At 68.2% G+C, this 56605-nt stretch carries 52 protein-coding genes and 2 pseudogenes (2 of these 54 cut by a window edge); 21 read left to right on the top strand and 33 right to left on the bottom strand.

What is annotated here, in order from left to right:
* On the top strand, window positions 1-371 hold the 3' end of the coding sequence (locus G6N23_RS05790; RefSeq protein ID WP_085261945.1) for a helix-turn-helix transcriptional regulator. Its footprint begins 2257 nt before the window's first position; the window shows 371 of its 2628 coding nt (coding positions 2258-2628); the start codon falls outside the window, past its left edge; its stop codon occupies window positions 369-371.
* Between the two features lie 143 nt (window positions 372-514).
* Here G6N23_RS05790 and G6N23_RS05785 read toward each other — a convergent pair whose 3' ends face one another.
* The 3 genes from G6N23_RS05785 to pcaD are packed head-to-tail and all read right to left on the bottom strand — an operon-like array spanning window position 515 to window position 2782.
* Window positions 515-1180 (bottom strand): CoA transferase subunit B, encoded by a 666-nt coding sequence (locus tag G6N23_RS05785; protein ID WP_085261944.1) that lies wholly within the window; start codon window positions 1178-1180, stop codon window positions 515-517.
* Entirely contained in the window at window positions 1177-1959 is a 783-nt protein-coding gene (locus tag G6N23_RS05780; protein WP_085261943.1) for a CoA transferase subunit A, read from the bottom strand. The genes G6N23_RS05785 and G6N23_RS05780 overlap by 4 nt, the downstream gene beginning before the upstream one ends.
* A 49-nt stretch (window positions 1960-2008) precedes the next feature.
* Window positions 2009-2782, bottom strand: a complete 774-nt coding sequence (pcaD, locus tag G6N23_RS05775) for a 3-oxoadipate enol-lactonase (protein WP_085262243.1) — start codon at window positions 2780-2782, stop codon at window positions 2009-2011.
* Window positions 2783-2993: 211 nt separating this feature from the next.
* On the opposite strand from pcaD, the gene G6N23_RS05770 reads away from it, so the two are divergent.
* Window positions 2994-3461: a DUF222 domain-containing protein gene (locus tag G6N23_RS05770; RefSeq protein ID WP_085261942.1), complete on the top strand. Its 468-nt coding sequence runs from the start codon at window positions 2994-2996 to the stop codon at window positions 3459-3461.
* A 30-nt stretch (window positions 3462-3491) separates the two neighbouring features.
* On the opposite strand, the gene G6N23_RS05765 is transcribed toward G6N23_RS05770, so the two are convergent.
* Window positions 3492-4751, bottom strand: coding sequence for an integrase core domain-containing protein (locus G6N23_RS05765; RefSeq protein ID WP_095173929.1), 1260 nt, complete (start codon window positions 4749-4751; stop codon window positions 3492-3494).
* A 354-nt stretch (window positions 4752-5105) separates the two neighbouring features.
* On the opposite strand from G6N23_RS05765, the gene G6N23_RS05760 reads away from it, so the two are divergent.
* The gene (locus tag G6N23_RS05760; RefSeq protein WP_085261936.1) at window positions 5106-5966 is read left to right on the top strand and encodes an SDR family oxidoreductase; all 861 of its coding nucleotides are present in this window, start codon (window positions 5106-5108) and stop codon (window positions 5964-5966) included.
* Window positions 5967-5986: 20 nt separating this feature from the next.
* Here G6N23_RS05760 and G6N23_RS05755 read toward each other — a convergent pair whose 3' ends face one another.
* From G6N23_RS05755 to G6N23_RS05740, 4 genes are read right to left on the bottom strand one after another with little or no spacing between them, the layout of a single operon-like run.
* Window positions 5987-6919, bottom strand: a complete 933-nt coding sequence (locus G6N23_RS05755) for a phytanoyl-CoA dioxygenase family protein (protein ID WP_085261937.1) — start codon at window positions 6917-6919, stop codon at window positions 5987-5989.
* A complete protein-coding gene (locus tag G6N23_RS05750) occupies window positions 6916-7986 on the bottom strand; it encodes a class I SAM-dependent methyltransferase (RefSeq protein ID WP_085261938.1) in 1071 nt (356 codons plus the stop codon). Before G6N23_RS05750 ends, G6N23_RS05755 begins: the two co-directional genes overlap by 4 nt.
* A gap of 39 nt (window positions 7987-8025) precedes the next feature.
* Window positions 8026-9459, bottom strand: a complete 1434-nt coding sequence (locus G6N23_RS05745; RefSeq protein ID WP_085261939.1) for a sensor histidine kinase — start codon at window positions 9457-9459, stop codon at window positions 8026-8028.
* On the bottom strand, window positions 9456-10199 hold the full coding sequence (locus tag G6N23_RS05740) for a response regulator transcription factor (RefSeq protein WP_085261941.1): 744 nt from the start codon (window positions 10197-10199) through the stop codon (window positions 9456-9458). The genes G6N23_RS05745 and G6N23_RS05740 overlap by 4 nt, the downstream gene beginning before the upstream one ends.
* A gap of 212 nt (window positions 10200-10411) precedes the next feature.
* Here G6N23_RS05740 and G6N23_RS05735 point away from each other — a divergent pair, with 212 nt between their 5' ends.
* Together G6N23_RS05735 and G6N23_RS22565 are read left to right on the top strand one after the other, a co-directional pair.
* Window positions 10412-11755: a PPE family protein, SVP subgroup gene (locus G6N23_RS05735; protein ID WP_085261940.1), complete on the top strand. Its 1344-nt coding sequence runs from the start codon at window positions 10412-10414 to the stop codon at window positions 11753-11755.
* 4 nt (window positions 11756-11759) lie between these two features.
* Window positions 11760-13079 carry a PPE domain-containing protein gene (locus tag G6N23_RS22565; protein WP_095173952.1) on the top strand — a complete coding sequence of 440 codons (1320 nt, stop codon included), beginning with the start codon at window positions 11760-11762 and terminating at the stop codon, window positions 13077-13079.
* 13 nt (window positions 13080-13092) lie between these two features.
* On the opposite strand, the pseudogene G6N23_RS05725 reads toward G6N23_RS22565, so the two are convergent.
* The 3 genes and pseudogenes from G6N23_RS05725 to G6N23_RS05715 form a co-directional block, all read right to left on the bottom strand.
* Window positions 13093-14062 (bottom strand): annotated as a pseudogene (locus tag G6N23_RS05725) (IS481 family transposase).
* 107 nt (window positions 14063-14169) lie between these two features.
* On the bottom strand, window positions 14170-14916 hold the full coding sequence (locus G6N23_RS05720) for an SOS response-associated peptidase (protein WP_085259031.1): 747 nt from the start codon (window positions 14914-14916) through the stop codon (window positions 14170-14172).
* A 16-nt stretch (window positions 14917-14932) separates the two neighbouring features.
* Window positions 14933-15652 carry a class I SAM-dependent methyltransferase gene (locus tag G6N23_RS05715; RefSeq protein ID WP_085259032.1) on the bottom strand — a complete coding sequence of 240 codons (720 nt, stop codon included), beginning with the start codon at window positions 15650-15652 and terminating at the stop codon, window positions 14933-14935.
* Between the two features lie 92 nt (window positions 15653-15744).
* On the opposite strand from G6N23_RS05715, the gene G6N23_RS05710 reads away from it, so the two are divergent.
* From G6N23_RS05710 to G6N23_RS05695, 4 genes are all read left to right on the top strand, one after another.
* Window positions 15745-16791, top strand: a complete 1047-nt coding sequence (locus G6N23_RS05710) for an LLM class flavin-dependent oxidoreductase (protein WP_085259123.1) — start codon at window positions 15745-15747, stop codon at window positions 16789-16791.
* A 222-nt stretch (window positions 16792-17013) separates the two neighbouring features.
* Window positions 17014-17313 carry a PE family protein gene (locus tag G6N23_RS05705; RefSeq protein WP_085259033.1) on the top strand — a complete coding sequence of 100 codons (300 nt, stop codon included), beginning with the start codon at window positions 17014-17016 and terminating at the stop codon, window positions 17311-17313.
* Window positions 17314-17322: 9 nt separating this feature from the next.
* Window positions 17323-18525: a PPE family protein gene (locus G6N23_RS05700; protein WP_085259034.1), complete on the top strand. Its 1203-nt coding sequence runs from the start codon at window positions 17323-17325 to the stop codon at window positions 18523-18525.
* A gap of 14 nt (window positions 18526-18539) precedes the next feature.
* The gene (locus G6N23_RS05695; protein ID WP_085259035.1) at window positions 18540-19766 is read left to right on the top strand and encodes a PPE family protein; all 1227 of its coding nucleotides are present in this window, start codon (window positions 18540-18542) and stop codon (window positions 19764-19766) included.
* A 44-nt stretch (window positions 19767-19810) separates the two neighbouring features.
* On the opposite strand, the gene G6N23_RS05690 is transcribed toward G6N23_RS05695, so the two are convergent.
* A complete protein-coding gene (locus G6N23_RS05690; protein ID WP_085259036.1) occupies window positions 19811-21394 on the bottom strand; it encodes a serine/threonine-protein kinase in 1584 nt (527 codons plus the stop codon).
* Between the two features lie 117 nt (window positions 21395-21511).
* Here G6N23_RS05690 and aroA point away from each other — a divergent pair, with 117 nt between their 5' ends.
* Together aroA and rsgA are read left to right on the top strand one after the other, a co-directional pair.
* Window positions 21512-22804 (top strand): 3-phosphoshikimate 1-carboxyvinyltransferase, encoded by a 1293-nt coding sequence (gene aroA / locus G6N23_RS05685; protein WP_085259125.1) that lies wholly within the window; start codon window positions 21512-21514, stop codon window positions 22802-22804.
* Window positions 22801-23781 (top strand): ribosome small subunit-dependent GTPase A, encoded by a 981-nt coding sequence (gene rsgA / locus G6N23_RS05680; RefSeq protein ID WP_085259124.1) that lies wholly within the window; start codon window positions 22801-22803, stop codon window positions 23779-23781. Before aroA ends, rsgA begins: the two co-directional genes overlap by 4 nt.
* 20 nt (window positions 23782-23801) lie before the next feature.
* Here the strand turns inward: rsgA and G6N23_RS05675 are convergent, their stop codons facing one another.
* The 5 genes from G6N23_RS05675 to G6N23_RS05655 all read right to left on the bottom strand — a co-directional run bounded on the left by G6N23_RS05675 (window position 23802) and on the right by G6N23_RS05655 (window position 29125).
* Entirely contained in the window at window positions 23802-25064 is a 1263-nt protein-coding gene (locus tag G6N23_RS05675) for a fatty acid desaturase family protein (protein WP_085259126.1), read from the bottom strand.
* Window positions 25065-25147: 83 nt separating this feature from the next.
* The gene (locus G6N23_RS05670; RefSeq protein ID WP_085259037.1) at window positions 25148-26293 is read right to left on the bottom strand and encodes a ferredoxin reductase; all 1146 of its coding nucleotides are present in this window, start codon (window positions 26291-26293) and stop codon (window positions 25148-25150) included.
* Between the two features lie 67 nt (window positions 26294-26360).
* Window positions 26361-26879, bottom strand: coding sequence for a DUF6912 family protein (locus tag G6N23_RS05665; protein WP_085259038.1), 519 nt, complete (start codon window positions 26877-26879; stop codon window positions 26361-26363).
* Window positions 26880-26912: 33 nt separating this feature from the next.
* Window positions 26913-27734, bottom strand: a complete 822-nt coding sequence (gene ppk2 / locus G6N23_RS05660) for a polyphosphate kinase 2 (RefSeq protein WP_085259039.1) — start codon at window positions 27732-27734, stop codon at window positions 26913-26915.
* Window positions 27731-29125 (bottom strand): WS/DGAT/MGAT family O-acyltransferase, encoded by a 1395-nt coding sequence (locus G6N23_RS05655; protein ID WP_085259040.1) that lies wholly within the window; start codon window positions 29123-29125, stop codon window positions 27731-27733. Before G6N23_RS05655 ends, ppk2 begins: the two co-directional genes overlap by 4 nt.
* A gap of 200 nt (window positions 29126-29325) precedes the next feature.
* Between G6N23_RS05655 and G6N23_RS05650 the strand changes: the two genes are divergently transcribed.
* Window positions 29326-29856: an Rv3235 family protein gene (locus G6N23_RS05650; protein ID WP_085259041.1), complete on the top strand. Its 531-nt coding sequence runs from the start codon at window positions 29326-29328 to the stop codon at window positions 29854-29856.
* Between the two features lie 27 nt (window positions 29857-29883).
* On the opposite strand, the gene fadD4 is transcribed toward G6N23_RS05650, so the two are convergent.
* A complete protein-coding gene (fadD4, locus tag G6N23_RS05645; protein ID WP_085259042.1) occupies window positions 29884-31407 on the bottom strand; it encodes a fatty-acid--CoA ligase FadD4 in 1524 nt (507 codons plus the stop codon).
* Between the two features lie 14 nt (window positions 31408-31421).
* On the bottom strand, window positions 31422-31715 hold the full coding sequence (locus tag G6N23_RS05640; RefSeq protein ID WP_095174232.1) for a hypothetical protein: 294 nt from the start codon (window positions 31713-31715) through the stop codon (window positions 31422-31424).
* Window positions 31716-31802: 87 nt separating this feature from the next.
* Between G6N23_RS05640 and G6N23_RS05635 the strand changes: the two genes are divergently transcribed.
* Window positions 31803-33296, top strand: coding sequence for a class I adenylate-forming enzyme family protein (locus tag G6N23_RS05635; protein WP_085259127.1), 1494 nt, complete (start codon window positions 31803-31805; stop codon window positions 33294-33296).
* A 44-nt stretch (window positions 33297-33340) separates the two neighbouring features.
* Here the strand turns inward: G6N23_RS05635 and G6N23_RS05630 are convergent, their stop codons facing one another.
* The 4 genes from G6N23_RS05630 to G6N23_RS05615 are packed head-to-tail and all read right to left on the bottom strand — an operon-like array spanning window position 33341 to window position 37944.
* Window positions 33341-34342 carry an LLM class flavin-dependent oxidoreductase gene (locus G6N23_RS05630; protein ID WP_085259044.1) on the bottom strand — a complete coding sequence of 334 codons (1002 nt, stop codon included), beginning with the start codon at window positions 34340-34342 and terminating at the stop codon, window positions 33341-33343.
* 7 nt (window positions 34343-34349) lie between these two features.
* Window positions 34350-35204, bottom strand: a complete 855-nt coding sequence (locus tag G6N23_RS05625) for a mycofactocin-coupled SDR family oxidoreductase (RefSeq protein ID WP_085259045.1) — start codon at window positions 35202-35204, stop codon at window positions 34350-34352.
* 11 nt (window positions 35205-35215) lie between these two features.
* Window positions 35216-36787 carry a class I adenylate-forming enzyme family protein gene (locus G6N23_RS05620; protein WP_085259046.1) on the bottom strand — a complete coding sequence of 524 codons (1572 nt, stop codon included), beginning with the start codon at window positions 36785-36787 and terminating at the stop codon, window positions 35216-35218.
* Window positions 36781-37944 (bottom strand): thiolase family protein, encoded by a 1164-nt coding sequence (locus G6N23_RS05615; protein WP_085259047.1) that lies wholly within the window; start codon window positions 37942-37944, stop codon window positions 36781-36783. The genes G6N23_RS05620 and G6N23_RS05615 overlap by 7 nt, the downstream gene beginning before the upstream one ends.
* A 51-nt stretch (window positions 37945-37995) precedes the next feature.
* Between G6N23_RS05615 and G6N23_RS05610 the strand changes: the two genes are divergently transcribed.
* Window positions 37996-38442 (top strand): Zn-ribbon domain-containing OB-fold protein, encoded by a 447-nt coding sequence (locus G6N23_RS05610; protein WP_085259048.1) that lies wholly within the window; start codon window positions 37996-37998, stop codon window positions 38440-38442.
* Between the two features lie 50 nt (window positions 38443-38492).
* Here G6N23_RS05610 and G6N23_RS05605 read toward each other — a convergent pair.
* A pseudogene (locus G6N23_RS05605) lies at window positions 38493-39463 on the bottom strand (oxygenase MpaB family protein).
* A gap of 145 nt (window positions 39464-39608) precedes the next feature.
* Between G6N23_RS05605 and G6N23_RS05600 the strand changes: the two are divergent.
* On the top strand, window positions 39609-40178 hold the full coding sequence (locus G6N23_RS05600) for a TetR/AcrR family transcriptional regulator (RefSeq protein ID WP_085259128.1): 570 nt from the start codon (window positions 39609-39611) through the stop codon (window positions 40176-40178).
* Window positions 40179-40196: 18 nt separating this feature from the next.
* Here G6N23_RS05600 and G6N23_RS05595 read toward each other — a convergent pair whose 3' ends face one another.
* From G6N23_RS05595 to G6N23_RS05575, 5 genes are read right to left on the bottom strand one after another with little or no spacing between them, the layout of a single operon-like run.
* Window positions 40197-42356, bottom strand: coding sequence for an acyl-CoA dehydrogenase family protein (locus G6N23_RS05595; protein ID WP_085259049.1), 2160 nt, complete (start codon window positions 42354-42356; stop codon window positions 40197-40199).
* Window positions 42320-43759 (bottom strand): phosphotransferase family protein, encoded by a 1440-nt coding sequence (locus G6N23_RS05590; RefSeq protein ID WP_085259050.1) that lies wholly within the window; start codon window positions 43757-43759, stop codon window positions 42320-42322. The genes G6N23_RS05595 and G6N23_RS05590 overlap by 37 nt, the downstream gene beginning before the upstream one ends.
* On the bottom strand, window positions 43756-44598 hold the full coding sequence (locus G6N23_RS05585; protein ID WP_234808459.1) for an enoyl-CoA hydratase/isomerase family protein: 843 nt from the start codon (window positions 44596-44598) through the stop codon (window positions 43756-43758). Before G6N23_RS05585 ends, G6N23_RS05590 begins: the two co-directional genes overlap by 4 nt.
* The gene (locus tag G6N23_RS05580) at window positions 44595-45866 is read right to left on the bottom strand and encodes an FAS1-like dehydratase domain-containing protein (RefSeq protein WP_085259051.1); all 1272 of its coding nucleotides are present in this window, start codon (window positions 45864-45866) and stop codon (window positions 44595-44597) included. Before G6N23_RS05580 ends, G6N23_RS05585 begins: the two co-directional genes overlap by 4 nt.
* Before the next feature lies 1 nt (window position 45867).
* A complete protein-coding gene (locus G6N23_RS05575; RefSeq protein WP_085259052.1) occupies window positions 45868-47109 on the bottom strand; it encodes a cytochrome P450 family protein in 1242 nt (413 codons plus the stop codon).
* A 296-nt stretch (window positions 47110-47405) separates the two neighbouring features.
* Between G6N23_RS05575 and G6N23_RS05570 the strand changes: the two genes are divergently transcribed.
* The 6 genes from G6N23_RS05570 (at window position 47406) to G6N23_RS05545 (ending at window position 53764) form a co-directional block, all read left to right on the top strand.
* Window positions 47406-48242 (top strand): enoyl-CoA hydratase/isomerase family protein, encoded by an 837-nt coding sequence (locus G6N23_RS05570; RefSeq protein WP_095173954.1) that lies wholly within the window; start codon window positions 47406-47408, stop codon window positions 48240-48242.
* Window positions 48239-49666: a FadR/GntR family transcriptional regulator gene (locus G6N23_RS05565; protein WP_234808460.1), complete on the top strand. Its 1428-nt coding sequence runs from the start codon at window positions 48239-48241 to the stop codon at window positions 49664-49666. Before G6N23_RS05570 ends, G6N23_RS05565 begins: the two co-directional genes overlap by 4 nt.
* A gap of 79 nt (window positions 49667-49745) precedes the next feature.
* Window positions 49746-51317 (top strand): AMP-binding protein, encoded by a 1572-nt coding sequence (locus G6N23_RS05560; RefSeq protein WP_085259132.1) that lies wholly within the window; start codon window positions 49746-49748, stop codon window positions 51315-51317.
* 22 nt (window positions 51318-51339) lie between these two features.
* The gene (locus G6N23_RS05555; protein WP_085259053.1) at window positions 51340-51765 is read left to right on the top strand and encodes a Zn-ribbon domain-containing OB-fold protein; all 426 of its coding nucleotides are present in this window, start codon (window positions 51340-51342) and stop codon (window positions 51763-51765) included.
* Entirely contained in the window at window positions 51762-52967 is a 1206-nt protein-coding gene (locus G6N23_RS05550) for a thiolase family protein (RefSeq protein WP_085259054.1), read from the top strand. The genes G6N23_RS05555 and G6N23_RS05550 overlap by 4 nt, the downstream gene beginning before the upstream one ends.
* A complete protein-coding gene (locus G6N23_RS05545) occupies window positions 52964-53764 on the top strand; it encodes an enoyl-CoA hydratase-related protein (RefSeq protein WP_085259055.1) in 801 nt (266 codons plus the stop codon). Before G6N23_RS05550 ends, G6N23_RS05545 begins: the two co-directional genes overlap by 4 nt.
* A gap of 38 nt (window positions 53765-53802) precedes the next feature.
* On the opposite strand, the gene G6N23_RS05540 is transcribed toward G6N23_RS05545, so the two are convergent.
* From G6N23_RS05540 to G6N23_RS05525, 4 genes are all read right to left on the bottom strand, one after another.
* Window positions 53803-54351 carry a TetR/AcrR family transcriptional regulator gene (locus G6N23_RS05540; RefSeq protein ID WP_234808461.1) on the bottom strand — a complete coding sequence of 183 codons (549 nt, stop codon included), beginning with the start codon at window positions 54349-54351 and terminating at the stop codon, window positions 53803-53805.
* Between the two features lie 31 nt (window positions 54352-54382).
* Complete coding sequence (locus G6N23_RS05535) at window positions 54383-55405, bottom strand: spirocyclase AveC family protein (protein WP_157997537.1); 1023 nt, start codon at window positions 55403-55405, stop codon at window positions 54383-54385.
* Between the two features lie 151 nt (window positions 55406-55556).
* Window positions 55557-56324: an SDR family NAD(P)-dependent oxidoreductase gene (locus tag G6N23_RS05530; protein ID WP_085259056.1), complete on the bottom strand. Its 768-nt coding sequence runs from the start codon at window positions 56322-56324 to the stop codon at window positions 55557-55559.
* 9 nt (window positions 56325-56333) lie between these two features.
* A protein-coding gene (locus tag G6N23_RS05525) for an acyl-CoA dehydrogenase family protein (RefSeq protein WP_085259057.1) crosses the window boundary here: on the bottom strand, window positions 56334-56605 show its 3' end. The gene runs 877 nt beyond the window's last position; the window shows 272 of its 1149 coding nt (coding positions 878-1149); its start codon lies beyond the right edge, outside the window — the gene reads right to left on this strand; its stop codon occupies window positions 56334-56336.

Below are 56605 nucleotides of genomic sequence, written 5' to 3'. Positions count from 1 at the left end.
GCTATGACCTGGCCCGGGTCAACTTCGCCTACGGGCAGACGCTGCGCCGTGCCGGGAAGCGACGCGACGCCGATACGGTGATCAGCACCGCGCGCGAGTTGTATCTGTCTTTGGGGGCGCGCACTTTCGTGGACCGGTGCGACCGTGAGCTCAAAGCCGGTGGGGTACACCAGCTGCGCGGCGCGCGCCGATTCACCGAGCTGACCCCGCAGGAGGAGTCGGTGGCATCCCTGGTGGCCCAAGGCCACTCCAATCGCGAGGTAGCCGCCGAGCTCTATATCTCACCGAAGACGGTGCAGTATCACCTGACTCGGATCTACACCAAGCTCGGAGTGCGGTCCCGATCCGAATTGGCGGCACTGCGCCGCTGAAACTACCGTCCCGCAGACCCGGCGGCGTTGCGCCGCGGGGAGGCCGCCGCCCGACACGCGTGGTACAGCCGATCCTCACGCGCTGACCCCGACAGCTCCGTGAGCAGCCCCGACGCGTTCAGATCGACCCCTATCGCCAGGGATCAACCTACGACGCCGGCCGGTTGCCCAACTGCCCGTCGATCAAGCACCGGCGCCCCGGTTTTCGCGACCACCTCGTCATAGCTGACCCCGGGAGCCAATTCCACCAAGGCGAAACCGTCCCCGACGACGTCGAGCACCCCGAGGTCGGTGATCACCCGGCTGACCACGCCGCGGCCGGTCAGCGGCAGATCGCAGGCGGCGACCAGCTTGGCGGCGCCGGCCTTGGTGCTGTGATCCATCAGCACGATCACCCGGCGCACGCCGCTGACCAGATCCATCGCACCGCCCATGCCCTTGACCATGGCGCCCGGCACCATCCAGTTGGCCAGGTCACCGTTGGTCGCTACCTGCATGCCGCCCAGCACGGCCACATCGACATGGCCGCCGCGGATCATCGCGAAGCTGGTCGCGGAGTCGAAATACGATGCCCCGGGCAACACCGTGACGGTCTGCTTTCCGGCGTTGATCAGATCCGGGTCGACTTCGTGGTCGTAGGGGAAAGGCCCGACGCCGAGGATGCCGTTCTCGGCGTGCAGCGTGATGCTGGAGTCGTCGGGCAGGTGACCGGGAATCAGTGTGGGCAGACCGATGCCGAGGTTGACGTAGTCACCGTCGTGCAGTTCCCGGGCCGCTCTGGCGGCCATCTGGTCGCGGGTCCAGCTCATCGCGTCGCCTCCTGTCCTCGGGGCCTGGTGGTGCGCTTCTCGATGTCCTTGCGCGCGGCCTGCTCCGGAGTGAGTGCCAGGATTCGCTTGACGAAGATTCCCGGCAGGTGAACCGCATCGGGGTGAAGTTCCCCGACCTCGACGACCCGCTCGGCTTCGACGATGGTGGTCCGTCCAGACATTGCCGCCGGGGGGTTGAAATTGCGTGCCGCAGCATGGAATTGACAGTTGCCGGCCTTATCGGCGACCGCTGCGCGCACCAGCGCATAGTCGGTGACGATACCCTCCTCGAGCACCATGTCGGTGCCGCGGAAGTTGCGTACCTCTTTGGGCGGTGAGGCGATGGCGATGCTGCCGTCGGGGTGATACCGCCAGGGCAGTCCCCCGTCGGCGACGGCGGTCCCGACCCCGGTGGGGGTGAAGAAGGCGCCGATTCCGCTGCCGCCGGCGCGCATCCGTTCGGCCAGGGTGCCCTGGGGGGTGAGCTCGACGGTCAGTTCACCGCTGAGGTACTGGCGGGCGAATTCCTTGTTCTCCCCGACATAAGAGGCGATGACCCGGCTGATCCGCCGCGCGTCGAGCAGCAGCCCCAGCCCGGCGCCGTCGACCCCGCAGTTGTTGGACACGATGGTCAGGTCGGTGGCGCCCTGCTCCAGCAGGGCCTCGATGAGAAACCACGGGATACCGGCCAGCCCGAAGCCGCCTACGGCCAGGCTCGAACGGTCGGGTATGTCGGCGACCGCCGCGGCGGCCGATTCGACCACTTTGTTCAGTGCCATGTGCGCCTCTCCTCCTCGTCGCTGCGCTCCGCATCCTCGGCGGCGCGTCTCACGGTTGCTCCAGGTGTTCGATGAGGGCGGGCGTGATGACCTCGGGTTGCTCGGCGTTGGCCAGGTGCGCAGCGTGCGAAACGACCAGCAGCCGACCGTGTTTGACGCCGGCGGCGATCTCGTCGAGCTTGGCCGGCGGGGTGGCGGGGTCGTCGGCACCGGCAATCGCCAGGGTCGGGGCGGTGATCGCCGCCAGGTCGCCGCGGACGTCCAGGGCGGCGATCGCCTCGCAGCAGCCGGCGTAGCCCTGCGCGGGTGTTGCCGCGACCATCGCTTCGCTCTCGGCACGCACGCCGGGGTGCGCCGCAAGGTATTGCGGGGTGTACCACCGCTGAACCACCGCGGCGGCGACCGCGCCGGCACCTTGAGCGCGGACCATCGCGGCCCGTTCCTCCCAGGCGGTGGCCGGTGGCAGATGCGCTGCCGTGCACAACACGGCCAGCCGGTCGACCCGCTCGGGGTTGCGGGCCGCGACTCGCATCGCGGTCATCCCGCCCAGCGAGAGTCCGACCAGGTGTGCCCGCTCGACACCGAGCCGGTCGAGCAGTGCGATCACGTCGTCGGCCAGGTCGTCGATGGTGTACGGCCCGCCTGGAACCGGGGAGTGGCCGTGCCCACGAGTGTCGTAGCGCACCACCTGGAACCGATCCGCCAGCGCGCCGATCTGGGCGTCCCACATCCGGTGGGTGGATCCCAGCGAGTTGGACAGCACAACGACCGGGCCGCCTTCGCGGCCGGTGATAACGGCGTGCACCGCGACGGGATCGCGCATGGGCTGACCGCTGGCGATGTCGGCGGAAGTCGTCACGTTTCAACAGTAATGACCAGTATTGATATTCTGAAATACTTGTATTTCATTCATTGATATATCTAATTCATCAATCTTCGCGAGTCGGCCCGCCCAGGTTCGGTCGGACTGATCCTGTCGGACTGATCCTGTCGGGCCCGGCGGGAGATTTGAGCGGTCGACGGCTGGAAAGGCGGTGGCCGCCGAGATCGCTGCGGCGCAGGGCATCAGCCGGGGCCGGGCGGCCGGGCAGTTGCGGATAGGTCTGGCCCTGGCCGACCGACTGCCCCGCTTCGGCGCCTTGTTCGCCGCCGGGGTGGTGGATTTCCAGCTGGTCTCGGCCGTGGTGCATCGCAGCGAGGTGATGCTCGATCCCGGCGCCATTCCACGGCTGGATCGCTGGTTGGAGCGCAATGCGCCGAGGTGGGGCACATGGTCGCGCAGTCGCATCGTCGAGGCGGTCGACTACTGGGTGCAGGTCTTGGAGCCGGCCGCGGCCCGCGAAGCCCGCAGCATCGATGAGACCCGCCACATCAGACCACGGATCAGATCCAACCGCGGCAGGGTCGGGATCGAACATAGGTTCGATTGTATAAGGGGGTCCGACAGGATCAGTGTGATGTCTCGGGACATCGGTGACAGTTCTGTATCAGGACATCGGTGACGGTTGGTGTGTCAGGACATCGGTGACGTTTCATCGGTCTTGACGGGGGCCTCGGGATCTTCCGTTGCCGACGTATCGGACTCCCGGTGCGGGTCGGGTGTGCTCGATGAGGACTTCGCCGTCGAGGTCAGTCACGGTGATCGTGTCGCCAGCGATGAGGATCAACACCTGTTCGAATCCGCGCCGGCCGTCGACTTGGTAGCGGACTCCGGCAACGGTGAATGCGCCACCGCTGGTCAGGGTCGTGACGTAAGTGCCGGCGGGCAGGTCTTGTGGTGGTGGCTGCGGCTGGAAGCGCTTGGATGCAGCGCGGACGAACAAGGGCGGGTCGGTCTTGGGGTGAGGGGCCTGGGCTTTCGGGGTGGCCTCCCATGCGGTGCGCGGTGTGACGCGGCCAGGCAGCCCTTGATGAGGACGTTCGTTGTTGTAGATGTCGTCGAAGGCGTCGATCTGGGCCTGCAGCTCAGCCAGCGTGCTCGCCAGCGGTTGTTTGTCCAGGTAGCGGAACAAGGTCTGATGGAAGCGTTCATTTTTGCCCTGGGTGGTCGGCTTGTATGGCTTGCCGGTGATCGCCTCCACGCCCAGTCGGGAGAGGTGTTTGACGAGCCGGCCCTGGTATCCACGCCGCGCCGGGTTCAGCGCAATCCCATTGTCCGACAACAGGCGTTGGGGAACACCGTGGGCGGCAACGGCCTTGTTAAAGACCGCGATCGCTGCCTCGGAGGTCTCACCCCAGGCGGCGTGGGAGGCGACCGCGTAGCGGGAGTGGTCATCGATGAGTTGGAAGATCACACATTGACGCCCACGGGTGAGCACGTACCCGGTGGCGTCGAGTTGCCAGCACGCATTCGGCGCCGGATAGACGAACCGCCGCCAGGCCGAGCGGGGCTTTTTCCTCGGCTCAGCTTTGGACACGCCGGCCTGGCGGAAGATCCGGGCCAGCGAGGCGACCGAGGGCACCGATTCGAGCCCGATGGCGTGCATCTTGTCGAAAACGCTGATCGGCCCGTGGTCCAAGCCGCACGACTCCAGCGCAGCGCGAACGCCCAAGGCTTGCTGCTTGGTCTCGTCGCTGAGTTGGGTCGGACTGTTCCTCGGGCGTCGACTGCGCGGCTCCAGGGCCGCGGTCGCGCCGTCGGTGCGGGTCCTGGCCCGGATCGCATAGAACGTCTTGCGGGAGATCTGATGCTCGACACAGAACGTCGTCACCGCTCCACGTGGCGCGTCATCAGGCCACTGCACGATCGCGAGACGGACACGAGGATCAACGGGTTCATTAACGGCAGCCACCGCTCAAACAAGCCAGAAGTGTCACCACCAAACACCCCGATCGTGTCACCGATGTCCTGATACAGAACTGTCACCGATGTCTTGAGGGATGACATCCGACAGGATCAGTCCGCCATGACATCGACCAGCCCCGCGTCGGGTGGCGATCGCAGCCTGATGATGCCGACCCGGGTCCGAACCCGCGCCCAGGACCGGGCCGACCGCATCCGCTGAGAGCGCAACCACAACCAGGCCCGGCTCGACGCCCAAGCCGCCGCTGCGGCGAAGCGCCGCGCGGCCCGCGACGATCCCCCGCCCTTCTAACCCTGACCATCCGGCGATGTGCGACGGCGTCGGCGGCATAGGGTGACCAGCATGGCCAACACAGGACCCCTCTCCGGCAAGACCATGTTCATCTCGGGTGCCAGCCGCGGCATCGGCCTGGCAATCGCCAAGCGGGCCGCCGCCGACGGCGCCAACATCGCGCTGATCGCCAAAACCGCCGAACCCCACCCAAAGCTGGACGGCACCGTCTACACCGCGGCCGCCGAGATCGAGGACGCCGGCGGGCAGGCGCTGCCGATCGTCGGCGACATCCGCGACGGGGACTCGGTGACAAAGGCCGTCGCGGCGACCGTCGAGCGGTTCGGCGGGATCGACATCTGCGTCAACAACGCCTCGGCGATCAACCTCGGATCGATCCTCGAGGTACCGCTGAAACGCTTCGACCTGATGAACGAAATCGAGGTGCGCGGCACCTACGCGGTGTCGCAGGCCTGCATCCCGCACATGATCGGCCGGGACAACCCGCACATCCTCACCCTGTCCCCGCCGATCCGGCTGGAACCCAAGTGGCTCAAGCCGACCGCCTACATGATGGCCAAATTCGGGATGACACTGTGCGCCCTGGGTATGGCCGAAGAGCTGCGTCCGCACGGAATCGCGTCCAACACCCTGTGGCCGCGCACCCTGATCGCCACCGCCGCGGTGCAGAACCTGCTCGGCGGCGACGAGGCGATGGCCCGGGCCCGCACGCCCGATGTCTACGCCGACGCCGCCTACGCCATCGTGACCCGGCCGGCCGGCTCCTATACCGGTAACTCACTGCTGTGCGAGGACGTACTGTTGGAGTCCGGCGTCTCCGACCTGTCGGTCTATGACTGCGTGCCCGGCAGCGACCTGGGCGTGGATCTGTGGGTGGACACCGTCAACCCGCCGGGCTATCGGCAACCGTGAGTTCGGCCCTGACGCACCGATCAGAACGCCGCGGCCATGCCCGCCGACGTCGAGTTCCCCACCGGTACGACGGCGGTGCCCGGCATGAAGCGCTCCACCAGTGAGGTGGCGATGGCGGCGACGTCGTCGCCGAGCGGGTACATGTGGCGGTACTGCAGCACCTGTTTGCCGATCAGCCCGAGCCGTTCGCCGAATGTCGGCAGCCGGCCCGGGTCCAGCAGCGGACTGTTTAACGCCGGCCGGTCGGCACGCTGGAATTCGAACGCCGCACTGATCCGCGGGGCGTCCCCGAGCCGGCTGGCCCGCCCGCCCCAGTGCAGGATCGCCTGATTCCAGGCCATCACGCTGCCGGCGGTGGCCGGCACCGCGCGGATGTTCTGCGGGTTGTAGACGACGGTGTTGTCGGCGCCGTCCCAGCGCCGCTGCTGGAACCGATCATCGAGATGGGCGGGCAGGAAGTACATGCAGCCGTTGAGCGGGGTGGCATCAGTGAACGGCAGCCACACCGTCAGCGTGTGCGGCGAGTTGTCGGCATCCAATGTCGGGATCACCCGGTCGCGGTGCGGCCCCCAACCGGTTGCGTTGTCGTCGGGGTTGACGTGCCAGACCCAGAAGTCGGGCAACGCCCGATAACCGTCGCCGAGCACCGCCGTCAGAAACGCCGAAAGTCCCTGAAACGCAAGCCACAATTGGTCGTAGACGAACGCGAACGGCAGCGGAATGCCCAGCCGGAACAGTGTCGACACCGCGTCGCGGATCGGTGCGACCGCCGCTTCCGGCAGAGCGTCGGGCACCCGGATGTAGCCCTCGCGTTTGAGGGTCACCAGCAGCGGGTCGGTCTCGCCGACGGCCGCGGGCAGGGCGTCGGCATCGCCGTCGATCGACAGCTGCGGACACAGCGCGGCCCAGAAGTCGCGGCACTGCGCGTCATGCGCGGTGAGGGACCCGGTCATCGCGTCACCGTATTCCCGTCGGATTCGGCCGGCTTGCGGTAAACCAGCCAGCGCATGTCGATCGGGCAGGCCTGCGGTTCGACATCGAACACATCAAGGCCGCGAGTCCACTCGGCGTACCACCCGGTGGGTGGCCAGGCACCCTCGGGCAGATGGGCCTTCTCGTAGTCGTGCACCGAATCGTCGGCGACCAGCTGCAGACCCGATCCGGCTGCGGCATCGGCTATCTCGTCGGGGGTGAAGAACATGTTGTAGCACTGCTGGCTGAGTTCCCGGGCGGCCGGGTCGGGCAGATAGCCGTCACGAGCCACGAACACGTTGAACACCAGACGCCCACCCGGGGCCAGCCGCTGGGCGGCCAGGCCGAACATGTCTCGCAGCTGCTCGGCGATCCGGAAATCCGGCGTGACCTCCGAGAGCACGATCAGTTGGTAGTCGCTGCGCAGGTCCTCACCGGCGGCGAAGACATCACGGGGAATGACGCGGATATCCAGTGCCTCGCGGTAGGCATCGGCGCGGATGTTGTCGGCGAACGCCGGCGTCATCTCGACCGCGTCCACCGGGTGCCCGCGCCGGGCCAGGGCCAGGCTGTTGCGTCCGGTCCCGGCACCGATGTCCAGCACCCGGCAGGCCCGCGGATCGGTGGCCTCGCCGGCCAGTGACCAGACCCGTGCATCGGGTTCGGTGCCGAACAGCGGCGGTTCCCTGGTGGCGACCCAGCTCTCGTACGCTCCCGCGATCGAGTGCCATTCGGCGCGGATCACGTAATTGAGCACCTCGCCGACCGGGGCGTCATAGGTGATGATGATGTTCGACCGCGCCGAGGCCTCGAAGGCGGCCGTCAACTCCTTGTGCAGGTTCGCCCTCAGCAGTTCCAGTTGGTCGGGGGTGAACGGCGCCCCCAAACCACCGAACACCGTGTCGCACATCTTGACGTACTCCTCGAGCATGCCCGGAACAGCCGGCAGTTTGATCTGTCCGGTCGCCACCGACCTGCGATATAGCCGCCGCGCCATCGCGGCGTGCAACATCGGCGGGCCGGCCGACGTGTGCGACGAACCTTCCATCGCACCGTTGTACCCAATCGGCGGGCCGTCTGCCAGCGATCAGCCGGAATCATCCGGACGGCCCGGCTCAACCGCCCGCAGTGGAATGACCAGCCGGAAGCAGGCGCCACCGGAGTGCGGGACGCAGGTCAACCGGCCGCCGTGCGCGTCGGCCAGCGCACGCGCGATCGGCAGGCCCAGCCCGGCGCCCCCGTGGTCCCGGCCACGGGCACTGTCCAGGCGCACCAGCCGATCGAAGATGCGCTCGGTGTCCTCGGCGCGGATGCCGATCCCGGTGTCGGTGGCGATCACTTCGGCGGCGCCATCGATGCGATTCACCTCGACGGTGATGTGTCCGCCGGGCGGGGTGTAGCGGCGGGAGTTGTCCAGCAGATTCGACAGGATCTGCGCCAGCCGGGTGGGATCGGCCCGGACGGTCAGGGTGTCCAGGCCGGTGCGGGCCAGGTGCAGTTGCGGGGCCAGCAGCGCCGCCCGCTCGAGCTGGGTGTCGACGATCCCGATCAGGTCGATGTCCTTGAGCTCCAGCGGCAGTCCGGCGTCGATGTAGCTCAGGTCGAGCATGTCGGTGACCAGCCGGGTGGCCCGACGGGCCTCGGTGAGCAGCATGGAGGCGCGGCGGTGCTGGCGGAGCACTTCGGGCTCGACGATGTCCTGGCCGTCGGACTGGCCGACATCCTGGCCGACCTTGCCGGCGATCTGTTCGGCGGCGGCCTGGATTCCGGCGATCGGGGTGCGCAATTCGTGGGCGGCGTCGGCGAGGAATCGCCGGACCGCGGCCTCGGCCCGCTGCGCTTGGTCGGCGGCCCGCTGGGCGCGCTTCTCGGAGTCCTCCAGCTCATCGAGCATGTCGTCGAAAGCGCTTGCAGCTCGGCCGAGTTCGGTTTTCGGCCGGTCGGGTCGCAGGCGACTCCCCCGGTCCCCGGTGGTGATGTCGCGGGCCAGATCGGTGAGCCGGTCCAGCGGCGCGAGCATGGCCCGGCTCACCCCGGCCAGCAGGATCGCCGTGATGAGCAGAATCCCGAGCCCGGCGCCGATCATCAGGCGCCGTAATCGGCTCAGCGTCTCGGCGGCTTCGGTGGTATCGGCGACCAGGATCACCCGTCCGCCGTCGGCCAGGGGATGCACCAGGACCGTCGCGGTCTCATCGGGTTCCAGCGGCGGGGGCGCAATTCTCGATCCGGTGGTCGTGTCGGGTTCGATCGAAGGGTCACCGAAACTGGACCCGTCCGCGGCGACGACGAGTGCGCTGATGATGCCGCCGTTGAGTTGCTCGGCCAGTTGTTCAGGTGAAATCCCCAGTGCTACCAGGGAATCCGCGCGCTGCGTGGCCAACGCCAATCGCTCGTGCAGGCTGTGGTTCTCCAGCGCGGTCAAGGAGGCGTTGATCACCAGCCCCATGGTCAGCATCAACACCGCCAGCAGCGCCAGCACCATGACCGTCAAACGCCGGCGCAGCGACGGCGTGGCGGTCATGAGGCCGACAGTTGCAGCCGGTAGCCGATCCCGCGCACGGTGTGCAGGATCCGCGGCCCGTGCGCCTCCAGCTTCTGTCGCAGGCCGCTGATATGGACCTGAACCAGGTTGGGGTCGTAGGCCTCATACCCCCACACCGCGTTGAGGATCTGGGCGCTGCTGACGATGCGGCCACGCTGCTCCACCAGGTAGACCAGTACCCGCAGCTCGGTGGCGGTCAGGCCCAACGGGGTCCCCGAACGCGAGGCCACCCCGGCGTCGACGTCGACCATCAAATCGCCGAACTGCACTGCCGCCGGCAACCGGCCTCGCCGGCGCAGCACCGCACCGACCCGCGACACCAGTTCGGCGAGCTCGAACGGCTTGACCACGTAGTCGTCGGCGCCGCCGTCGAGGCCGCGCAGCCGGTCGGGCAGGCCGTCGCGCGCGGTCAGCAGCACTACGCCGACCTCGCCCCAGCGCAGGATCACATCCATCAGCGCGAAGCCGTCGCGGCCGGGCAGCATCACGTCGAGCACCACCAGATCCGGCCGGAACCCGTCGAGCACCTCCTCCAGCCCGCTGCCGTCGGCCTGAGCATCGGTCAGATAGCCGGCGTCGGCCAACGCTTCGCTGACCATCTCGCGGATGGTCTCGGAATCCTCCACCACCAGCACCCGCGGAGTTCCCACGCTGAAGCTCTCGGCGCCACGCGCCGAGGGATTGCCGCCTCGCCGCTCGGCGGACCGGGAATCGGCCATGTCCATTGATAACACCGCCGCGCCCGGTTGGGGAGCACCCGGCGGCCGGTTTTCGTCGGTCGCCGGATTCTTCAGGTTCACTTCAAGTTCACCGTTTACCGTCGCCACCGACGACTGCGGACAGTGGTGCGCCCAGCGGCGCCTCGACCGGCGCGACCTTGGGGGAATTCAGGAGAGACCATGATCCCTACCGCCAACAGAATGGTCTAGCAATGGATTTCGCGATGCTGCCGCCGGAGGTCAACTCGGCCCGAATGTATTCCGGCGCCGGCGCCGGACCGTTGCTTGCCGCTGCCACAGCCTGGAGCTCACTGGCGGCCGAACTGAACGCCGCCGGCCTGGCCTACGACTCGGTGATCGACGAATTGTCCAGCGGCTGGGCCGGACCCAGCTCCGCGGCGATGGCGGCCGCCGCCGCGCCCTATGCCCAGTGGATGCATGCCACCGCGGCCCAGGCCGAGCACACGGCGGCACAGGCCAGAACCGCCGCCGCAGCCTACGACGCCGCGTTCGGGATGACCGTGCCACCGCCGGTCGTCACCGCCAACCGCGCTCAACTGATGACCCTGCTGGCCACCAACTACCTGGGCCAGAACACCGCGGCCATTGCGGCCACCGACGCCCACTACTACGAGATGTGGGCCCAGGACGCCACCGCGATGTACGGCTACGCCGGCAGTTCGGCCGCCGCCAGCACGCTGAGCCCGTTCACCCCGCCGCCCAAGACCACCAACCCCGCGGGGGCGGCCAACCAGGCGGGCGCTGTCGGACAGGCGGCTGCCACCGCGACCGGCAGCCACGCCGACACCGTGGCCGCGGCGATCACCCAGGCGCTGCAGGGCCTGACCACGCCCGGTTCGGCGGCGGCCGGATCGAACGCGTCCCTGTTGAGTTCGGTCGGGTCGGCGGCGGCGCTCGAGCCCGGCCTGGCGGCGTCCTACGCGGCGCTGGCGGCCAGCCTGTTCGGCACTTTCGTCATCGACTCGGCCGGCACCTTCGGTGTCGACGCGGCCGGCTCCTTCGGTATCGACCTGATCGGTGTCGGCGAGATCGAGAGCGAACTGCTGCCGGAGATGGCGCTGGCCAGTGCGGTGACACCGGTGAGCGCCGAGATGGGCGAAGCAGCCACCCTCAGCGGCTTGTCGGTGCCGCAGACCTGGGCGACCGCGGCCCCGACCACCACGGTGATCCAGCAGATCGGCGGGGCGTTGCCGACGGCCGCCGAGAGCGCCATCCCCACCGCGGCAGGGGCCACCGCGCTGCCGCTGGCCGCGATGGCCGCCGCCGGTCTGGCCGGCCGCGCCACCGCCGGCGTCGGGCGCGGCCGCGGTGGCGGCGCCGCGACCACGAAGGCGAAGGCAACAGCTCCCCCGCGCGTGCCGCGCCCGGTCGTCAAACAACATGACCCGAAGCCGGAGCCACCGCCGGTACGTCCGTTGAACGGTCCGATCACCCGAATCTCCGGCGAGCTGCGGGAGCTGGCCGACCTCCGCGATGCCGGGATCCTCACCGAAGAAGAGTTCGCGCAGGAGAAGCGGCGCCTACTCGGCCGGTAACACCATGGATTTTGCGTTTTTACCGCCGGAGATCAACTCGGGCCGGATGTATTCCGGTGCGGGCGCGGGCCCGTTGCTGGCGGCCGCGTCGTCCTGGGATGCGCTGGGCGCCGAACTGAACACCGCGGGCCTCGCCTACGAATCGGTGCTCACCGAGCTGTCATCCGGCTGGGCCGGACCCAGCGCCGCGGCCATGGCCGCGGCCGCCGCACCGTACGCCCAGTGGCTGCGCGCGATCGCGGTCCAGGCCGAAGAGACCGCCATCCAGGCCAGGGCCGCCACCGCGGCCTATGAGACCGCATTCGCCATGACCGTGCCGCCCCCGGTCATCGCAGCCAACCGCAGCCTGCTGATGGCGCTGGTCGCGACCAATTTCCTGGGTCAGAACACGGCCGCGATCGCGGCCACCGAAGCCCACTATGCGCAGATGTGGGCCCAGGACGCCACCGCCATGTCCGGCTACGCCGCCGGGGCCGCCGCGGCCAGCAAGCTCGTCCCCTTCACCCAACCGCCGCGTACCACCAGCTCGGCCGGGGCGGCCGCCCAGGCCTCCGCAGCCGGGCAAGCGGTGGGACAGGCCGCCGCCACCGCCGCCCAGGGGCAGGGCGAGGGCCTTCTCGCCGGGCTCACCCAGGCGCTGCAGGGCTCCACGCTCCCGACCGCTGCCGGTTCGTCGACGGGGGTGTCGGCGCTGGCCGGTCTGATCGGGCCGCTCACGGCCGCGGCCTCGGCCAGCGCCCCCACCATCGAGCTCTCCAACGCCGGCCTGGAACTGATCGTCGACTCGATGGGCACGTTCGGCATCGACGCGCTCGGCACTTTCCTCATCGATCCGCTCGGCGTCTTCGGGGTGGTCGAGGAAGTGGCTCGGGCCGCATTGGCCGGTGCGTTACCGATGACGGCCAGCATGGCCTCGGCAACCTCGATCAGCGGCTTGTCCGTGCCGCTGGCCTGGGCTTCTGCGGTGCCCTCGGCGATCGGTCAGGTCGGCGTGTCCTTGGCGGCCGCCGGCACGTCGGCGGCCGGAGCCGTGGCCGCCGGCGAGACGATGGTGCCGGCGGTGGGAATGGCCGCGGCAGGCCTGGCGGGTCGGGCCAGCGCGGGTGCCGCCCCGGGCCGCCGGGTTCCGACCACCGGTAGCACTGCCGCCCCCGGGCCACCGTCACGGCGGCCCAACGAGCTGCCGGAGTTCACGCCGGAGTCTGCCTTCGGCCTGCTGATGGGTGCCGATGTCGAACTGCGCGAGCTGGCCGAGTTGCGCAGCGCCGGGATCCTCACCGACGAGGAGTACGCCGCGGAGAAGCGGGCCTTGGTCGGCCGCTAGCTGTACTCGGCAGTCACGTTGGTGACAGTCGGCTGATTGGGGGTTGGCCTCCGATGGCTGAGTGGCGGCGTTGATTGTTGTAGTACTCGAGCCAGGGAGCAAGAGCTGCGCTTCGTGCGGCGTTGGTGGTGAAGACCTGGCGGTAGGCCCACTCGGTCTGCAGGGTGCGATTGAAGCGCTCCACTTTTCCGTTCTGCCATGGGCAGTAGGGCTTGATGAAGACGTGTTTGGCGCCGATCGCGGTGATGGTGGCGGCGACGTCGTTGGAGCGGCGATAGCTGAAGTGGTTGTCGGTGATGACGCGCTCGATAGTGATGCCGTGGGTGGTGAAGTATTGAGCTGCGCGCGCGAAACGCTCCGCAAGTGGCGCCCTTCTCGTCGGGCAGGATCTCCGAGTACGCCAGCCGAGAGTGATCGTCGATGGCCGAGTGCACGTAGTCGAACCCGATCCGGGCCTTCTTGCGTGTGGCGGTGTCACCGGCCTGGCGGCCATGGGCTTTCCATCCTCCGCCGTCGGGAATGCGTCCGATCTTCTTGACGTCCATGTGAATCAGCTCGCCGGGCCGGGCCCGTTCGTAGCGCACCGTGGTGGCTTTCGACGAGCGAATGAGCGCTCCGGTCAACGGGTCGCAGTCGCGTAGGTAGGCCACCTCGTGGCGGCGCAGGATCGCCGAGACCGTGCGTGCCGGCACCGCGAGTTCGGTACCGATCCAATCCTGGCCTCGACGGGAGGAACGACGCAGTTCGACCACGGCGGTCTCCACCGATGCGGCGGTGCGTCGCGGGCACCGGTGCGGTCGTGAGGACCGGTCGACGAGACCGGCCGATCCTTCGGTGAGATAGCGGTGGACCCATCGATAGGCGCATTGCCGTGATACACCGAGTTCAGCGGCGACATGCGCGGGTTTGCGCCCGCCGGTCAGGATTCGATCGACCAGCAGTTGACGACCATGAACGGTCAAGCGGGCATTAGCGTGAGACACGAGGACCTCCGAGTGTGTGAAGACGTCAGACATCTCCACTAAGCCCGGAGGTCCTCCCTTCTCGCACCGAAATCGTCAACAACGTCCCTGCCGAGTACAGCTAGCACCTACAGCAGGGTCGTCTGCTCGGGCTGCGGGGCGGCCTCCGCGATCAGCTCCGGACCGTTGTTACGCACGCTGTTGACCAGCGTTGAAACCTCGCGCAGGACGACCCCCCGCGCTTCCGGCGGGCGAGCCAGCAGCTCGGTGTCGACCGGCGCGTCCGGGTCCAGCCAACTGTCCCAACTGGTTTCGGGTAGGAGCAGCGGCATCCGATCGTGAATGCCTGTGAGTTCCCCGACCGCCGCGGTGGTGACGATCGTGACGCTCAACAACGGGTCACGCCGCCTATCGGGACGCCATGCCGACCACAGACCGGCCGCGAACAGCATCACGCCGTCACCGTGGATGTAAAACGGTGTCTTACGAACCTTGCTTCCGCCGGGTTCGGCACGCCATTCGTAGAAGCCGTCCATCGGCACCAGACAGCGCCGCCTTTCGGCGGCCGAGCGGTAGGCCGGCGAGGTGGTGACCTTGTCGGCCCGGGCGTTGATCAGCATCGGGCCACCGGCGGCCGGTGCACCGTCGGGACCGGCTTTGGTCCAGGGCGGCACCAGCCCCCACCGCATCAGCCGAACCCGACGGGTCGGCACGTCGCCGGGGTCGGTGTGGCGGCTGACCACGGTCGCGACGGTGTCGGTCGGCGCCACGTTGTAGCTCGGACCCGAATCAGCGTCCGCCGGAACCTCGTTGACCGCGTCGATCCGCTCGGCCAGCAGCGCCGGGTCGATGGTTACCGCGAAACGCCCGCACATGCCTCCATGGTGACAGCTAATCGAGCCGAGTGGCGGTGACGGCCCAGAACGGCATGTGCACCAGGTTGTCTTCGAGCAGGGGCTGCAGGATCGCGAACCGCTCCGCCAGCGCGCGGACGCCCGCCGTCAGGTCCTCCCGGCCGAGCGCCTCCATCACCGCGATCATCTCGGTGAACGCGTTGGGGTCGAAGGTGCCCTGATAGGTGGTGGTCCCGATGTGGTCGATACGCCACCCCGCCTCGGTGAGCAGCGGCCCGAAGCGCTCCGGTGACAAGCCGTCCAGTTGCCAGCCGTTGACGTTGTGGCGGCCGGCCTCGAACATGAACAGCCGCGCCTGCGGCTTGGTGGCCCGATGCAGAGCACGCGCGTAACGCAGCTGGGTTTCCTCATCGTCCTGGAACACGTGGTAGAACGCACTGTCGACGACGGTGTCGAAACGGCCGTCGAACCCGGCGAGCTCGACCGCGTCAGCCACCTGGAAGTCGACCGCCACCCCGGCCGCCGCGGCGTTGCGCTGCGCCTGCGCGATCGCAGCCGGGGAATGGTCGACTCCTGTTGTCGAATAGCCGTGTGCCGCATAGTAAATCGCGTGATGTCCGGGACCGGTGCCGGGATCGAGGACCTCGCCGCGCAGCGCCCCGTAAGCCACCAGCTGCTGCACCGCCGGCTGCGGGCGGCCGATGTCCCAGGGCTCGGGCGGATCCGCGGGCGCTACGAACTCGGTATCGCTGCTCATCGCTGACCACTGTGCGTGACGCCGGTGAACGACAACAGAACGGGCGGTGTACGAACGGCGATGACCGGCCCGGTGATGGCAAGATCGCCGCTGTGCGCCTCTCAGTGCTCGACCTCGCGCCGGTACGCACCGACCAGTCCAGTGCGGACGCGCTGGCGGCCACCCTGCGCCTCGCGAAGCTGGCGGACCGGCTCGGCTACCGCCGGTACTGGGTCGCCGAGCACCACAACATCCCGTCGGTCGCGGCGACCAGCCCCGCGGTGCTGATCGCGATGCTGGCGGCCGCCACCTCGCGGATGCGGGTCGGCTCGGGCGGGGTGATGCTGCCCAACCACGCGCCCCTGGCGGTGGCCGAGCAGTTTGCGCTGCTCGAGGCCGCCTACCCCGACCGCATCGACCTGGGCATCGGACGAGCACCGGGCGCCGACCCGGTGGCGTCGATGGTGTTGCGCGGTCCGGCCGGCCGAAGCGGTTCTGCCGACCAGAACGTCGTCGACTTCCCCGACCACCTCGACGACCTGATCGCCCTGTTGGGCCCCGCCGGCGTGTCGGTAGAGCTGCCCGACGGCAGCTATGTCCTCCGGGCGACCCCGCACGCGCTGACGTCGCCGCGCGTCTTCCTGCTGGGGTCATCGATGGAGTCGGCCCGCATCGCCGCCGCCAAAGGTCTTCCCTACGTGTTCGGCCATCACCTGTTCGGCGAGCACACCGCCGAGGCCCTGGCGCTCTACCGGTCGGATTTCGTGCCCAGCGAGGTCGCCGCAGAGCCGATCACCTTCCTGACCGTCAACACTGTTGTCGCCGAAACACACTCGGAGGCAACCGCTTTGATACTTCCCCACCTGCACCTGCAGGCGCGAACGGCGACCGGCCAGCCGCCGGGCCGCCTGGAACTGGTCGAAGAAGCCCAGCAGGCGACGCTCACCCCGCAGCAGCACCGCGTCGCCGGCGGCGAGCTCGATCGCGCCGTGCTGGGAACGCCTACCGAGGCGCTGGCACAGTTGCGGGAGCTCGCCCGCCGGTTCGGAGTCGACGAGGTGATGCTCAATCCGGTCGCCTCGGCCCGGCGAGGTAGCGACCCGGCCACCGCGCCGGGACGCGAATCCACGCTGGCGCTGCTGGCCGACGGGTTGAACTGAAGGTGAACCGCCGGTGACGGTTGCCCGACTTCGGAGTGCTGATCGGTGAATGAATCGAGTCGGTTCCGAACGGTCGGTGAACAACTGCTGACAGTCTCCGAAAAGCCCCCTTCACGGGTGGGTCGCCGCGTTCAGATCGCCTAGCGTCGGCGGTGTACCCAAACAGGTGCGCGATCCGCATCTCGACGATCGCAGACCACGAAGGACTCGACGAGGAGCGTTATGTCGTTCGTAACAACGCAACCCGAGGCACTGATGGCCGCGGTTGCAAACCTGCGGACAATCGGGTCGGCGATGACCGCCCACAGTGCCGCAGCAGCGGCACCGACCACCGGCGTGGTTCCGGCCGCCGCCGACGAGGTCTCCGCGCTGACCGCGGCACAATTCGCCGCGCACGCCCAGGCCTACCAGGCCGTCAGCGCCCAGGCCGCGGCCGTCCACGAGATGTTCGTCAACGCCTTGAGCAGCGGGGCCGGCGCGTACGCCGCCACCGAGGCGGCCAACGCCGCCGCGGCCGGTTAGGCCACGGCGATGGATTACTTGTCGTCGCCACCGGAGGTGACTTCCACCAAGATCTATTCCGGTCCGGGCTCGGAACCGATGACGGTGGCGTCGTCGGCATGGAGCGCCCTGGCCGCCGAACTGAAATCCGTTGCGGCCTCGTATCGTGCGGTGATCAACCAGCTGACTTCCGAGGAATGGCTGGGGCCGGCCTCGGCGACGATGGCCACCGCGGCGGCGCCCTACATCAACTGGATGGAGCTCACCGCTGCGCAGGCCGAGCAGGCCGCCGGGCAGGGCCGTGCCGCCGCAGCCGCCTACGAGACGGCGCGCGCGACGATCGTGCCGCCGATGGCGGTCACGGCCAACCGCCAACAGTTGCAGCAGTTGGTCGCCACCAACATCCTCGGGCAGAACACCCCGTCGATCGCGGCCACCGAAGCCGAGCACGGCGAGATGTGGGCGCAGGACACGATGGCGATGTACGGCTATCACGCCCAGTCCAGCGCAGCGACCACGTTGAATGAGTTCACCGCGCCGCCGAACCCGACCAACCCCGGCGGGGAGGCCGCCACCGGCAACGCGGTCGCCCAGGCGGTCGGCAGTGCCTCGACGACCCAGGCCACCAAGGCATCCGGCACGTTGCAGAGCCTGGTGAACTCGCTGACGGCGCAGTCGGCCGACAGCACCGGCAACCCCGCCCAGGACATCCTCAACGACCCGAACTACAACCTGAGCAACCAACTGATGACCCAGCTGGTGACCGGCTCGAACCTGCAGTCGAACAACATCTGCGCGGTCTGGCGTGGCGTCAGCGGTGTGCTCGGCCTGCAGAAGTTGGGGGCTGACGCGATGAAGGGCGCCTCCAGTGCTGCCTCGGGTGCCGCCGGTGCTGCAGCATCGGGTGCCGCCAACGCCGCCTCGGGCGCGGCCGGCTCGATCGGCGGCCTCTCGGTGCCGCCCGCCTGGGTCCCGCCCGCACCGCCGATGAGCGCACTGGGACCGGTTTCCGGCGGCTCCTGGGTGCCGGTCGGTCCTGCGGCTGCAGCACCGGTCCCCTCAGCCGGCGGAATCCTCGGTACGACGCCGATGGCGCCCCCGACCGGCATGCCCGGTATGCCCGGCGTTCCGGCGGCCGCGGCCGGCGCTGCCGGTGCCGGATACCGCGGGTTCGGCGCGCCTCGCTACGGGACGGCGTTGACCGTCATGCCACGGCGTCCCTTCGGCGGATAGCACCAAGAGGCCAAGTGATCGACTACGGGGCATTGCCACCGGAGATCAATTCCGCACGGATGTACGCGGGAGCCGGCTCCGGCCCGATGCTGGCAGCTGCGACGGCCTGGGATGTGCTGGCCGAAGAGTTGAGCCTGACCGCGGCCGCGGTGGACATGACGATCGCGGATCTGACCAGCGGCCCGTGGCGCGGGCCCTCGGCCACCGCCATGGCGGCCGCGGCACTGCCGTTCACCACCTGGTTCAAGACCACCGCAGCCCAAGCCGAGCTGGCTGCCAGCCAGGCCAAAGCCGCCGCGGCCGCCTTCGAGGCCGCGTACGCGATGACCGTTCCGCCTCCGGTGGTGCTGGCCAACCGGGTTCAGCTGATGACGCTCGTCGCCACCAACTTCTTCGGCCAGAACACCCCGGCCATCGCGGCGACCGAAGCACACTACGCGGCGATGTGGGCGCAGGACGCCGCGGCGATGTACGGCTATGCCGGCGGTTCCGCCGCGGCCTCACAGCTTTCGGAGTTCACCTCGCCACCACAGACCACCAATCCGGCCGCACCCGCCGGGCAGGCCGTCGCGACCACCCAGGCCGCCGGCAACTCCGCCGCAACGCAGGCGTCGTCGCAGGCGCTGACCACGGCGCAGTCGCTCGCCCAGGCGGGCACCGCAACCGGGTCACCAGCCGCACCGGGGAGCGGCACCGTGCCGCCTACCACGGCAGCCCTGCAACAGATGGTCAATCAGCTGACGACCTACACCCGCCTCGCCAACTCGTCCATGGGTCTCTTCCGGATCGGCGACTCCGTCGGCCAGGGGCTCAACGGCTGGGAGGTTTCCGGACCGGCCGTCGCGGACTCCAAGGCATTCTTGGCGACCCTGGCGCCGGCCGTAGAGGCGACCAAGAGCGTGGGGACCGCCGCCGCCCACACACCGGGTTTCGGCGCCGCTACGCCGTCGGCCGCGCTGGGGCGCGGCATCCAAATCGGAGCCCTTTCGGTGCCGCAGAGTTGGCCCGTCGCGCCTGCTTCGGCCAACCCGTCCGCGGCTACGCTGGTGTCCAGCCGGATCGCAACGACTGCCGCGGCGGAGGCCGGCGTGATGCCCCGGGCCGGCATGGCCGGTATCCCCGGAATGGCCGGCATGCCCGGGGCCGGTGCTGCTGCTGCCGGCGGGGCCACCGGCTTCCGGTTCGTGCCGCGCTACGGCTACCGCCACCGCGTGATGAACCGGCCGCCCAGCGCCGGATAACGGTCGCTGCCCGCCGCCATGCCCGAGGCCGGGCGACGCCGGTATCAGGCCGGTCTGGCGGGCTTCGTCTCGACGTCACCGATGATCTCTGCCGGCGCATCACCGAAACGACTGGCGACCACCGGGACCCAGATCTGGGCCCCACGCTGACCGCACTCGTTGGTGTCGACGGTGGCGACCATCGCGCCGTGCAGCACACCCGGGATGGTCGGCTCCAGTGTCAGCACCTGCGTGGTGGATTGGTTGCCCAGCCGCCCGTCGGCGCCCACGCATGGCGCCTGCAGCTGCTGCGGCCGAGACCGCCAGGTGCCGCCGTCGTATTCGAGAACCATCTCGGTGCCGCCGTCGGGCAGTGCGGCCACCTTGTGGTGGTCCTTCTGGTCGAGCATCGTCGCCGTGGCGGTGCACAGTTTGGTGTCGCAAGACGACCGGACGGCCCACCAGGTGCTCACGTTGGGCGGCCGCGGGTTGGGGACACCGTTGTACTTCTCCCCCGCCCGGTTCGCATCGACACGGTAGGTCCCCTCGAACGCCGGCGCCTGGACCGGCGGCGCCACCACGCCGGCCGGTGCCTGATCGGCCGCGGTCGCCGTCTCCGCCGGCTCGTCGGCCAGCATCCGCGGAACGACGGTCGCCACCGATCCCACCAGCACCAGGGCCAGCGGCAGCACGACGGCCGGGCGAGCCAGTGCCGCCAGCCGGCCTCGCGGCACCGCGGCGGGCCCCACCGCCCGGGGGATGCCCCGAACGACGGTGCTGGCGGCGTCGGAGGCCTCGTCGGCGCCCGAGTCGTCCAGCTGCTCAGCGAGCGCAGCGACGAAATCCGAACAGTTCCGGAATCTCTCGGCCGGGTCTTTGGCCAGCGCGGCAGCGAGCACGTCGTCGAACGGTTGCAGCTCGGGACGATGTTCGCTGACCAGCGGCGGTGGCGTATTCAGATGGTGACTGATGACGGTCACCGGGTTGTCGTGCTGGAACGGCGGCGTCCCGGCGAGCATCTGGAACGTGGTGGCGGCCAGCGCGTACTGGTCGGCGTATTCCAGCCCCTCCGAACCCATCAGCTGCTCCGGCGCGGCGTAGGCGATAGTGCCGATCGCCAGGTTGCTCGCGGTCAGCCCGCTGGGACCGCTCAGTTGCCGGGCGATGCCGAAATCGGCCAGCACGGCACTCAGCTCGCCGTCGTCTTGCTCGGTCACCAGGATGTTGCTGGGTTTGACGTCGCGGTGCACCACACCTTTGCGGTGGGCATAGTCGAGCGCATCGGCGATGGACGCCACGATCGGGATGACGGACGCGGCGGGCATGCCGGCCGGAAACCTGCGGCAGACCAGCTCGCCGAGCGTCTCGCCGTCGACGTACTCCATGGCGATCCACAGCCGACCGCGATGTTCGCCGCGATCGTGCACCCGCACGATGTTGGGGTGATCGAGCACCGCGGCGGCCTCGGCCTCCCGCCGGAAGCGCTCCTCATACTCGTCGTCGGCACTCAACGACCGGCGAAGAACCTTCAACGCATCACGGCGCGGCAGGCGCGGATGCTGCGCGAGATACACCTTGCCCATCCCGCCGGCGCCCAGCAGTTTGAGGATGGTGTACTCAGCAAAAATCGAGCCCGCTGCCAGAGCCATGCCGCCGATCGTAACGATCCCGGGTGAACGGCCGGGTGATGCAAAGCGGCCAACCGGCAAAGAAGGCCCCACGTGCGCCGGATACCGGCGCCGGCGAAACGCTGGCAGGATGAAACCGTGACGACTTGGCCGGCACCGACCCTCAGCACCCCTATCGACGCGACGGTCACCGTGCCCGGCTCGAAGTCCCAGACCAATCGGGCTCTGATTCTGGCGGCGCTGGCCGCGGCGCGCGGCGGCGAAGTCTCCACCCTCTCCGGTGCCCTGCGCAGCCGCGACACCGACCTGATGCTCGACGCGCTGAGGGCTCTGGGATTGCGGGTCGAGGCGGTGGCCCACCAGGTCACGGTCAGCGGCGAGATCGACCCCGAGCCGGACACCCGGCTGAACTGCGGCCTGGCCGGCACCGTGTTGCGGTTCGTGCCGCCGCTGGCGGCGTTGAGCACCGGCACGGTGATCTTCGACGGTGACGAGCAGGCCCGGACCCGGCCGATCGCGCCGCTGTTGGACGCGATGCGCGGCCTGGGTATCGCGGTCGAGGGTGACACACTGCCGTTCGCGATCAAGGGCACCGGGTCGGTCGCCGGTGGCACCGTTGAGATCGATGCGTCGGCGTCCTCGCAGTTCGTCTCCGGCCTGCTGCTGGTCGGCGCCGCGTTCGACGACGGACTGACCGTGGTGCACACCGGCACGTCCCTGCCGTCGGCGCCGCACATCGCGATGACGGTGGCGATGCTGCGCCAGGCCGGAATCGATGTCGACGACTCCACCGGCAACCGCTGGCGGGTGCGAGCGGCGACTCCGGCGGCTCGGCACTGGGAGATCGAGCCGGACCTGTCCAACGCCACCCCGTTCCTGGCAGCCGCCGTGGTCACCGGGGGTGAGGTGCGCATCACCGACTGGCCGGCCCTCGGCGTTCAACCGGCCGATTCGATCATCGACATCATCGGCAGGACGGGTGCGCTGGTACGCCAGACCGATTCCCAGCTGCAGGTGACGGGACCGGGCAGCTATGCCGGCTTCGACGTCGACCTGCGCGCGGTCGGCGAACTCACCCCCACGGTGGCGGCCCTGGCGGCCCTGGCGGCGCCCGGATCGGTGTCGCACCTGCGCGGTATCGCGCATCTGCGTGGGCACGAGACCGACCGGTTGGCGGCGTTGACCACCGAGCTCAACCGGCTCGGCGGCGACAGCGTCGAGATGGCCGACGGCCTGGTGATCACCGCGACACCGCTGCACGGCGGAACCTGGCACTCCTATGCCGATCACCGGATGGCCACCGCCGGCGCCATCATCGGATTGCGGGTCCCCGAGGTCGAGGTGGAGGACATCGAGACGACCGCCAAGACGCTGCCCGCGTTCCCCCGGATGTGGGCGGAGATGCTGGCCGATTCGGGTTCGAGCGCTTGAAGCCCGGCGACTACGACGAGTCCGACGTCAAGGTCCGTTCCGGCCGTGGCTCCCGCCCGCGCACCAAAATCCGCCCCGAGCACGCCGACGCGCAATCGGCGATGGTGGTCAGCGTCGACCGCGGCCGTTGGGGTTGTGTGCTCGACGATGACCCGGACTGCCAGGTCACCGCGATGCGCGCCCGCGAGCTGGGCCGCACTCCGATCGTCGTCGGCGATCATGTCGACGTGGTCGGGGACCTGTCCGGCCGGCCCGACACGCTGGCCCGCATCGTGCGGCGCGGGCCGCGGCGAACGGTGTTGCGGCGCACCGCCGATGACACCGATCCGACCGAGCGGGTGGTGGTCGCCAACGCCGATCAGCTGCTGATCGTGGTGGCCCTGGCCGATCCACCGCCGCGCACCGGCTTGGTCGAGCGGGCCCTGATCGCCGCCTACGCCGGTGGCCTGGCACCGATTCTGTGCCTGACCAAGACGGACCTGGCCGAGCCCGAGCCGTTCGCCGGTCAGTTCGCCGATCTGGACCTCACGGTGGTCACCGCGGGCCGTGACGACCCGCTCGAGGCGGTCGCCGAGCTGCTGGTCGGCCGGATCACGGTGCTGCTGGGCCATTCCGGTGTCGGCAAATCAACGCTGGTGAATCGTCTTGTCCCACAAGCTGACCGAGCTGTCGGTCAAGTCACCGACTTCGGGCGCGGGCGGCACACCTCCACCCAGTCGGTGGCGCTGCGGCTGGTCGGATCCGGCTGGGTGATCGACACCCCGGGCATCCGATCGTTCGGGCTGGCCCACATCGCCCCCGACGACGTACTGATGGCGTTCTCCGACCTCGCCGAGACGATCATCGAATGTCCGCGCGGCTGTGGGCATCTGGGGCCCCCCGCCGATCCCGAGTGCGCCCTGGACACCCTCATCGGGCCGGCCGCACGGCGGGTCACCGCGGCACGGCAGCTGTTGGCGACGCTCCGCGAGGCTTAGCGGCCTGCGGCAGGCCGCGCTCAGGCCGCCAGTCGGTCGATCCGCTTGTCCCGGCGCCAGCCCCGCACGGCCGAGATCGCGGTCTTGAGTCCGCGGCGCCGCCCGGTCACCGGGTCGGTTCCGGAGTAGCCGGGCTCCAGTTCGGCGAACATCTTCTCGCTGCGGGTCTCCGGGGCGTCGTCGGCGGTGTCGCGCAGGAACCGGTCCGGCAGCGACAGTTTGACGATGGTGCGCCAGGTCTTGCCGTACTGCACCAGAAACGGCCCGGAGGTGTAGGGCAGGTCGTACTTCTCGCACACCTGTCGCACCCGCACCGCGATCTCGGGGTAACGATTGCTGGGCAGGTCCGGGTACAGGTGGTGTTCGATCTGATGCGACAGGCTGCCGCTGAAGAACCGCATCGGCTGCCCGGCGTCGATGTTGGCGCTGCCCAGCAGCTGCCGCAGATACCAGTGGCCCCGTGACTCGCCGACCATGTCGGTCTTGGTGAATTTCTCGGCACCGTCAGGGAAGTGGCCGCAGAAGATGATCGCATTGGACCACACGTTGCGGATCACGTTGGCGATCGCGTTGGACTTCACCGTCGAGGCGAACGTCGCGCCGGGTGACAGCGCAGTCAAAGCCGGGAAGGCGACGTAATCCTTGAACAGCTGCCGGCCGGCCTTGGCGGAGAATTCCCGCAGCCGCACCAGGCTCGCCGCACGGTCGCTGCGCCCCATGAAGATCTTGCCGACCTCCAAGTGCTGCAACGCGACTCCCCACTCGAAGCCGATCGCCAACATGGCGTTGTAGAACACGTTGAACAGGTTGAAGCGTTTCCAGGGCACGTCGCGGGTGACCCGCAGCAGGCCGTAGCCGACATCGTCGTCCATCCCGAGGATGTTGGTGTACTTGTGGTGGGCGAAGTTGTGGGTGAAGCGCCAGTGCTTGGACGACCCGGCCATGTCCCACTCCCAGCCGCTGGAGTGGATCTCCGGGTCGTTCATCCAGTCCCACTGGCCGTGCATGACGTTGTGGCCGATCTCCATGTTCTCGATGATCTTGGCCACCCCCAGGGTCGCGGTGCCGGCCCAGCGGGCCGAGCGGCGGGTGCCGGCGGCGAGCAGCACCCGGCCGGTCACCTCGAGCACGCGCTGGGCGGCGATGGTCCGGCGGATGTAGCGGGCGTCGCGCTCGCCGCGGGAGGCCTCGATGTCGCGGCGGATGGCGTCGAGCTCAGCGGCGAGGTTCTCCACATCGGCGTCGCTCAGGTGCGCGAACACCTCGACGTCGGTTACCGCCATCAGACCGCCTTCCACAGAATTGTGTTGGTTCTTGACCTACTCAATCGTAACCTACGTTCCCGTAGGTTACCAACCGGTAACTGTCAGACGTCCAGCTCGCAGTCGCCGGCGGCCGTCGAGACACACGTCTGAATGCGGGTCCCCGGTTCATGGTCGGCACCGCTGCGCAGGTCACGGACCTGACCACCCACCAGCTCCACCACGCAGGACTGACAGATGCCCATCCGGCAGCCGAACGGCATCTGGACCCCGACGCTCTCCCCCGCCTCGAGCAGGGTCGTCGCCGCATCGGTGACGACGCTTCTGCCGCTGGCCGCGAAGGTGACGGTCCCCCCGCCCTGCGCCGCTGCGGTACGCGCGACCGTGAATCGCTCGATGTGCAGCTGCTCGGCGATCCCGGCTGCCGCCCAGATGCGCTCGGCATCACCCAACAGCGCCGCCGGCCCGCACGCCCAGGCCTGCCGGCCGCGCCAGTCGGGAACCTCGGCGTCGAGCGCATCGGGCCCGGAGAGGTCCAGCCGGCCCGCGGAGCGGGTGGCGCGAAACAGCAGCCGGTAGCCGGGGTGCTCACGCGCCAGGGCGTCCAACTCCTCAGCGAACAGCAGATCGGCGGCGGTGGGCGCCGAGTGCAGGTGCACCACGTCGGTGATGTCGTCCCGGCGGGCCAGGGTGCGCAGCATCGACATGACCGGCGTGATCCCGGACCCGGCGGTCAGGAACAGCACCGTGGCCGGGGCCGGGTCGGGCAGCACGAATTCGCCCTGGGGAGCGGCCAGCCGCACCACGGTGCCCGGCGTGACGCCGTCCACCAGGTGGCTGGATAAAAAGCCTTCCGGCATCGCCTTGACGGTGATGGCGATGGTGCGCGCCCCGCTCACCGGGGCCGACGTCAACGAGTAGGACCGCCAGCGCCAGCGCCCATCGACCAGCAGGCCGATGCCGATGTACTGCCCGGCGGAGTAGTCGAAGTGAAATCCCCAACCGGGTTTGATGACCAGCGTCGCCGAATCGGCGGTCTCCCGCCGCACCTCCAGCACCCGCCCGCGCAGTTCGCGGGCCGACCACAGCGGGTTGGCCAGCCGCAGATAGTCGTCCGGCAGCAGCGGCGTGGTGATCCGGGTGGCGATGCGGCGCAGCGCATTCCAACCCGGATGACGGTCCGCCCCGGCGACGGTCGGCCGCCTGGTGTCCCCCACGTTGGCGGTGATCGACGAATGCTTCTTGCTCACTGATTGCCCCTGCTCGCTAACCCGAAGGTCGATAAACCTACGGTAGCGTAGCTTGTCCCGGCCGGCATCAGAGCAGGTCAAGCAGGAACGGCAGCTCCTGGGTGGCATACCAGGCCAGGTCGTGATCCTGGGCGTCGCCGACGGTCAGCTCGGCATCCTCGTCGCCGAGGTCGGCGTGGTCGATCACGGCCACCGCCGCGCGCACCGCCGGTTCGGCGGCCGCGTTGTCCACATACGCCGCGACCACGTCGCCGATCTCGACCGGCCCGTCCAGCCGCACCACGGCGGTATCCAGGTCGGGACGGGCGGTGACCGGCTCGACCTCGGCGACCAGCACCGCCCTGCGAGTGGGCAGGCTCGCCTCGGCCGACGCCACGGTGCTCGCCTGGGCAGCACCGAGCAGCCGCAGTGATGCCAATGCCGCTTCGCCGAGTGCCACCTCGGCCAGTTCGTCGTCGTCGCCGTGCGCGTAGGACTCCCGCAGGGCCGGTGTCACCGCGAACGCGGTCCCGCTGACCGGACGTAGTGAACCGTCGGCGACCAGCTGGGTGAGCATGTCCAGCGTCGCCGGGATGTAGACCCGCATGAGCCAGACCCTAACTCGCCGTGCCGCGGCTGCTCACGCCTCGCCCATCAGTGTGGCGGCGTAATCGTCGACGTAGTGGTAGTTGTCGCGATCGGGGCGCTGATAGTCCCCGGTGACGGCGGGCCGCTCCGGCAGGTCCACCGGCTGGAGCACCACCTCGGTATAGGGAATCGTCGACAGCAGGTGCGCCATCATGTTCAGTCGCGCGTTCTTCTTGATTTCCGACTCGACCACGTACCAGGGGCTTCCCGCGACGTCGGTGTGCGCCATCATCTCGTCGCGGGCCCGGGAGTAGTCGTCCCAGCGGTTCACCGCCTCGAGGTCCATCGTGGATAACTTCCACTGCCGCAGCGGATCGTTGCGCCGCTTGCGAAACCGACGCAGCTGCTCTCCCTGCGAGACCGAGAACCAGTACTTGCGCAACAGGATTCCGTCGTCGATCAACAGCTGCTCGAAGACCGGTGCCTGCGCCAGGAACCGCGCGTGCTCGTCCGGCGTGCAGAACCCCATCACCTTCTCGACGCCGGCGCGGTTGTACCAGGACCGGTCGAACAGCGTGATCTCGCCGCGAGCGGGCAATGCCGCGACGTAGCGCTGGAAGTACCACTGCCCGCGTTCGCGTTCGGTAGGCGCCGGAAGCGCCGCCACGTGCACCACCCGCGGGTTGAGGCCTTCGGTGATGCGTTTGATGGCACCGCCTTTTCCGGCCGCGTCGCGGCCTTCGAAAATCACCACGACCCGGGCGCCGGTACCGCGTACCCACTCCTGAAGCTTGACGAATTCGATCTGCAGGCGCTGCAATGCGGCGTTGTACACGTCGTCGGCGATCGGGCGCTCGGCGGGCTCGCCGGTCATGTGGCCGCCTCCAGCAGTTCTGCGAGCGCCTCGTCCAACAGCGCCGAGACCAGCCCCACGTCACTCATCGACTTGCGGTCGGCGTTGACCCCGTAGTACAGGGTGCCGTTGTAGGACGTGACCCCGATGGTGAACGCCTTGTTGGGCAGCAGCGGGGGCACGCTGTAGGTCTCGAGCAGTTTGGCGCCGCAGACGTAGAGCTGACGCTGGGCGCCGGGCGCATTGGTGATCAACAGGTTGAACACCCGCCCGGAGAACCCGGCGAAGGCGGTCGCGACCCGAACGCCCATCGCGTGCAGAGTCGGCGGCGCGAACCCCGACACGGTCAGGATGGTGCGAGCGTCCACCAATCCGGTCGAGGTGGGATGCGATTCGGTGGCGTAGGCGATCTGGGAGAGCCGGACCACCGGATTGGGTTCTCCGACCGGCAGATCCACCAGGAACGGGGTGACCGCACCGATGGGCTGACCCGCGGTGTCGTATTCATGGTCCGGGTACACCGACAGTGGGGCCATGGCCCGCACCTTCCGGGTCGATCCGACCGGCTCGCCGCGGGACAGCAGCCAATTTCGCAAGGCCCCGGTGATCACGGCGAGCACCACGTCGTTGATGGCGCAGTCGTAGCGGGCCCGTACCGTGCGGTAGTCCTCCAGTGCGCCCTGCGCCACCGTGAAGAGTCGGTTCTGCGACACCTGGGTGTTGAGCGGAGTGTTCGGCGCCGTTCCGCGTGCGATCGTCCGTGCCGTGTCGAATGCCTTGCGGCCCAGCCAGGTCAGCGGGCTGCCGACCGTCGATCCCACCGCCTGCAGCTGGGTTCGCGGCGCCGCCACCCAATCCCCGACCGCGCCGAGGACCAGTTCGGCGGCGCCGGGCTCGCGCCGCGGCACCCAGATGTCCTCGTCGAACGGCGGCGGGCGCTGCGTCCGGTCGACCAGGACGTGCCCGAGGGCCGGCGCCGCCATTCCGTTGACCAGCACCTGATGCGACTTGATGTACAGCGCGATCCGGTTGTCGGCCAGGCCCTCGATCAGATACATCTCCCACAGCGGCCGAAGCCGGTCCAGCGACTGCTGGCCGAGGTAGGCGGTCAGTTCGTGCAACTGCTGGTCGCTGCCGGGAGACGGTACCGCCAGATGGCGCACGTGATAGGTGATGTCGAACTCGTGGTCGTCCACCCACACCGGGCGGGCCAGGTTCATCGTGACTTCGCGGATCTTCTGCCGGTAACGCGGAATCTGCGGCAGCCGTTGCTCGACGGTGGCCAGCAACTTCTCGTAGGCCAGCCCGCCACGCGGGTTGCGCAGGATGTACAGCGACTGTACGTACATCGGCGTGGTGGTGTTGTCCAGGCGGTAGAAGGACGCATCCGTCGCCGACAACCGGTTCACCATGCGGCCCGCCCTCCCTGCTGACTCGATCCGAATGGGCGCTGAGGGCACCCCGAACCGGAGAAAAACACTGCCGCCCACGGTAGCCCGCCCCAGCCGCGCGGCGCACGCGGATACGGCCATGCCGCGATTGTGCGATGATCGCCGGACACCTGCCACTCTCCAGCGGGCCCGTCCGATCGGATCGACCGTGGAGAGCTGCAATGACCACCGACCACACCCCAGCCGTGCGCTCGACCGTCGCGCCGGTGATCGACTACGAACCCCCGGCCCGCGCGGCGTTGCCGCGCCGGCCGGTACAGCGGGCATCGGCGCCGCTGTCGCGGCCCCGCCGCGGTCATCCGCCGGGAATGCGGGCGGACCGGCCCGCGCGCGGCGGGCTGCCGGCGGCGCTGCAGTCGGCCGCGGTGTTCGCCGATGCCGCGCTGCGCCGGGTCCTGGAAGTCGTGGACCAGCGCCGCCCGGCCAAACACCTGCATCCGCTGCTCGCCGCCGGGCTGGCCGAATCGGTGCAATCGGCGCGCCCGGGCGCAGCGGCGCCGCGGGGCGAGCCGGCGACACTGCAGCGGGTGCGCGTCCAACCGGCAGGATCCTCCGAGCCGGCTACCGCCGTCGAGGCGTTCGGCACCTACCGGCGCGGCCGGCGCACGCACGCGCTGGCCTGCCGCATCGAGCGGGTGGGCGCGGCCGGCCACGGCACGGCGTGGCAGATCGTCGCGCTGCACATCGGCTGAGGGTCGGGCCAGCTCGCCCCGGCCCTGCTAGCCGGCGCCGTACTTGTCCACCAGCACGTCCTTGTACAACTTGCCCGCCTCCGAACGCGGCAACTGCGCCTCGAATGAGATCGTCCGCGGGCACTTGTAGTGAGCCAGGCGATCGCGCAGCCAAGCCAGCAACTCGTCGGCGAAACGGTCGGTCGTGTCGGTCGGATCAACAGGCTGGACAACGGCTTTCACCGACTGCCCCATCGACTCGTCGGGAATCCCGAAGACCGCCGCGTCAAGCACCTTCGGGTGGGAGATCAGCAGATCCTCGGCCTCTTGCGGGTAGATGTTGACTCCCCCGGAGATGATCATGTGATGGCGCCGATCGGTCAGGTAGAGATAGCCGTCGGAGTCCAGGTAGCCGACATCGCCGACGGTGGCCCAGCCCTGCGCGTTGAATGCCGCGGCGGTCTTCTCCTGGTCGTGCAGGTACTTGAACGACAGGCCGCCCTCGTAATAGATGTCGCCGGGTTGTCCGGGCGGCAGCTCGCGGCCGTCCGCACCGAGGATGTGCGGGATGCCGACCAGCGGCCTGCCCACCGAACCGGGATGTTCCAGCCAGTCCTCGGCGCGGATGAACGAGACACCGACGCCCTCGGACGAACCGTAGTATTCGTCGATGATGGGACCCCACCAGTCGATCATCTGCTGCTTGATGTCGAGCGGACACGGGGCTGCGGCGTGCACCACCCGCCGCAGGGTGGAGATGTCATAGCGATGACGTACCGCGGGCGGCAGTTTGAGCATCCGCACGAACATCGCGGGGACGAACTGCCCGTGGGTGACGCCGAACCGCTGGATCGCCTCGAGCGCACCCTCCGCGTCGAACTTCTCCAAGACCACCGTAGTTCCGCCGGCGGCCTGCACCGCGAGCGACCACATCGACGGCGCGGTGTGATAGAGCGGAGCGGGACTCAGATACACCGCGTGCTTTTCGATGCCCAACACGGCGAGCAGGGGCCTGAGCAGTCCAGGTGACTCGGCCGGCGAGATGTCCGGCAACTCGCGGCGGATTCCTTTGGGGCGCCCGGTGGTCCCCGACGAATACTGCAGCAGGTCGCCCTCACGCTCGTCGGCGACGAGCGCCGCGGGATGGCCGGCGACGCACTCCGGATAGCGCTGCCAGCCCTCCATGTCGTCGTCCGCAAGCATCAGCAGACCGGGCAACCCGCCGGGCAGGTGGGCGGCCAGCCCCTCGCACAGCGCGCGGGTGACGCGCGACCCGATCAGCGCCTTGGCGCCGCTGTTGTCGACGATGTAGGCGGCTTCGGCCGGCGTCAGGTGAGTATTGATCATGGTGTAGTACAGCCCGGTACGGCGGGCAGCCCACATGACCGCGTGGACGTGATGGTTGTTCTCCATGACGACGGCGACCGTGTCACCCCGGCAGAGGCCGGCCCGCCGAAAGTGGTGGGCAAGGCGGTTGGCTCGTGCCTCGAGTTCGGCGAAACTCACCGCAATGCCCGAGGGGTGCATGATGATCGCCGGGTTGGCGGCGTCGGTCCAATCGCGGATCTGCATGTCTGCACACCGCGCTAATCCGACGACGGCAACGCCTTGGGGGCGCGCATAACGAGATCGCGCGCACCGAACCGCAGCGGCCCGCGTCCGGCCTTCACGCAGAGCACTTCCAGCCCCGAGGGATCATCTGCGTACCGCTTGCCCAGCACGATGTCCGGTTGCTCATCAGACGCGACGCCGGACTTGATGTCGCACGCCATGACACCGCCGGCACAGGTCAGCGACTCGTCGGTGGCCGGTGCCCGAACGACGAGCACCTCGCAGGCTGACGTCGCCGTCCGCAGCCTCGCCCCCGGCATGAGTGGCATCAACATCCTCCTTCTAATAGGATACTGATCTAGTAAATAATCTTTGGGGCGATCTGCGCAACACCCGGACCGCGAAAGAGGAACATGCTGGGCATCACACTGCTGCTGCAGATGGCACTCTCGGGTGATCCGACCCGGGAAATCGTGGTCTGTGACGAGCTGCGCTGGACCACAGCCGAACTCGACGACCTTTCGGCGCGCGCGCACGCGGTGCTGGCCCGCCGACACGCCGCCTGCGTCGCCTACATCGGTCTCGGCGGCGCCATGCTGCCGCTGTTGATGCTGGCCTGCGCACGCGCGGGCCGCGCATTCACCCCGCTGAACTATCGGCTCAGTGCCTCGGCCCTGCAAGATCTGATCGCCCGGTTGCCCGAACCGCTGGTGGTCGTCGATCCCGAGTATCGCGCCGCCGTCGGGGACCGCTACCCGGTGATCGACACCGCAGAGTTGCTGGCGGCCACTGCACAGGCTCGGCCTGCCGAGGACACCGTGACCGAGGCCGATGACACCGCCGTCATGCTGTTCACCTCGGGGACCACATCGCAGCCCAAGGCCGTCGAGTTGTCGCACGCCAACCTGGTCAGCTACGTCACCGGCAGTGTGGAGTTCTTGTCGGCCGAACCCGAGGACGCGGCCCTGATCGCAGTTCCGCCCTATCACATCGCCGGAGTCAGCGCGGTTCTGTCGAATCTGTACGCGGGACGCACAATGGTGTACCTGCCGCGGTTCGCTGCCGAGCGATGGATTGCTCTGGTCGACCAGGAGCGGATCACCACCGCGACGGTGGTCCCGACCATGCTGGAGCGCATCATCTCGGCGCTGGAGGCCGATCCGAAACCGCTGCCGTCGCTGCGCAACCTGGCCTACGGCGGCGCCAAGGTCGCCTTGCCCCTGGTTCGGCGGGCACTGGACCTGTTGCCGGATGTGGGGTTCGTCAACGCCTACGGCCTGACCGAGACCAGCTCGACGATCGCAGTGCTGACACCGGGCGACCACCGCAGTGCGCACCGAGCATCGGATCCGGCTGCCGCGCGAAGGCTGGGCTCGGTGGGCCGGCCGGTGCCCGGGGTGCAGATCGAGATCCGCTCCGCGGACGGCACGGTACTCGGGCCGGGAGAGATCGGCGAGCTGTACGTGCGCGGCGAGCAGGTGTCGGGGCGCTACGCCGAGTCGGGTTCGGCGCTCGACGACGACGGCTGGTTTCCGACTCGCGACCGCGCGGCGGTCGACGACGACGGCTATCTGTTCATCCTGGGCCGCGCCGACGACACCATCATTCGGGGCGGGGAGAACATCGCTCCCGCCGAACTGGAGGACGTGCTCGTCGAACATCCCGCGGTGCGCGACGTGGCGGTGGTGGGCGCCGACGACGCCGAATGGGGCCAGATCATCGTCGCGGTGATCGTGCCGGAATCCCCCACCCGCCCGGACCCGGAGCAACTGCGGGCTTTCGTCCGTGAGCGGCTACGTGGCTCGCGCACCCCCGACCGCATCGTGTTCTGCGACCGCCTTCCCACCACCGCGACCGGCAAGGTGCTGCGCCGCGAGATCCTGGCGCACCTTCCCGCCTGGCAGCAGTAGCGCCTTCGCCGCTCCTGCGCCCCGAACGACTCCGCCGTGATGGTTCACAACGCCGGAGATTCGGAGAGCGCCTCGATGAGCGCGGTGCCGTAATACCCTCGCCGGCGCGGGCTGACCAGGAATCCGGGCGGGGAGAAGAAGCCGGTATCGGGCAGCCGCCGCCGAGCCGACAGCATCTCTCGCGCCTGCATCGTGTCGCCACAGACCGCCACCGCCCACAGCATGTCGTCGGTCACGTGCCGGCCCAGATTGCGGGGGTCACCGGTGGCGAACTCGGAACGGATGGCGGCGACCTCGTCGTGCCAGCCATGGCGCTCAACCAATGCGTCATAGGTTTTGACCGTGAGGTCGAACCCGATCTGCCGCTTGGCGTCGGCGATCGCGCGTTGCGGATCTGCGTCGTCGATCGCGGTGATCACCCAGCCCCAGCGCAACAGTGACGCCGGGTCCCGGCCGGCCTGCCGCGCGCCGATCTGCAGCTGCGGATCCACCACCTCGTCCCACCAGCGGTCGGTGAACAGGCCGTGTCCCAGTACGCCGTCGGCGACACGGCCGGCGGTGCGCAGCATATGGATATTGAATGCCCCCACCAGGATCGGCACCGCGATCCGGCCCAACACCGGTGCCCGCACCCGTGCGTCGAGGTGGTAGAAGTCGCCGTGGAAGGTCACCGTCTCGTCGTTCTCGGCGTGCAGAAACGCTTGGACACAATGGATCAGTTCCGCCATGCGCGCGGCGGGGCGGGAAGAATCCACCCCGAACCAGTCCCGATTCATCCGTGCCGTTCCCGCACCCAGGCCCAGAAACACCCGCCCTGGCGCGACCCGGTTCAGCTGCCGCAGCGACGCGGCATGCACAAACGGCGAGCGGGCGAAGGCATAGGCGATGCCGGGACCGACGTGCGCCGAGGAAGTGGTGTGCGCCATCTCCGCCGCCGTCACATAGGCGCTGGTGTCGGCGAACTCGCCCGCGCAAAACGCCACCGCGCCGGCCGCTTCCGCTGCCCGTGCCTGCTCGGCGCCCGGCCAGGGCAGACCCCACCGCATCGCCGGCTCAGAACTTCAGGCTGGCGCCCGCATCAACCTTGAGCTGAAGTCCGGTGACATAGCGTGATTCATCGGATGCCAGGTAGCAGATCGCGTGCGAGACGTCCTCGGGCTCGACGTAGGGAATCGGCATGCCTTGCATCATCGGGAAAGCCAGCATCGCATCCTCGCGCCCAGGGTGCTCGAGATCGGGCCGGAACATCTTGTACATGGGCTCGTTGTGCAGCATCGCGGTGTTGACGTTGGTCGGGTGCACCACGTTGGCGCGGATCGACAGCGGCGCCAACTGCGCCGCCAGCGCGATGGTGTAGCGGTCGATGAACTGCTTGGCGAGGTTGTATCCGGAGCCGCCCGCTCCGGTGGGGCCGGCCCCGGCGCCCGGGCCGGCCTTCTCCGCCAGCAGCCCGGCCACCGATCCGACCGTCACGATCGATGCGCCCGCGCCCAGGTGGGGCAGCCCGGCATGGACGGTGTTGACGACGCCGACGAAGTCGACGTCGAAGGCGTTGGTGAACGCCCCGATCGGCTGACCGGCACCCAGCGGGCAGATGCCGGCGTTGGCCACGATGACGTCCAGCTTGCCCAACTCGCCGACCGCCCGGGCCAGCGCGTCCGTCAGCGCGCCGCGGTCACGGACGTCCACCGCCGCCGAAACCGCCCGGCGTCCGGTCTTCTCGACCTGCAGGCGTGCTTCCTCCAGATCCTGTTCGGTGGCCAGCGGGTAGTCGTTGTGTTCGACGTCGCAGCAGATGTCGAACAGGATGATGTCGGCGCCTTCTTCGGCCAACCGCACCGCATGGCCGCGGCCCTGTCCGCGCGCGCCGCCGGTGACGAGCACTACCTTGTTTTCCACCCTGCCCATATCCGTGCCTCTCAGTCGGGAATCGATGATTCGAGTTGTCTTCTCAGCAGGTGCTTCTGCACTTTTCCGCTCGCTGTCCGGGGTAGTTCGCCGACCACCACGATTCGCTCCGGTGTCTTCTGCCGGGCCAGGCCGCACTGTGCGAAATGATCTGCGGCCTCGGCGATCCCGAACGGCTGACCATCGTTGAGGACGACGAACGCGCAGACCCGTTCGCCGTATTTCTCGTCGGGCATCCCCACCGCCGCCGCCTCGGCGACCGCCGGGTGGTCACCGAGTACATCCTCGACCTCCTTGGAGGAGATGTTCTCCCCGCCGCGGACGATGATGTCCTTCTTCCGGTCTGTGATCCGCAGATAGCCGTCGGCGTCGAGGCAACCGACGTCACCGGTGCGAAACCAGCCGTCGACCATGGCATCGCGGTTGTGAACGGCGTCGGTGTAGCCGCAGAACAGTTCCGGCCCGCGGGTCCAGATCTCGCCGTGGCCGCCGGCGTCGACGTCGCATCCGTCATCGTCGACCAGCCTGATTCGGGTGCCCGGTGTGATGCGCCCGTCGGTGTCGGCGCGCTTGTCCAGCGGATCCTCCGGTACTCCGGAACTGATGGTGGGATGTTCGGAGGACCCGTAACAGCGGAACGCTCCCACACCGAAGCGGTCGGCGCGGCGGATCAGCGCACCGGCCACGCCCGCGGCACCGGTGGTGTATTCGCGCAGACATGACAGGTCGAGCCCGTCTCGTTCAGCGACGTCCAGAAGCCCGCTCAGGTGAATGGGCGCGCCTCCGGAGGAGCCGACACCGTGCTCGGCGATGAGCCGCGCGGCCCGCTCCGGGTTCCAGGTGTCGAGGGCGATGGTGGTATTGGCCCGGCACAACGTCCGCAGGAAGCCCAGGGTGCCGGCGATGTGTCCGGACGGAAACGCCGACAGCACAGTCAGATCGGGTCCTGACGCACGCGTCTCGTCCATTGCGCGGATCTCGCCCAGCAGACTGTTGTGGCTGTGCTGCACGCCTTTGGGCTCCGCGGTGGTGCCCGAGGTATAGACCAGCAGCGCACGGCTGGCACCCCCGGGCGGTTGGATCGGGGTGAATCCCGTTGCGTCGCCGCCGGCCAACGCCTCGTAGGGGGTGGTATCCGGCAGCGGTGTCCCGACCATGACACAGTGCTGCAGGCCGGGAAGTTCCCTGACGGCTTCCACGGTTGCCACCGTGTCGCGATTGCGGAGCTCGCGGGCGATGATGAGCGCCCGGGCTTTGGACCGGGCGGCAATGAAGGCGACTTCGCGGGGCCCGTAGATCGGCACGATGGGCACCAGCACCGCGCCGCACAGCCACACCGCCGCATGGGTGGTGAAACATTCCCGCCAGTTCGGCAGCTGCGCGGCGACGACGTGACCGGGCCGGATACCCAGTGCCACCAGGGAGGCGGCTACCCGGCGACTCTCGTCGAAGAGTTCACCGAGAGTAGTCGAGTCTGGCCGGACATCGCTGTCCACCACGACGGCGGTTTCGGGGTATCGGCTTGCCGCAGCCGCGATCTCATCGGGGATGCTGCACGGCGCGCCAGCTGATGTGGTCAGCATGACAGCACCAGGCATCCGGCGATCGGCCCGCCGCCGGCGGAGACGACAGCGACCTCGGGCCGTTTCGCCAGCGCGGTCGGTCCGGCCAGTCCGCGCAACTGCTGGCAGGCCTCGTGCAGCACCCAGTAACCGTGCATTCGACCGGCCGATAGTTGACCGCCGTAGGTGTTCAGCGGCAGCGGCCCGTCCGGCGCGATGCGCCGGCCGCCCTCCACAAAGGCACCGCCTTCGCCTTCACCGCAGAAGCCGAGCGCCTCCAGCCACGCCAGCGCCAGAAAGCTGAACCCGTCATAGAGTTCGGCCACGTCGATATCTGCGGGCTTCAGTGTGGTCTGCGACCACATGTCGGCCGCCGCGTCGGTGGCGGCCATGTTCGGGTAGTCGGGCCGGCCGGTCCAGCCACCGGCGCCGGAGGCGCCACCGGCGGCCTCGATGGTCACCGCCCCGTTCGGCGCGTCGGCCCGATACCCTGCCGCCGACACCACCACCGCTATGGAGCCGTCCACCGGCACATCACAGTCGAGTAATCCGAGCGGATCGGATATCGGCCGCGCGTTCAGGTACTGCGCCATGTCGATCGGCTCGCGGTACACCGCCAGCGGATTGCGAGCCGCGTTGCGGCGGGCATTGATCGCGATCCACCCCAGCTGTTCTTTGGTGGTGCCGTAGCGGTCCATGTGCTTGCGGCAGTGCATCGCCAGCCAGTTGACGGCTGAATAGGCATGGGCGGCCAACAGATACGGGATGTCGTTGCCGGCCATCGCTTCACGCTTCGAACGCTTGGCCGTCCCCGGAGCGGATGAGGTCTCGATCGTGCCGCCCATCATCTGTACGGTGCGATAGACCAGCACGTGACGGGCCCGACCGGCGGCAACGGCGTCGCGGGCCGCCACGACCGGTGTGAGCAACCCATAGTGACCGTAGGCCGGCCCGAAGTCGTCGGCCCCGGCGATACCGAGGGCGGCAGCGGCAACCTCCGGTGGTGTATCGCCGAGAGTGATGATGCCGTCGATGTCAGCCGGCACCAAGCCGGCGTCGGCGATGGCCGCCCGCGCGGCGTTCACGGTCAATTCCCCGGCAGGGATGCCGGTGCGCCGACCGATCTGGGAGATTCCGGTACCCGAGATCACCGGGGCCTGCCTGCCGGCTGCGACCATAGCCCCTGCACCCCTATAATCCATATCGCTTAATCAGTGTACTGTTCTATTGTGACCGCTCTGACCTCGCTTGCGCAAGCCCCCCGGACGCTGCCCCACCTCGACGACGTTTCGGGGCCGTATTGGACCGGTGGGGCGGCCGCGGAACTCCGCATCGCGCAGTGCGTCTCCTGCCGGCGCTACACCCATCCGCCGCAATCAGCCTGCCCGGAATGCGGGGGCGCCATGGAGTTCGTGGCGGTGTCGGGCCACGGCGTGTTGTTCACCTATACGGTCAGCTATCAGCAGTTTCATCCGGACGTCCCAACCCCGTTCGCGATCGGGCTGGTCGAATTGGACGAACAGCCGGGCCTGCGCGTCGCCGCCAACATCGTGGACTGCGGCATCGAAGCCCTGACGTGCGGCATGCCGGTGCGGGTCAAGTTCGAACAACACGGCTCGGCGTTCGTCCCCGTGTTCGCCCCTACCCGCTCTGAGGCGGCGCACCGTATCGACTGACCGCCCGCGGGCGTGGCGGCGAGGGGCGGCCTCCGCTGCACGGGCTGGCCTCAGGGAATCTGGGCACCCGGGACGCGGTAGGCGTAGGACTTCTTCTGCCGCTCGGCCATCTTGGACAGGCACTGGTGGTGCTTGCGCGCGTGATAGGCCAGCGGGAAGTAGGTGAGTCGATCCGGAAGAATGCGGTAGGCGACGCGGATCACCTTGTAGATGCGCATGAGTTGGCGTTCCTCGGCGGCGCTCCAGCTCACGCCGAGCCGCTCGCGCAGGCGGGGGTCGAGCAGGCCCACGATGGACAGATAGTTGAACCGCAGCGCCGGCCGCAACGCCAACCGGATCAGGGGGTAGACCGCCTTGGGCACCGACGGCGACAACTCCAGCTGCCCGGTGATCAGATCGTCCATCAGCTTGAGCGCCTGCGGAGTGGCCTCCACGGTGTCGATCATGGACTCGAAGTAGTCCGCCATCTCCTGATCCGTGGCGCGGGATAGCCGCGCATCGGGACGTGCAGCAGCCGCGCCAGCCGACGGTTGTCGCGCAGCAACTCGACCTTCTCCGCGTCCGTGAATTCGCGCCCCATCAGCAACCTGCCGCCCCGGACGTTGACGAGGTAGGCGGTAGCCATGACCCATTGGTAGGCCTGCGGATCTAGTGCGCTGATGCGCTTGCCGGTCGCGGCACTGGTCATGGTCAGCGGCTTGTGCAGGTCGCGGACCCGCTTGCCTTCCGCGGCGGCCGCGGTGCCCCCGTAGGTCCACCGCAGCACCGAGTCGATGGAACGGATCGCGCGGCCCGCCGAATCCCCCTGAAAGGACGCCGAGTAGCGACCGGTGACCTCGGCGATCACCGGGTGCATCGCCTGCATGATGAACGCCGCTCCTTCGACGATCAGGAACGTCCACCGCCCGGTGTGCTCGGCGGTCAGTGAATCCATCGGTACCAGTTCAGCCGCCCCCGCGTCCCAGGAGTCCCCGGAGTCCTCAGTCGACGAAGGGATTTCGCGGTCCGACGTAACGGTCACGACTGTTCCTCCTGCTCAAACGGCAATGCCCAAAATGCTAATGTGACCGTCAGGTCGCATTCAAGTCGCGTTAGGAACCTCGTTGAACACACAAAACCCCAGGCCAAAGCGCCGCAAAATGCCCAAGCAGGACCGCTCCCGTGAGATGGTCGCAAAAATCGTGGCTACCACCGCGACGCTGTTGCGGGACAGCACCACCCCCGCCGAAGTGACGACCAACCTGATCGCCGAGCGGGCCGGCGTCAGCAAAGGGTCGATCTACCAATACTTCTCCGACAAGGACGAGATCCTCGCCGCGGCGATCGAACACCTTGCCGCAGCACAGGCGCCCGCCGTCGAGGAGATGCTGCGGGGGGTCGCCCTCGACGAGCCGGCCGCGGCGATGGCGGCCTCGATCGACATCCTGATCGACTTGACGCTGGCCAACCGCAGCCTCATTCGCTACCTTGCCGAACACCCCGACCACGTCCGCACCTTCGAGAACATCTCGGCGCTGAACGCCACGCTGGTGACCATGTCCACGCTGCACATGAATCATTACCACGAGCAGTACCGCGATGAGCTCTCCCCGAAAGCGTTGGCCTGGTTGTTCTTCAACATGGCCGTGGCGACCACACTGCGCTACGTCGAGGCCGACGATCCGATCCGCCTCGAAGAACTTCGCAGCGGACTCAAGTTCGCCTCGTCCGGGCTGCTGGCCGGGGCGCGGCCCTGAGCCGGGGTCGTACCCCGCTCACTTGATCAGCGGGTCACGCGGCAGGCCCAGGATGCGCTCGGCGATCTGGTTGCGGGTGATCTCCGAGGTTCCGCCCGCGATCGTCATGCCACGCGCCCCCAGCGCCAGCAGCCCGATCGCCTTGGCCGGCGGCGCCACCAGCGCGACGTCCGGACCGGCGAGTTCGGCCGACAGCGCAGCCCGCGCACCGACGTGTTCGGCGATCAGCAGCTTGGTCACGTTGCCCTCCGGACCGGGCTCGGCCCCGGCCACACTGCGGGCCGCGCGCCGCAGGTTGAGCAGCCGCAGCGCATGCTCGCCGGCCAGGAATTCCCCGGCCCGTTCCGGAGCACCGGCGACCCGGTCGTCGTAGCGCTGCACCAGGTCGACTATGGCGTTCACAGCGCCCTGAGCCCCCGCCACACCACCGCCGATACTGACCCGTTCGTTGCCGAGCGTGGCGCGTGCCACCCGCCATCCGTCGTTGGGTGCACCGACGACGTCGCGATCCGGAACGAGCACATCGGAGAAGAACACCTCGTTGAACTCCGAGCCACCGGTGATCTGACGTAGCGGGCGCACCTCGACACCCGGGGCGGACATGTCGATGATCACGGTGGTGATGCCCGCGTGCTTGGCCGCGTCGGGATCGGTGCGCACCGTCGCCAAACCGTACTGGCAGTGCTGGGCACCGCTGGTCCACACCTTCTGACCGGTGATCCGCCAGCCCCCGTCGACCCGGGTGGCCTTGGTGCCCACCGCGGCGGCGTCCGACCCGGCACCGGGTTCGGAGAACAGCTGGCACCACACCTGTTCGCCGCGCAGCGCCGGCTCCACCAGGCGTTCTATCTGCTCAGGCGTGCCGTGCTGGATCAGGGTCAGCACCACCCAACCGGTGATGCTGAAGTCGGGTCGCTTGATCCCGGCGGTTCGCATCTCCTCATCGATCACCAGTTGCTCGACCGCATCGGCGGCGCGCCCCCACGGCTTGGGCCAGTGCGGCATCAGATACCCGGTCCGAATCATCTTCTCGCGCAACTGCTGCGGATCCAGCTCGGTCCAACTCGCCAGCTCGGCGCGGATGTCGGCGCGCAGCTGCTCGGCATCGGGGGGCAGGTCGATCGAGTTCGGCCGCACCACGCCCTTGGCGGTCAGCGTATAGACGTCGGCCGCCGGCTGACGCCCGCCGAGAAGACCGCGCGTGGTTATCGCCCGGCGCAGGTGCAGGTGGGCGTCGTGCTCCCAGGTGAACCCGATGCCACCGTGAACCTGAATGTTCAGTTCCGCGTTGCGCACGTATGCCGGCAGCGCCAGCGTCGCCGCACAGGCCGCCATCAGCGCGAACTCCTCATCGCCGGCGTCGGCGGCACGGGCGGCGTCCCAGACGGTGGCCGTCGCGGATTCGGCGGCGACCAGCATGTTGGCCAGGTGGTGTTTGACCGCCTGGAAGGTCCCGATGGTGCGGCCGAACTGTTCGCGGACCTTGGCGTAATCGACGGCCGCCTCGACGCAGTCCTGCGCTCCCCCAACGGCTTCGGCGGCCACCAGGGTGCGGGCCAGCGCCAGCGCGGATCCCGCCGCGCCGGGCAGGATGTGGGCGGGCTCGACGTCGGCCAGCGTGACCCGGCCGGACCGGCGGGTGGGGTCCAGATTGTCCGGAACGTCGACGCTCACCCCGGTACCGCCGGCATCGATGATCACCACGTCCTCGCCGACCACCAGTACCAACAGGTCGGCCAGGCCGGCGCCCAGCACCACGCCGGCGTCACCGGATAACCGGGGTCCGGTGACGGTCACGTCGGGCTGCAGGCCGATTCCCGCGGTCCGGGTCCCATCGACCAGGCCGGGCAGCAGCTGCGCGCGCTGATCCTCGGTGCCGGCCGCCGAGATCACAGCGCTGGCGATCACCGTCGGGATGAACGGCCCGGGAGCCACCGCACGGCCGAACTCCTCTGCCACCACGACCAACTCGGGTAGCCCGCAGCCGGCTCCACCGTATTCTTCCGGGATGTGCAGGCCCAGCCAACCCAGCCCCGCAAGCTCGGCCCAGAACGACGGTCGCCGCTCATCTTCGGCGTCCAGCAGCGCTCTCGCCGCCGGGCGCGCACCACGCGCTTGCAGGAAGGAACGGGCGACACCGGCTAGTTCGCGGTGATCTTCGGTGATGGCGATACCCAACGGTCCTGCTCTCCTCGTTCGATGGAATGGGTCAGGGGTGGCCAGGTCCGTTGGCGCAGGGCCCCGGAGGCCGCCCGGGTCAGGTAGTCGTCACGTTTGATGCCGCGCCAGAGCTGGGCGACATAGTCGCGCTCACTGACCTCGCCGCGGACGGCCAACTCGGCCAGTGCCGCCCGCCCCTGCGAGACCGATTCGGGTGCGGCACCCAAGAAACCGGCCAGCTCGGCGATCTCCTGCGCGTCGATCACCGCGCCGATCCGATCCACCTCGGCCAGATACTTCACCAACCGGGCCGCGCCTTTGATGTAGCGCGTAGCCAGGCCATCGGTGGATCTGGCCACCGCACCGGACAGGGCCGATGCTGTCGCTTCATAGACCGGGGACCGCTCGGAACCATGCTCGTCGTCGGGAAATTCGACCTCCACATCCGGGATGCCGACCACGTGAGCCAATGCCTCGACGAGCAGGCGGCGGTGCAGCATACCGTAGATCAGGCTGTTACCGGCGTCCGGCGAGCCGGCCGGCGCGGAGGCGCGGATGTCCACGCTGCCGGGGTTCATCGAGGCCAATCGGGTTTCGGCGAACAGCCGGTAGTACCAGACCCGGTCGGCGTCGATGGAATGCCCGGACAGCTGTTCGTATTCGGCGAGGCGGTCCGGGAAGTCGGTGAAGGTGTCCTGGACCGTCCGCAGTGACAGCCACGCGATGTCGTCCATCGGGTCACCGAAATGCGCCAGTTCCCAGTCGACGATCGCGGTGACCCGGCCCTGCGCATACATGAAGTTGCCCGGGCCGGTGTCACCCTGAACCAGAACGGTGGGGCCGTCGTAGTCGGGGACGTGGCTCTCCAGCCAGTCGATGCAGAACCGTAACAGCGGAGCCGGGCCGCGATGCCGGTCCAGTCGCCGACGCATCGCGGTGATCTCGTCGCGCACGTGCGCGTCGACCGAACGAGCAGGACCGAGTCCGGAGATATCCAGCGTGCGTGCATCGACGCGGTGCAGCTGGGCCAGCTTGGTGATGAAATCACTAGCGACGCTGACTTGTTCGTTCTCATCCCGGATCAACCGGAACCACGTCTCCCCGCCGACGCGCTCCATCAGTACCGCCTGTCGATCCGGGTGCGAAGCGATCACCCGGGGAACCGTGATGCCGTTGCGGTGCAGTTCGGTCAGAATTTCTGCTTCGACCTGCAGTGGGTGAAACGCACTGTGCGGGTCCGGCTGGCGCGGGTCGTAACGCAGGAACAGCTCCTGAGGACCCGAGGCGTGCTGGGCGTCGACGAACCAGGCCTGTCGGCTTGCGCCACCGGACACTTGCGTGACGTCGATTCGATCCGCGCCGGTCGTCTCGGTGATCCAGCCGAGCAGGTCTTCGGGGATCTGCGGGCTCGCTTTGCTCATAGTCGTGAACCCGCCTTGGCCGCCGCGGCCGCCAACCAGGCCTTGACCGCGTCGCGGTGCTCCTCGGTCATCCCGCTGCGCACCATGCGTTCGCTTTCCCGCGGCAACGCCTCCTCGAGCGACAGCTGTTGGGCGTCGAGAACATTCGCCTTCGTGCCCGCGAACGCCATCGACGGACCCGCGGCTATCTCGGTGGCCCAACGAAGCGCCGCCGCACGCAATTCGGCGTCGTCGACCACCCGGTTGAACAACCCGGTCCGCAGTGCGGTTTCGGCGTCGATCGGTTCGTCGGCGATCAGGAGTTCCAGCGCCTTGGCCGGCCCGACCAAGCGGGTCAGAAACCAGGCCCCACCGAAATCGCCGGAGAACGCCAACTTCGCCCAACCGGGGATCAGCCGGGCCGAGCGGGCGCCGATACGTAGGTCGGTGGACAGCGCGATGCTCATCCCGGCGCCGACCGCGGCGCCGGGCAGCGCCGCGATCGTCACCTTGGGCATGGCGTGCAGCAGTGTCACCATCCGGGCATTACCGGCCAACATTGCACTGCGCGCTGCGATCTGCTCATCCCGGTCGCCGGGTGGCACGGCTTTGGCGGAGCCGCCGTCGCGCACGTCACCGCCGGCGCAGAACGCGTTGCCGGCACCGGTGAGCAGTACGCAGCCGACCTCGTCGTCGGCGGCGAACCGGTCCAGCAGCGCAGGCACCGCCTCATACATCTCCGGGTGCAAGGCGTTGCGACGCTGCGGCCGGTGCAGCGTGACGATCCCGACGCGGTCGGTGATCTCGGCCAGCACGGTGTCGGTACCGGTGTCGATCCTCAAGGTGTCGGCAGAGGTCACCGGCTTGAGCCTCGCGATAACTCGTTGTGCCGCATCATCATCGCCACCGCTTTGCGACGCAGTTCGTCATCGGGTTGCGGCAGCGCCACCGGTCCGAGTTCCCGGCTGGGCAGCGCCACCGTCGCGGTGGCCGGAGCGGTGACCTCGCCGCGTTGACTGGTGGCCCGGAACTCGATGTCGACGACACCGTTGCCGTTCTCGACTCTCTTGCCGACGACCTCACCGGTGATGACCTGGGTGTCGCCGATGAAGTTGAACTTGCGCATCTCGTCGTGCTGGCGTACCAGCCAGCCGTCATCGCCCATCCAGTCGGTGAGGTAATGGGTCAGCCAGCATTCCCGCATCACCCCGTAGTCGTAGGCCATCGGATTGCCGATGGACTGCGACCACTCGTTCTCCCAGTGCAGCCGCTGCGCGACGTCGGGGATCCCGGCGGCGTTGTTGATGTAGAACTTCGGCGCCCGCTGCCGGTTCTTGTACCCGACCCGGCCGGGTCCGATGCCGTAGGGCGCCAGCCCGTAGCCGCCGGAGTGGAAGCAGATCATGTCGGTCAGCGTGAACGGGCCCTTGACCATCTTCGGCAACGCGTCGCCCACGGCGACGTCCTCGTAGTAGCGCGGTTCAGCGCCGCGCGGGCCCTCGGCGGCGTAGATCTCGTCGATCTCGGCGATCTGCTCCTCGGTGTAGGTCGCCGGCTTGAGATCCATGTACTTGCCGCGCTCGCGCGATTTCTTGCGTTCGGTGGCGATCAGGATCATCCGGGTCACCGCCACGACCTCGGCCCGCTGGTTCACCCGTACCGACCGGATGATCCGGATGATCGACCGCCCCGCGTACTCGCTGGCCTTCTCCTCGATGGATTCCAGCCCGCCGAAACCGAAGAGCTGGTCGCCGGGGTAGACCGGCGCGTACCACTCGGTGTCCTGACCGGAGACAAACATATGGACCCCGGAGAACAGGCCCTTGGTGGCCTTGCGGAGGTCCTCGGGGATCGGGTCACCGAGCATCTTGCGTGCCATCGCGATGTGGATCATCGGCGGGGCGATCGGGCCGCCCCAGCGGGTGCTCGCCGCGTACTTCGGGTCGGCGTACAACGGGTTGTCGTCTCCGTAGGCGCGGGCGAAGTTGCGGATCCCGTCGGCGCTGAGTTCACGGTAGTACTCGTCGATACTGGTCGGGGCATCGACGCCGAGCAGCAACTTGGCGCGCTCGATGTCCTCGTCTTTGATGGCGTGGTCGAAGTCCTGCGCCTGTGCGGTCTGGGTCACGTCAGTACATCCTTACCGGCAGTTTGACTGGTCCTCGAAGTGACACTGTGGATTTGAAGCGCACCCGGTCGCGCGGCACGGTCAGCTCCCAGTTCGGGAGGCGCTGCAGCAGTGTCGTGAGCGCGATACGTCCCTCCAGCCGGGCCAGGTGGGTGCCCAGGCAGTAGTGCATGCCGTAAGCGAACGACACATGCTTGTTCGGCTTGCGGTGCAGATCGAGTGCGTCCGGATTCTCGAACACCGCGTCGTCGCGGTTGGCGGCGGTGAGCATGCCGACGACCTGCGCTCCGCGCGGAATCGGGACTCCGCAGATCTCGGTGTCCTGCAAGGCGATCCGGGGGGCGCCGCAGGCGACCGGGGTGGTGTAGCGCAGCAGCTCCTCGAGTGCGGTGGTCTCCAGCAGTTCCGGCTGCGCACGCAGCAGGGCCAGCTGCTCGGGGTTCTCGATCAGGGTCAGCACGCTGCTGCTGATCAGGCTGGCGGTGGTGTCGTGGCCGGCCAACAACAGCAGGAACACCATCGCGACGGTCTCTTTGTGGCTCAGGCGCTCACCCTCCACCTCGGCGCGGATCAACTCCGAGACCAGACCGTCGTCGGGGTTACGCCGGCGGTCCTCGATGAGGTCCTCGAACAGCTGCGCCAGCTGCCGCGCGGTCTGCAGCCCGCGCAGCCTGCTGTCGCGGCGGCCGGAGTTCCCACCCAGCGTCTCCACCAGCTGGTGAAACCTGTCCCGGTCCGCGTCGGCCACCCCGAGCAGGGTGGCGATGACCGACAGCGGGAGCCGCACCGCGAACTGGTGAACCAGGTCCACCTCACGGTTGGCTTCGATCTCGTCGGCGAGTTGGCCGGCGATCTTGGCGATGTCGGGTGCCAGGCCGGCGACGCGCTTGGGCGTGAACGCCTTGTGCACCACCAGCGTCCGCAGCCTCTTGTGATCCGGGTCGTCTTTGAACACCATCGTCTGCATCAGCATCCGGATGGTCGGGGGCAATACCCAGGCGAACTTTCCGAACAGCGTGTGTTTGAGCAAGTCGGTCGAGTACAGGTCGTCACCGCCGTGCAGCGCGAGCACATCCTCGTAGCGGGTCAGCATGTAGCCACCCGACCCGCGCAGGTGCTCCCGGGACTTGGCCCACGACACCGGTTCCGACGCACGCAGCCGCGCCAGGCGCGGATACGGATTGTCGAGCATCTCCCGGGAATCGAGATCGGTAACCGACAACGTGCCGGGATTCTTGGGCATTCTCATCTTCATTGCTACCCCAATCGCGTTTTCGCCGAGCCCGCCGGCACGGCTTGCCCACGCGGGTCGACGGTCGTGTACTCGACGATCCGGGTCCGGCTTAACCCCTCGACGAGCCGGGCCTCCCGACGGTCACGTACCGACGTTGTCATTGCTGTCATTGGGGCGCGCCGCAAGTCTCTGCGTACTCGACGTCTGCCGGCTGCGGTCACCACGACGACGCGCCTGTCAAGGCTTCCCATCCCGCGTCCCCTCTTTCGTGTGTCCATTCCCGATTTATTAGTACACTGATTTCTATGATTTTGGCTACCCCCTCGGACGATCAGTCCTCCGACTCCCCCGATCTGATCCCGTTGCACGACATCGAGTTCACCGTGAACGACGAGCATGTGGCAACGATCACGCTCAATCGGCCGGACGCCCTGAACGCGGTCTCCGGCCGGATGGCCGCCGAGCTGTCCTGGGCCTGGCGTCGGGTTCGTGACTCCGACGACATCCATGCCGCGGTGCTGCGGGCCGCCGGCGAACGCGCATTCTGCACCGGTGTGGACGTCAAGGGCGATTCGGGTTGGTTCCTCAAATCCAACGTCTGGAACACCTTCGACCCCGGCGTGCTGATCGCGCCGAAGATCGGCCATCGATGCTGGAAGCCGGTGATCACCGCGGTACACGGACTGGCCGCCGGGGGCGCGCAGTACCTGTTGAACGAATCCGACATCATCATTTGCTCGGATGACGCGGCATTTTTCGACCCGCACGCCAACGCCTCGATCGTCTCCGCGCTGGAGCCGATCGGCATGCTGCACCGCGGCGTCCCCCTCGGCGAGGTTCTGCGGTGGGCACTGATGGGAACGGAGGAGCGCATCACGGCCGAGACCGCGCTGCGGATCGGCCTGGTGTCCGAAGTGGTAAGCCGCGAGCAACTCTGGACCCGCGCACACGACATCGCGACGGCGATAGCGGCGCGCAACCCGACAGCGATACAGGGAACCATCCGCGCGATATGGGAGTCTCTAGATATGACCCGGTCCACCGCGCTGCAGAACGGCATGGCCTACACCCACATCGGCAACCCGCCGCTGGCCGAACGGCGCGCCGCGCCGCGCCGCAACGGTCCGCCCGTGTCCCGGTGACGCCGTTGAATCCGGAGCTGATAGCGCCGCCGATCGATTCTCGCCGGGCCAAACTCGCCAGCCGGGCGGCTGAACAGATTCTCGCCGACGTGATGCAGCTGGGCTGGCCGGTGGGCCATGTGCTGGGTTCGGAGTCCGAGCTGCTGGAACGCTACGGCGTCAGCCGCGCGGTACTGCGGGAAGCCATTCGGCTGGTCGAGCACCAACACATCGCGCGGATGCGCCGGGGCACCGGGGGCGGGCTCGTCATCGACGAGCCTGACGTCGACGCGGTGATCGGTCCGACGATCATTTATCTACTGCGTACCGACGCGACCCTCGACGAGATCTTCGACACCAGGATCGTGCTCGAGGAATTGGTGGCCGAGCTCGTCGCCGACCGCGCCACCGAGACCGACATCGCCGCAATCCGCGAGACGCTGGACTACGAGGCCCACGGCAACGTCGCCGACTACCGATTGCTGCACACCCAGCTTGCCGCCTCGACGGGCAATCCGGTGCTGAAGCTGTTCGTCGAGACGTTCAGCCGGGTGATCAACTTTCATTTCAACGACACCGCCGCGTTGCCAGCCGATTTCGAGCAGGAGGTGTGCCGGGCCCACGACCAGCTCGCTCGGGCCATCCTGACCCACGACGCCGGGCTGGCACGTGAACGGATGCGGCGCCACCTGAGCGCAGAAGCCGATTTCGTGCGTAGCCAGCCCAGCACGGTCCAACGGCTCGATCCGTCAGATGCCTTGGCCGGCAGCGACAGCGACAAACGCGGCGAGGCCCTGGCCCGCCAGATCGTCGCCGATATTCTCGGCAATCCACCGGGCACCTTTATCGGATCCGAGGCGACGTTGATGGACAAATACCAGGCCAGCCGGGCGGTGCTGCGCGAGGCGATCCGGATCCTGGAATACCAGCAGATCGCACTGACCCGCCGGGGTCCCGGCGGCGGTCTGTTTGTCACGGCTCCCGATATCGTCGCCCTTACCGACATCATCGCGATCTACCTACGGCGCCACGGCGTCAATACGCGCCACCTCGAAGAAGTTCGAACCTGGCTGGAACTGGCAGTCGTCGAACGAGTGGCGGCCAACCTGAAAGCCGACGGCGCCGAGGCTATTCGCCATGCGCTGGACACCGAGTCCGGCCAGGGTTTCGCGCTGGCCTTCAACAAGCGGGAGGATTTCCACTCCGTGCTCGGGGGGCTCACCGGCAACCGCGCCCTGGAGTTGGTCCACCGCGTCACGATGCGACTCGGTTGGCAGTTCTTCGCAGAGTTCGCGACCAGCGACCCCCGCTCGGGCGAGTTCGCGCGGGCCGACGTGATCGAACCCGCCCACCGCGGTATCGCTGAGGCCCTCATCGCCGGCGATACCGAAGTCGCGATCATGCGCATGCGCGCCCACATGACCGCTACTTCGCCCACCCGGTAGCACGCGCCGCCTTCGGCGGACTTTCACTATCGCCTAAATGAGTATACTGTTCTAGGCGATGGATGGGCAGGAGGCGCGAATGCGGGGACCATGGGACCAGCGTCTGGGCGTGTGGTGGATCGCCGAGGACCACCCCGACGCCCCGGCCGTCATCGCCTCTCCGAGTGGGCGCAGCCTGACCTTCGCCGAACTCACCGGGGCGGCCCATCGCCTGGCCCATGCGCTGCGCGCCCACGGCCTCGTCGCCGGCGATGTGGTGGCCTACGCGCTGCCCAACGACGTCGACGCCGTGATCTGGCAGTTGGCCACGACCGAGATCGGCCTGCGCTACCTCACGCTCAATCCCGCCCTGTCGGCCGACGAGTTCGCCGTGATCCTGCAACATTCCGGCGCCACCGCGGTGGTGACCCACGTCGACTATCTCGACAGGTTCACCGACACCACGACCCACGCGGCGCTGCGGGTCGTGGTGGCCGGGGCGGGATCGCCGCTCCCGACCGGCTTCATAGCCGAGTCCGAGCTGGTTTGCGGGCAACCCCACACGCCGCCCGGGGACCGCATTCAGGGCGACTCGATCCGATACTCCTCGGGCACGACCGGAAAGCCGAAGGGCATCGTGCACCCACTGGACGGGCGCGACCCGTCGGAGGCGGCGAACGCGATGGCGGTGTTCGGCCGCGCCTTCAGCTTCCTGCCCTTCGACGGGGCTCATCTGGTCTCCACCGGGATGCACCACGGCGGTTGCCAGAGCTTCTACCTCGGCGCGCTCAATGTCGGCCAGCCACTGGTGATCCTGGGCCGCTTTGACGCCGAGCAGACCCTGGCCGCCATCGACGAGCATTCGGTGACCACCGCGTACATGGTCCCCACCCAATTCGTGCGGATGCTCAAGCTTCCCGCCGACGTTCGCGCTCGCTACGACGTGTCCAGCTTGAGATCGGTGGTCCACTCGGCCGCACCGTGCCCACTTCAGGTGAAGAAGGACATGCTGGCCTGGTGGGGTCCGGTGATATGGGAGACGTACGGGGGAACCGAGGGTGCGGCCACCATCGCAAAACCGCATCGCTGGCTCGAGAAACCCGGGACCGTGGGCCGAGCGATCCGCGGAATGCACGTCAAGATTCTCGACGACGAGGGAAAGACGCTGCCGCCCAACGCTATCGGCAACGTCTTTATCGAGCGCGCCGACGGAAAGCGGTTTGAGTACCGCAATGACGCCGAACTCACGGCATCAGTGCACCGCGGCGCAGCATTTACCATCGGGGATGTCGGCTATCTCGACGATGACGGATATCTGTTCATCTGTGACCGCGCCAAGGACATGATCATCAGCGGCGGTGTCAACATCTATCCCGCCGAGGTCGAAGGGGTGCTGTCCGGCCATCCGGCGATCGCTGACGTCGCGGTGATCGGCATCCCGGACCCGGAGTGGGGTGAGCAGGTCAAAGCCGTCGTCGAACTGATCGGCGACTTTGAGCCTTCCGACGAGTTGGCAGCGGAGATCATCGCCTACTGCAGAGACAGGCTGGCCGGTTTCAAATGCCCGCGGTCAGTGGACTTCACCCCCGCCCTGCCCCGTACCGAGGCCGGCAAGCTCATCAAGCGCGATGTCCGGCAGTCCTACTGGGCCGACGCGGGCCGCCAGGTCTGATCCGAGGAAGGAGCCACCCACCATGACAACAAGCACGCAGGCGACGGTCCCCATCGTCGGCTACCTCACGCTCACCGATCCCCCGCACCTCACCGTGACCGTCTGCACGGACTGCGACGCCTACTACTTCGACCGGCGCGACGGCTGCGCGTCCTGCTTCGGGACGTCATTTTCCACCCGGGCGGTCTCACCCACCGGCACGTTGGAGACGTTCACCGTGGTCGAAGTCGCCGCACCCGGAACGCCGGTGCCCTACATCGCCGGCGTCGTCGACTGTGACGGGATTTCGGTGCGCGCCAACATCGTCAATGTCGAGGCGAGCGTCGATTCGGTCCAGCTCGGGATGCAGTTGCGTCTCACCAGTTTTCCCATTGGTGAAGACGATGAAGGAACGATGGCGATCGGTTTCGGATTCGAACCGATTCCGGACGGGGAGGACGGCCGATGAACGGTGACATCTGGATCCTGGGCATTGCGATGACCAAATTCGGCAAACGCCCCGACCGTGACGCCGTCGGGCTCGGCTTCGACGCGGCTCATGCCGCACTTGCCGACGCGGGGATCAGCGTCGCCGATGTCGATGTCATGGCCGCCGGGAATCTGTTGGGCAACCCCGGTTTCGGGCAGGCGGTCCAGAAGCAACTCGGCCAGACGGGCATCCCGGTGTTCAACGTGGCCAACGCCTGTGCCACCGGCGCGACCGCGTTGCGCACGGCGATTTTGGCCATCAAGGCCGGTGAGGCCGACCTCGGGCTCGCGGTCGGCGCCGAGAAGCTGGCCGGTGCAGGCATGTTGGGTGCCGCAGCCAAGCAGCGCGGCGGTCCCAAAACCTGGCAACCCGGTGGTCGCCTGGACGCCGTCACCGGCGTGGAAGGCCGGATCGGCACCGATCTGATGCCCGGCGTCTTCGCCCAGATCGGGATGCAGTATCTGCGTCGGCACGACTATGGCGGCGTGCCGCTGGACCTGTTCGCCCGGATCAGCGAGAAGAACCACAGCCATTCGACGCGCAATCCGCTGGCCGCGCATACCAAGGCGATGTCTGCCGAGCAGATCATGAACGACGTCATGATCGCCTACCCCAACACCCGGCCGATGTGCTCGGCCAACTGTGACGGCGCCGCCGCGGCGGTGCTGGTCAGCGACGAACGGCTGCAACGGCTCTCGCCCGAACAGCGCCGGCGTGCGGTGAAGATCAGCGCGTCGGTGCTGACCACCGATCCGTGGGAAGAGGCCTGCCAGGTGCTGCCCAACGTCAACACCGTGACCCGCAATGCCGCGACGCAGGCTTATGAGCAGGCCGGGCTCGGCCCCGCCGATCTGGACCTGGTCGAGCTGCACGACTGCTTCGCCACCGCCGAGCTGGTGCACTACGACAACCTGGGACTGTGCGAGCCCGGCGGGGCCGTGGAGTTCTTCGACAGCGGAGCCACCTGGCGCGACGGGAGGCTGCCGGTGAACGTCTCCGGTGGCCTGCAATCCAAAGGCCATCCGATCGCGGCCACCGGTATCGCCAACGTCTGGGAGATCTGCCAGCACCTGCGCGACGAAGCCGGCGATCGGCAGATCGCGGGGGCCCGGGTCGGCCTGGCCCACGTGATCGGGCTGGGATCGACCTGCGGTATCCACATCCTGGAGAAAGCGGCATGACGGTCTCGGCCGAGCGGGCCGCCCCGGCGGCGCTGGCCGAGCGGGTCGGCCACACCATGATCATCACCATCAACCGGCCCGAGGCACGCAACGCGGTCAACAGTGCGGTCAGCACCGCGGTCGGCGACGCCCTCGCCGAAGCCCAGCACGACCCCACGGTGCGGGCGGTGGTGCTGACCGGCGCCGGCGACCGGTCGTTTTGCGCGGGCGCCGATCTCAAGGCGATATCCCGCGGCGAGAACCTCTACCACCCCGACCACAGCGAGTGGGGCTTCGCCGGATACGCCCGGCACTTCATCGACAAACCGACCATCGCCGCCGTCAACGGGACCGCACTCGGCGGCGGGACCGAGTTGGTGCTGGCCAGCGACCTGGCCGTCGCCGCGCCGACGGCGACCTTCGGTCTACCCGAGGTGAAACGCGGCTTGTTGGCCGCGGCCGGCGGGGTGTTCCGCATCGTCGAGCAGCTTCCGCGCAAACGCGCGATGGAGCTGATCTTCACCGGCGAGGCGATCACGGCCGCCGACGCCGCCGAACTCGGCCTACTCAACGCGGTCGCACCCGACCCGCTGCGGGCCGCTCTCGAGCTCGCCGAACGGATCGTGGGCAACGCACCACTGTCGGTGCAGGCGAGCAAGCGGGTGGCGCTGGGCGCCGACGACGGAATCGTCGCCGGCGAGAACAGTTGTTGGGAGCGCACCGCCCGGGAGTACGCGGCGCTCAAATGCTCCGACGACGCCAAGGAGGGCCCGCGCGCGTTCGCCGAGAAACGGCCGCCGGTCTGGACCGCGCGGTGACCGGCGCCGCCGGAGTCGTTCCCTCGATTCGCCGCTGATCAATCCGGCAGGACATCCCTGCCCAGGGTGCGGGCGAGTTCGTCGTAGACGGCCCGCAGGGCGGCGGGATCGAAGGGGCGCTGGGTCACCTGCATCCCCGCCAGCGTCGCAAGCGCGATGGTGGCGTAGACGTCGGCTTTCTCCTGCGGGATTCCGTGTCGCCGCAGCGATTCCGCGAGGCCGCCGTGCCGCAGGCGGTCGACCCGCTGCTGGGCGGCGGCCACCCGCGGGTTGATGGTGCCCCAGGCACGAAAAGCGGCTTCGGCGCCGTGCGGCAGGCTGATCGCGAACTCCGCCTGTTTGTTGATCTGGGACCGCAGATCGTGCGACAGGGACTTTGCGATGAGGTCTCGACTGTAGTGCTGTTCCCAGTAGGCCAAGAGCTGAGCGACGAAATCATCGAAGCTTTCGAAGTGGTGGTAAAAGGATCCCCGCGTCACACCCATCCGACTGCAGAGGCCGGCAGCGGTCAGAGCGGGAAACCCGGACTCCTGCAGCACGGTCATCGCCTCCCGGAAGTAATCCGAGGCGGTGTGCCTGTTCGACACGGCAGGCAGCCCGGGAACCGCTATTGCGCCGTCACCAGTCCCGCGCACACGGCGGGTTGTCACCGAGTCCGCACATTCCGTTGTGCAGGTAGCTCGGTACCTCTGGTTGGGTGGTGTCGGCGTGCATGTTCACCACCGCAAAGCCGAGGAACAGCACCACCATCGCCACATTGAAGACAGCCCCTAGCGCCAGCACACGGATGAAGGTGCGCCCCCTGGTGATCTTCAGACGGTCGAGGCCACGATCGGTGAAGAAGTGGTCGTTCGCATCGCGGAAGCAGTACACGACCGCGATCAGCCCGACCACGCCGCAGCCGAAGGCGACCCCTTCGTAGAGCGGGAACTGATAGTTGGCGCCGGCGAACAGCGAGAAAGTTCCGTCGACCCACATGTAGCGGTCCACTCCCTGCGACAGGGTGATCAACTCACCGCCGACGTCCTGGGCGAACATCAGAATCATCAGGATGGCGATCAGCCCGGCGCGGTTGATCCGCGGCATCCGTCGGCGAACCCACTTCAGGCAGGCGTCGATGGCGAGCATGTTGGCCGGTACAAAGAGCATGTAGGTCCCGAGCGTCCAGAAGACCGGTTGCGGGTTCACCCCGCCGTTGTCGATCCAGCCGGGGATGAACTCACCCCAGCTGCCGAAGTTCCAGAAGTGAGAGTTGTAGGAGAAGACCGGGCGAATCGCGTTGACCAGCGGATCCTGCCAGGCCGTCAGGACGAAGGCCAGCGCCACGATTGCCACCGGTGGAAGCTTGCCGTCGCGTAGCCGCTTGCGGACCACCCAGGTGACGAAAATGATGCTGCCACCGATGCTCAGCACATCCCAGAACCGGACCCACAGCATGTTGGTTCCGTCGTCCGGGCCCGGCATCGCGCGATGAAAGCTGTCGGAGGTGACCCACCGCCCGAAGACGTAGACCTCGAGCAGCAAGAACAGTGCTCCGAGCCGGGCCAGCCACACCACCCGCGGCGAATCCGAACCGGCATCGCCCAGGCCCCGGTTCGCCTCGCCCTCGCTGAGGGCGTCCGGAGCATTCGTCGTCGTCATCGCGCAATCGTTCCTTCCATACAGGGGTGTATGGTCTAGAACAGTAGCCTTAATTACGAATGCCGACAAGGCTTCTGGGAAAGAAAGATCCCGTCGCGGGCGGTACTGCGAAACTCCTGGCACGACGGCCGGGTTGGCGACCCGGACCTCATCAGCGCGGCGCCATGCGCAGGGCGCCGTCCAGCCGAATCGTCTCCCCGTTGACGAACGGGTTCTCGATCAGGCTCACCGCCAGGTGCGCGTAGTCCGCGGCGTCGCCAAGGCGCTTGGGGTGGGGAATCGCCTCGGCGAGGCCCTGCCGGATGTCATCGCGGAGTCGCGAGAGCATGGCGGTGTCGAAAGTTCCGGGCGCGATGGTGTTGACCCTGATCTGGTGCGATGCCAGGTCGCGCGCTGCCACCAACGTGATGCCGTGCACGCCGGCCTTGGCGGCGGCATACGACGTCTGCCCGATCTGCCCGTCGAACGCCGCCACCGATGCCGTCATCACGATCGCGCCCCGGTCGCCATCGAGCAGCTCGTTGCCGGCCATCCGGGCCGCTGCCAGCCGCAGAACATTGTAGGTGCCAACGAGGTTCACTCGGATCACTTCGGCGAAGCTGTCGACGTCGGCCGGCGTGCGCTCCTTGTCCAGGATGCGCAACCGGTCCCCGCCCCGTCCGGCGCAGTGCACCACCGCGCGCAGCGGCCCGGCCTGCACTGCCGCGTCCAGCGCCGCGTTGACCGCGTCGGTGTCGGTGATGTCGGCCGGCACGAACCGGGTTGCGCCACCGATCTGCTCGGCCCGGCACGCCCCTTCCGAGGACGGCAGGTCGACCATCACCACCGTGGCACCCTTGTCGGCCAGCCGGGCGGCGGTCGCCAGCCCCAACCCGGACGCCGCCCCGGTCACCAGCGTGGATATCCCCTCGATGTGCATGTTGTCTCCTCAGAGTCCGAGCGACTTGGCGATGATTGATTTCATGACTTCACTGGTCCCGCCATAGATGCGGGACACTCGCGCGTCGGCGTAGAGCCGCGCAATGGGCAGATCGGTGATGTAGCCGTACCCGCCGAAGAGCTGCAGGCAGCGGTCGGCCACCCGGCCCTGCATCTCGGTGACGAACAACTTGACCCGAGCAGCGTCGGCTCCGCTCAACTGCCCGTCGACCAGATCGAGTACCGCGCGGTCGATCATCGCCTGCGCGGCTTCCAGTTCTG

The organism is Mycolicibacter terrae (assembly GCF_010727125.1).
In the GTDB taxonomy this organism is placed as follows: Bacteria; Actinomycetota; Actinomycetes; order Mycobacteriales; family Mycobacteriaceae; genus Mycobacterium; species Mycobacterium terrae.
This window is presented reverse-complemented; position numbering and strand designations above follow the sequence as displayed.

Coding starts and splice junctions, on each gene's coding strand:
- G6N23_RS05700 (WP_085259034.1), top strand. CDS start 17,323: ATGGATTACTTGTCGTCGCCACCGGAGGTGACTTCCACCAAGATCTAT.
- G6N23_RS05570 (WP_095173954.1), top strand. CDS start 47,406: ATGATTTTGGCTACCCCCTCGGACGATCAGTCCTCCGACTCCCCCGAT.
- pcaD (WP_085262243.1), bottom strand. CDS start 2,782: ATGCGCGATCCCGTCGCGGTGCACGCCGTTATCACCGGCCGCGAAGGC.
- G6N23_RS05625 (WP_085259045.1), bottom strand. CDS start 35,204: ATGGGCAGGGTGGAAAACAAGGTAGTGCTCGTCACCGGCGGCGCGCGC.
- G6N23_RS05560 (WP_085259132.1), top strand. CDS start 49,746: ATGCGGGGACCATGGGACCAGCGTCTGGGCGTGTGGTGGATCGCCGAG.
- G6N23_RS05600 (WP_085259128.1), top strand. CDS start 39,609: ATGGTCGCAAAAATCGTGGCTACCACCGCGACGCTGTTGCGGGACAGC.
- G6N23_RS05760 (WP_085261936.1), top strand. CDS start 5,106: ATGGCCAACACAGGACCCCTCTCCGGCAAGACCATGTTCATCTCGGGT.
- G6N23_RS05705 (WP_085259033.1), top strand. CDS start 17,014: ATGTCGTTCGTAACAACGCAACCCGAGGCACTGATGGCCGCGGTTGCA.
- G6N23_RS05715 (WP_085259032.1), bottom strand. CDS start 15,652: ATGAGCAGCGATACCGAGTTCGTAGCGCCCGCGGATCCGCCCGAGCCC.
- G6N23_RS05545 (WP_085259055.1), top strand. CDS start 52,964: ATGACGGTCTCGGCCGAGCGGGCCGCCCCGGCGGCGCTGGCCGAGCGG.
- G6N23_RS05640 (WP_095174232.1), bottom strand. CDS start 31,715: ATGCCACTCATGCCGGGGGCGAGGCTGCGGACGGCGACGTCAGCCTGC.
- G6N23_RS05550 (WP_085259054.1), top strand. CDS start 51,762: ATGAACGGTGACATCTGGATCCTGGGCATTGCGATGACCAAATTCGGC.
- fadD4 (WP_085259042.1), bottom strand. CDS start 31,407: ATGCAGATCCGCGATTGGACCGACGCCGCCAACCCGGCGATCATCATG.
- G6N23_RS05745 (WP_085261939.1), bottom strand. CDS start 9,459: ATGACCGCCACGCCGTCGCTGCGCCGGCGTTTGACGGTCATGGTGCTG.
- G6N23_RS05675 (WP_085259126.1), bottom strand. CDS start 25,064: ATGGCGGTAACCGACGTCGAGGTGTTCGCGCACCTGAGCGACGCCGAT.
- G6N23_RS05555 (WP_085259053.1), top strand. CDS start 51,340: ATGACAACAAGCACGCAGGCGACGGTCCCCATCGTCGGCTACCTCACG.
- G6N23_RS22565 (WP_095173952.1), top strand. CDS start 11,760: ATGGATTTTGCGTTTTTACCGCCGGAGATCAACTCGGGCCGGATGTAT.
- G6N23_RS05620 (WP_085259046.1), bottom strand. CDS start 36,787: ATGCTGACCACATCAGCTGGCGCGCCGTGCAGCATCCCCGATGAGATC.
- G6N23_RS05720 (WP_085259031.1), bottom strand. CDS start 14,916: ATGTGCGGGCGTTTCGCGGTAACCATCGACCCGGCGCTGCTGGCCGAG.
- G6N23_RS05755 (WP_085261937.1), bottom strand. CDS start 6,919: ATGACCGGGTCCCTCACCGCGCATGACGCGCAGTGCCGCGACTTCTGG.
- G6N23_RS05630 (WP_085259044.1), bottom strand. CDS start 34,342: ATGCGGTGGGGTCTGCCCTGGCCGGGCGCCGAGCAGGCACGGGCAGCG.
- G6N23_RS05535 (WP_157997537.1), bottom strand. CDS start 55,405: ATGACGACGACGAATGCTCCGGACGCCCTCAGCGAGGGCGAGGCGAAC.
- G6N23_RS05650 (WP_085259041.1), top strand. CDS start 29,326: ATGACCACCGACCACACCCCAGCCGTGCGCTCGACCGTCGCGCCGGTG.
- G6N23_RS05690 (WP_085259036.1), bottom strand. CDS start 21,394: ATGGCTCTGGCAGCGGGCTCGATTTTTGCTGAGTACACCATCCTCAAA.
- G6N23_RS05735 (WP_085261940.1), top strand. CDS start 10,412: ATGGATTTCGCGATGCTGCCGCCGGAGGTCAACTCGGCCCGAATGTAT.
- G6N23_RS05590 (WP_085259050.1), bottom strand. CDS start 43,759: ATGAGCAAAGCGAGCCCGCAGATCCCCGAAGACCTGCTCGGCTGGATC.
- G6N23_RS05530 (WP_085259056.1), bottom strand. CDS start 56,324: ATGCACATCGAGGGGATATCCACGCTGGTGACCGGGGCGGCGTCCGGG.
- G6N23_RS05780 (WP_085261943.1), bottom strand. CDS start 1,959: ATGGCACTGAACAAAGTGGTCGAATCGGCCGCCGCGGCGGTCGCCGAC.
- G6N23_RS05575 (WP_085259052.1), bottom strand. CDS start 47,109: ATGCCCAAGAATCCCGGCACGTTGTCGGTTACCGATCTCGATTCCCGG.
- ppk2 (WP_085259039.1), bottom strand. CDS start 27,734: ATGACCGGCGAGCCCGCCGAGCGCCCGATCGCCGACGACGTGTACAAC.
- G6N23_RS05615 (WP_085259047.1), bottom strand. CDS start 37,944: ATGGTCGCAGCCGGCAGGCAGGCCCCGGTGATCTCGGGTACCGGAATC.
- G6N23_RS05740 (WP_085261941.1), bottom strand. CDS start 10,199: ATGGCCGATTCCCGGTCCGCCGAGCGGCGAGGCGGCAATCCCTCGGCG.
- G6N23_RS05750 (WP_085261938.1), bottom strand. CDS start 7,986: ATGGAAGGTTCGTCGCACACGTCGGCCGGCCCGCCGATGTTGCACGCC.
- G6N23_RS05655 (WP_085259040.1), bottom strand. CDS start 29,125: ATGGTGAACCGGTTGTCGGCGACGGATGCGTCCTTCTACCGCCTGGAC.
- G6N23_RS05665 (WP_085259038.1), bottom strand. CDS start 26,879: ATGCGGGTCTACATCCCGGCGACGCTGGACATGCTCACCCAGCTGGTC.
- G6N23_RS05785 (WP_085261944.1), bottom strand. CDS start 1,180: ATGAGCTGGACCCGCGACCAGATGGCCGCCAGAGCGGCCCGGGAACTG.